Raw genomic sequence first — 57,671 nt, forward strand, 5'->3', positions numbered from 1 at the left:
CAAATTAAAGAAGAATTAAACTACTTACAGCCAAATATGCAGGTTAAAGTAATTCAATATAATGGTCAAACACTTGGAATTGATGTTCCTAACACCGTTACTTTAGAAGTTGCCGATACAGAACCTGGTATTAAAGGAAATACTGTTTCTGGTGGTTCTAAACCAGCTAAAATGACTACTGGTTTAACCGTTCAGGTTCCATTCTTTGTTAACCAAGGTGATAAGCTTTTAATTAACACAACTGATGGAACATATATTTCTAGAGCTAACAAGTAGTTCTTTATTCATAATTTAATACTTTTATCAATGATACTGTTCATACCTTTAAAACGTTATTATGATAGGAGGAATAAACTTGGCAGAAGAATCAAATATTGTAATTAAAGCAAAGCATCCTGACCTTGGTAAAATTGAAATTGCCCCACAAGTTTTAGAAATTATTGCAAGCATCGCTGCCGTTCAAGTAAAAGGTGTAAAGAGAATGCGTGGCTCATTTGCAAATGGGGTTAATGAACTTTTTGGCCGAAAAGAATTTGGCAAGGGAATCAAACTAAGCTTTAATCAAAATAAATTAAGTGCAGATATTTACGTTTTCCTAAATTATGGCGTTTCTGTTCCTAAAGTGGCTTTAGAAATTCAGGATCAGGTTAAACAACAATTATTATTTATGACTGAATTAGATGTTGGTGAAATCAACGTTCATGTTGAAGGAGTTATTCCTAAAAAAGATTCAACTTCTAAGTTTAATTCTAATAATTTGTTTAATAATGATGTTAATGATAAGGGTGAACATAAGTGAGATTAAATAGGCATCAAATTCGTGAACTAGCTTTTAAAACACTATTTGCAATGAATTCTAATGATACAATCAGTAAAAATGATTTTTTGAAAGATATAACTAATGATAAATTACAAACAATTCCTGATTATTTGAATCAATTAATTGATGGTGTCAAAGCACACCAATCGGAAATTGATCATGATATTAGTCAATATCTGAATTCAGGATGGACAATTGCTAGAATTGCTAGAACTGATTTAATTATTTTAAGAATTGCTTTTTATGAAAATAATTATGTTGATTCAATTCCTAGTAAGGTTGCAATTAATGAAGCTTTAGAACTATCTAAAAAATATAGTGATGATAAATCCAAGAATTTTGTCAATGGTGTTTTATCTAACATAATTAATAACTAATAAAAAATAGATTTGTTATCAGCAAATCTATTTTTTATTAGTTATATTTTTGTGCTAAAATTCAGTATAAATTATAAATAAGGCGTGTTTAGGTATGTCAACTATTATTAATGGTAGAAAATTAGCAAAAGATCTTAATCTTAAGACAAAATCTAGGGTTCAACAATTAAATCAAGAATCAATTTACCCTGGTTTAGTAGTCATTATTGTTGGTGATGATGACGCTAGTCAAAGGTACGTCCGAAATAAGCATTTGAAAGCACAAAAATTAGGAATTAAATCAATTATAAAATCCTTACCAAAAGATACTACTCAAGATCAATTATTAACAATTATTCAACAATACAATCAAAATTCTTCAATTAATGGTATTTTAGTTCAATTACCGCTTCCGGCTCAAATTGATGAGCGAATAATCAGCTATTCAATTAATCCACAAAAGGACGTTGATGCATTTAATCCCATCAATGCCGGAAAATTATTTTTAAATGAAGATACCTTTTACCCCGTTCCATGCACACCTAGTGGCGTCATGGAAATGTTTAAAAAATATCATATTGATTTAAGGGGAAAACTAGCAGTTGTAATTGGGAGAAGTACAATTGTTGGACGCCCAATGGCATCTTTATTAACCAATGCAAATGCGACTGTTATCAGTTTAAACCACTACACCAAGGATATAAAAAAATTTACTAGTAAAGCTGATATTATTGTTTCAGCTACCGGTCAACTTCATTTATTAGGATCATGCGATGTTAAACCTAATGCTGTTGTGATTGACGTTGGTGAGAATATGAACGAAAATGGTAAATTGGTTGGGGATGTTGATTTTGATCAAGTTTCTAAAATTGCTGGATACATTACACCGGTTCCCGGTGGCGTGGGTCCAATGACGATTGCAATGTTAATGAAACAGACGGTTGATCTTGCAGTTTGGAGTGAAAAAAATGGACGATAGTAAATATATTACTGTTTCAGCACTTAGTGATTATATTAAACGAAAATTTGATGTTGATCCTTATTTAGGACGGGTATATTTAATTGGGGAAATTTCAAATTATAGACTGAGACCAAATGCTCATCAATACTTTAGTTTAAAGGATGATCATGCTAAAATTAATGCCATTATGTTTAGATCTAGTTTTGCTAAAATTAAATTTAGACCTGAAGAAGGAATGAATGTTTTAGTCACTGGTCATATTTCCGTTTATGAACCCAATGGCAGCTACCAAATTTATGTGGATCATATGGAACCCAACGGTGTTGGCCAACTATATGCCGCTTATGAGCAGTTAAAAAAGAAATTATCTGGTGAAGGACTTTTTGAGCAATCTCATAAAAAACGACTTGTTAAGTATCCAAAGAGAATTGCAGCTGTAACTTCTAGAAGTGGAGCTGTTATTCGTGATATTATTACAACAACGAAAAGACGTTATCCAATCGCCCAAATTGTTTTATTCCCTTCACTTGTCCAGGGTGATGAAGCTGCTTCAGATATTGTCCGGCAAATTCAACATGTGAATCGTTTAGGCAATTTTGACACATTAATCGTTGGTCGTGGCGGTGGATCAATTGAAGATTTATGGCCCTTTAATGAAGGAAACGTTGCAAAGGCAATTTATAATAGTAAAATTCCGGTTATATCTTCCGTTGGACATGAAACAGATACTACCATTGCTGATCTTGTTGCTGACCAGCGAGCTGCAACTCCAACAGCTGCTGCAGAAATAGCAACTCCTCGTTTAGATCAAGTTCTACTGGATATTTCAAACGATCGGAATCGAATTATTAAGGCCTTTCGTGATCGTTTAGTTTTAAATCGTCAACGGCTAAATAAAATTAAGCAATCATATGTATTTAAACAACCCAAACGTTTATATGAGGGGTATAGCCAACAGGTTGATCAGGTCACCCAGAACTTATTCTATAATGTTGATCAGATTATCAATCATAATATAAGGCGGTTTCAAAACGACAATTATCGGTTGCATTCACTATCACCTAAAACAGCGGTTTTAAATCAGTGCCATCGTTTAGAGTTGACTGATCAAAAACTTAATCAAAAAATGAAAGCATTGATTCAAACTAATCAATCTAAGTTAGCTAATTTAGCTAGTTCATTAGATAATCTTAGTCCGTTAAAAACAATGAGTCGTGGGTATACATATGTATCTGACCATCATCATAAAATTATAAAAAGTGTTGATTACGTTAATGTTAACGATCAAGTTACCTTAAATTTTTATGATGGTAAGGCATTAACTAAGGTAATTAAGAAAGGAAGACGCAAGTAATGGCAAAAGAAACACCAACTTTCGAAGATAATATGAATCATTTGGAACAAATTGTTAATCAATTAGAAAATGGGGATGTACCTTTAGAAAAAGCTTTGTCTGAATTTAAAAAGGGCGTTGGACTTAGTAACCGTCTTCAAAAGACATTGAGCCAAGCCGAACATACGTTGACACATATGGAAACTGATGATGATAAGGAAGTTAATTTTAATCAACATTCAAATGATGATCAGCAAAATGAAAGTGATAAACAATAATGAGTAAGGACAGGCTATTATCATCATTTGAAAACCAATATCGACCTAGAATTAATCAATTTTTGAATCAAAATTTAAAAACTGATGTTGATGAAAAAATACTTTTTGATTCGATGCACTATTCTTTAATGGCGGGTGGCAAACGTTTAAGACCAATGTTAACTTTGGCTACATTGCTAACTTTTCAAAAATCTATAAGTGAAGATGAATTAAAAGCATCATGTGCACTTGAGTTACTTCATACTTATTCACTAATTCATGATGATTTACCTGCGATGGATAATGATGATTTAAGACGAAATGAACCAACTAATCATCGTAAATATGGTGCTGGCATGGCAACTTTAGCTGGTGATGGTTTGTTAACCCTAGCTTTTCAATGGCTGTCAGATAATCATTTGTCAAAAAGTGTTAAAACCAATTTAGTGCTTGCTTTGTCAAAAGCATCCGGACCAAGTGGAATGGTATCCGGTCAATCGCGTGATATTCGTTTTGAAAACCATCGATTACCGCTTTCTCAGTTGCAAATCCTTCATCGTCATAAGACTGGTGCTTTAATTCACTATGCTGTAAAAGCTGGTTTAATTATGGGGCATGTATCTGATGATATGAATCCTTTACTATTAAAATTTGCCGATAGCTATGGATTAGCTTTTCAAATTTATGATGATATTTTGGATGTTGTGGGGACCGAAGAACAATTAGGAAAGCCCGTTCATCAAGATCAAAATAAAAATACTTATCCCAATTTGATTGGGCTTGATCAATCATATGATAAATTAAAACAAGTGATCAACAATGGAAAACAAAGTTTAAAACAGTGTAAAATGAAATATCAAGTTGATACTTCTTTATTAAATGCTTTTTTTTCATATTTTAATGTAGAATAGGATGTAAAAGATGAAAAAACAACGTGTTGATATTTTATTAGTTTCACAAGGTTTATTTGACAGTCGTGAGAAGGCTAAACGAGCCGTTATGGCTGGTGAAGTTTTAGGAAAAAATGAGCAACGGCTCGATAAACCAGGGAGTCGAATTCCAGTCGAAACCCACCTTCATCTAAAGGGGCATCCAATGCCATATGTCGGCCGTGGTGGATTAAAATTAGCTAAGGCACTTCGCGTTTTTAAAATTAATGTATCGAATCGAATTGTTTTAGATATTGGTTCATCAACGGGTGGTTTTACCGACGTCATGTTACAAAATGGCGCCAAGTTAAGTTACGCTTTAGATGTTGGCAGTAATCAACTGGCATGGAAACTTAGAAAAGATCCCCGTGTGATTGTCATGGAACATACTAATTTTAGGTATAGTAAACCAGAAGACTTTAAGCATGGAGAGCCAACGTTTGCTTCGATTGATGTTTCATTTATCTCGTTAGATTTGATTTTGCCACCGTTAAAACCAATTTTGGCTGAAAATGGGGAAGTGGTTGCATTAATTAAACCTCAATTTGAAGCCGGCAAAGAAAATGTTGGTAAACATGGGATTGTAAGAAGCCACGATGTTCATAGAAAAGTCGTCAATAAAATTATTCAATTTGCAGTTGACAATGGATATTCAGTTTTAGGATTAAGTTTTTCGCCAATTAAGGGTGGCCATGGTAATATTGAATTCTTGGTTCATCTCAAATCATCGAAGAAACCTAAAATTGATTCTAATGTTTCAATCGATCGGGTTTTAAAAGACGCTGATCAGAATTTAAACTAACGTTTGTTTTAGTGGGAGGCTGCTTTACTTGTTACAAGAACTTTCAATTCAAAATCTAGCAATTATTGATCAATTAACGGTAGATTTTTCAAATGGGATGACGGTTTTAACCGGTGAAACTGGTGCTGGTAAATCAATTATCATTGATGCTGTTGGCTTGTTAGCAGGTAACCGTGGCTCCCAAAGTTATATTAGAACTGGTGAGAATAAGTTAATATTACAGGGATTATTTGTTTTTCCAAAAAATAATATTACATACCATTTATTAGATCAATTAGGAATTGATCATGACGATGGGAATGTAATTCTACAGCGTGAAATTTACCGAAATGGAAGAAATATATGTCGTGTCAATGGGATGCTCGTTAACACGAATACACTGAAAAAAATTGGCGTGACCATGATTGAAATTGATGGGCAAAACGAACACCAAGAATTAATGAAACCGGAAAATCACATTAAATTATTGGATGAATTTGCCCATCAAAAAATTGATCACGTTTTAAAACAATACCGCACCTGCTATCATGAATATCATCATTTGAAAGCGATTATTGATGATAAAATTAAAAATCAAAAACAGTGGTCTCAGCAAATTGATATGCTTACATTCCAAGTTAATGATATTAAAAACGCTGATTTAAAAGATGGCGAAGAAGAAGAATTGGTAAATGAACGAAAAAGGCTTCAAAACCATCAAAAAATTAACGATGCATTGACTAAAAGCTATGGATACATTAACGGTGATGAAACTGTTAGTCCACTTGATATGGTGGGTCAATCAATGAATGCAATGCAACAGATTGAGGAACTAGATCCGTCTTTTAGAAAGATATCAGAAAGCTTGCGCAATTCTTATTATGCACTCCAGGACGTTTCGAACAGCATTTCTAATCAGCTAGAACTTCAAGACTCGAGTGAAGGCCGTTTAGATCAAATTGAAGAACGTTTGAATACAATTTATAATTTAAAACATAAATACGGTGATTCAATTAAACAAATCTTAAATTATTATCAAAAAATCAAGAATGAATTAGATCAAATGCAGTCTAGTGATAATAATGAAACTAAATTAAATGATCAATTTGACCAAATCAAAGGGAAATTAAAATCATTAGCACATAAATTGAGTCATTTAAGGCATCAAGCTGCAGATCGATTAGAATCAAGTGTTCATAAACAACTTTCTGATTTGTATATGGGAAAGACAGTTTTTGAAGTTCGTTTTCATTCTTTGCCAATTGGTGAATACACGTCGAATGGAAATGAAAAGATTGAATTTTATATTCAGACTAATCCGGGCGAATCAATAAAACCATTGCCTAAAATCGCTTCTGGTGGTGAATTATCAAGAATTATGTTAGCACTTAAAACGGTCTTTTCTGATTTACAAGGCGTTACATCAATTATGTTTGATGAAGTTGATACCGGTGTAAGTGGACGCGTTGCACAAGCAATGGCTAATAAGATTAGTGGAATTGCCAAGCATACACAGGTGCTTTGTATTACCCATTTGCCCCAAGTGGCTGCGATGAGTGATCATCATTACTTTATTTCTAAAAAAGTGATTCATGGAAGAACCAAAACCAATTTAGAAAAATTATCGAATCGAAAACGAGTTGACGAATTAGCCCGGATGTTAGCAGGGACGACAATTACTAAACTGACTTTGGAACACGCCAATGAATTATTACGTTTAGCAAATAAAGCAAAAAAAGATGAATGAATGGTTGATAAATTAATTAAAAAAAGAGATAATAATAGTATGTTATCTTTTTATTGAAAGGGCTTGAATGAATGCCAGAAAAAGGAATGTTAATTGTTTTATCAGGACCCTCAGGTGTTGGTAAAGGAACAGTTAGAAAAGCACTATTTAAAGAACCTGATGTCGATTTTAAATATTCAATTTCAATGACAACTAGAAAGCCTCGTAAGGGTGAAAAAAATGGTTCTGATTACTTCTTTGTTTCAAAAGAACAGTTTGAACAAAATATTCGTGAGGGTAAGATGCTAGAATACGCAAAATACGTTGATAACTATTATGGAACCCCACTTAATTACGTTCAAAAAACATTAAATGCAGGACATGATGTTTTTCTGGAAATTGAAGTTAATGGTGCAATGCAAGTAAGAGCAAATTGTCCTGGAGCTGTATTTGTTTTTCTAACGCCACCTAGCTTAGATGTTTTGAAAAACCGATTAATTACCCGTGGAACAGATAAAATGGACGTTATTAATAAGCGGATTAAAAAATCTGTTCAAGAAATTGGAATGATGCGTAATTATGATTACGCTGTTTTAAACGACCGGGTTGGCAATGCCGTTAATAATATTAAGAATATCGTTAAATGTGAACGATTACGAGTTAATCGCGTTATGCCAAAGTATTTATCAATGTTAGGAGATAAAGATCATGTTAACTAATCCATCAATAGATAAATTATTAAAAAAAGTTGATTCACGTTATTCATTAGTAATTTTAGCTAGTAAGCGAGCCCACGAATTAGCTGAAGGTTCTAAGCCACTATTATCTCATTATCAGACAACTAAACCACTAACAAAAGCTTTTGAGGAAATTGCTGCTGGTGCAGTTACGATTGATAAACACAAGAAAGATAAACCTGACGTTCAATAATGATTAGATAAGAATTTATGTTTTTAAACCTTTGTGTTGATTTCACAAAGGTTTTCTTTTTACCAAAGGGGGTAAAAAATGTTTAACCATTTGAATATTACTGTCTATGTTACCGGCAGTGTTGCAGTCTATAAGAGTCTTATTTTAATTCGTAAACTAATGAAAAAAGGGGCAAATGTATCTGTAATAATGACTAGTGATGCCCAACGATTTATTACTAAGTTAACTTTTCAAACCCTATCTAAAAATAATGTGATTGTCGATGATGATTTGTTAACCAGTAATAGTGACATCACACATGTTAAAGTTGCGGATCAGAGTGATTTAGTAATTGTCGTGCCTGCTACTGCTAATTTTATTGCTAAAATAGCTAACGGAATTGCAGATGATATTTCGACAACGACTTTTTTGGCAACTCATTGTCAGAAAGTAATTGTACCAGCGATGAATGTTAATATGCTTAAAAATCCTGCAACCCAAAGAAATTTGCATCAGTTAAAATTAGATGGAATGCATGTTTTACAAACTAATCATGGAATGTTAGCTGAAGGATATATTGGCGATGGGAGAATGCTGGAACCAGATCAAATTATTGATCGATTGGAGGATCTTAATTTAAAAAATGATCATATTTTAAATGGGAAAAAAGTTGTCGTAACTGCTGGTGGAACGATTGAACCATTAGATCCGGTAAGGTATATTACTAATAGATCATCTGGTAAAATGGGGTATGCAATCGCTAAAAATGCTTTAAAACATGGTGCCAAGGTATCTTTGATTACGGCACCGACTAATCTTAATCGTCCGTCTGGAATGAAAGTGATTGAGGTCAATACTTCTGAAGAAATGGAACAACAAGTTTTAGACGAGTTTCATAGTGCTGATATTTTAATTATGGCTGCTGCAGTGGCTGATTTTAAACCTGTTCATTTTAACGATCAGAAAATAAAAAAGCATGGTGGGCAATTATCAATTGAATTTCAGATGACTAACGATATCTTAAAAGATGTTTCTAAAATTAAGAAGAATCATCAAATTGTTGTTGGTTTTGCGGCGGAAACGAATCATCTATTACAAAATGCCCATCAAAAATTAAAATCTAAAAAAGTTGATATTTTAGTTGCTAATGATGTTTCGAATCATCAGATCGGTTTTAATAGTGATAATAATCAAGTCACATTTTTAAGAATGGGTAAATCACCACTAACAACTAAAGTTAAGTCTAAAGAAAAAATTGCAGAAGCATTAATTCAAATGATATCCCAATTGAATGTTAAGTAAGGTGGTTAAAATGGAACTAGCAGAAATATTAGTTGATGTTCCAACGATGCAAACTAATCAACCCTATACATATCAAATCCCAACCTTCATGAAAGAAGAATTGCAACGTGGGATGAGAGTAGTCGTTCCATTTGGTCATCGGAAGGTTCAGGGAATTGTGATGAATGTTGTTCATCATGGAACATTTAATGGAAGATTAAAATCAATTGATTCGCTAATGGATTTATCGCCCGTAATTAATGATGAAATGTATCATCTTTCATTTTGGTTGGCTCAAAAAACATTTTCATTTCAAATCACTTGTTTATTAACGATGCTTCCCAGTGTTATGAAAGCGAAATATCAAAAATTGATTAAATTACTTCAACCTACTCATAATCAATCTATTAATGATATTTTTCATGGTCAGAAAGTGATTTCTTTCAATTCTAACTCGCTATCTGATGAGCAAATTAAACTACTTTTAAAATTAAAGCGTCAGAAAAAGATTCAAGTTAATTACGTTGTTAAAAATCAAGCTAAATCTAAAAAAGAAATTGCGGTAAGAAGTAAATTATCGAAACATCAATTAAAACAAGCATTAGAACAAATTCCTAAAAATTCCGTTGCACAGATAACGGTTCTAAAGTTTTTTATCCAGCATTATGATATTTCATCTGTTAAGCAAAGCTTTTTAACTAAACTTAATCATGTGAGTGCATCAACAATTAAAAATATGCAGGATAAGGGATGGTTAATTAGGTTTAAAGTTGAACAATACCGTAATCCATATCAAAGGCCAATTAAGCGTAATTATCCATTAAAATTAAATTATCATCAAAAGGTAGCAGTAAATGCAATTACCCGTTCAGTTGATCAACAAAATAGCAATGTTTTTTTATTAGAAGGTGTTACTGGATCTGGTAAGACTGAAGTATATTTGCAATCAATTCAAAAAGCATTAATTCATAACCGAACTGCCTTAATGTTAGTACCCGAAATATCATTGACTCCGCAAATGGTTAACCGTGTAAAGGGACGTTTTGGCAATTTAGTTGCAATCCTTCATAGCGGATTATCCAGGGGCGAAAAATACGATGAATGGCGAAGAATTAACAATGGAAATGCTAAAGTTGTTGTTGGCGTTCGATCTGCTATATTTGCACCATTGAAGAATATTGGCATTATCGTTATGGATGAAGAACATGATGATAGCTATAAACAAGAAGATGCACCTAGATATAGTACCAGGGAAGTTGCTAAATGGCGTGGTAAGTATAATCATTGTCCAGTGGTTTTGGGAAGTGCAACGCCATCATTAGAATCGAGGGCCCGTGCTGGTAAAAATGTTTATCATTTATTAAAATTACCCGAGCGAATTAACCACCAAGCGTTACCACAAATTAAAATCGTTGATATGAGGGAACAAATTGCTAATTATGGCGTTAAAAATTTTTCTAAGCCGTTACTTGCTTCGATTAAAGAAAAAATTAATCGGCATGAACAAGTGGTTTTAATGCTTAATCGGCGTGGGTATTCATCATTTATCATGTGTCGGGATTGTGGGTTTGTTTTAAAATGCCCTAATTGTGATATATCGCTTACCCTTCACATGAGTTCACATACGATGAGGTGCCACTACTGTGGACATGAAGAACCAATTCCAACTAAATGTCCAAATTGTGGCAGTAAGCGGATTGGTCACTATGGTTCTGGAACCGAAAAAGTTGAACGCGAACTGCAGCAATTAATTCCGGAGGCTAAAATTATTCGGATGGATGTTGATACAACCAGAAGAAAGGGTTCCCATGAACGAATCTTAAATCGATTTGGACAGGGAAAAGCGAATATCCTCTTGGGGACCCAAATGATTGCTAAGGGATTAGACTTTCCTAATGTAACATTAGTCGGGGTTTTAAATGCTGATACAGCTTTACAGCTGCCTGATTTTAGATCGGGTGAAAAAACATTTCAATTGCTGACCCAGGTCAGTGGCCGTGCTGGCCGTGCAAAAAAATCTGGAACTGTTTATATCCAAACGTATAATCCAGATAATTATGCAATTCGCTTAGCTGAAACTCAAAATTACGAACGTTTTTATACTAAGGAAATGGGAATTCGGCACGCTGCTGGATATCCACCATATTACTTTACCGTTCGAATCACAGTAAGCGATTTAAAGGAAGTTAGATCAGCTGGTGAAGCAAACGTTGTTTTTCACTATCTTCAAAATCATTTATCAGATCAAACCATATTGTTAGGGCCAACACAAAGTACAATTTTAAAAATCAAACGGCGCTATTACTATCAAATTATCATTAAATATAAGCGCGAAAAAAATCTTAATTCAGTTCTTTCACATATTTTAATGAACACTCAAAAAGACTTTCGAAGGGGATTAAGGGTTGAAATTGATCCTAATCCTTTGAAATTTATATAAGTTTGGAGGAATTAACATGAAACAATCAGTTGTTTTAATGGGAACGCCATCATTTTGTGTTCCAATTTTAGAAGGATTAGTTAAAGATAAATACCAGATTAAAGCAGTTGTTACTCAACCAGATCGGCCAGTTGGTAGGAAACATCTCTTAAGTGAATCACCAGCAAAAAAAGCCGCTCAAAAATTTAATATTCCGGTTCTACAACCACAAAAATTAGGTGGAAGCCATGAAATGGATCAAGTAATTAAAATTGCTCCTGATTTCATTATTACTGCTGCTTATGGGCAATTTTTGCCAACTAAATTATTAAATGCTGCTAAAATTGCTGCAGTTAATGTTCATGGATCATTGTTGCCAAAGTATCGTGGTGGTGCGCCGGTCCAATATGCAATTATGAATGGCGATGATCAAACTGGCATTACAATCATGTACATGGCTAAGAAAATGGATGCTGGTGATATTATTGATGAACAATCCGTTCAGATTACTAAAACTGATAATACCCAAACAATGTTTAAGAAATTAAGCTTTGTTGGTCGTGACCTCCTTTTAAAAACTTTACCTAAAATCGTTAATGGTAGTGTTAAACCGATAAAGCAAGATGAGAGCAAAGTCGTTTTTTCACCTAATATTAAACGTTCTGAAGAGCGTTTAAATTTTAATCAATCAGCTACTTTAATTGATGATAAAGTTCGTGCTTTATATCCAGATCCAATTTCATACGTTATACTGAAAAATAAAAGGACTAAAATATTTGAGACCACGCCTTTAAATGAACATACTGACAAAAAGCCAGGAACGGTCGTTGAAAAAGATAAACATCATTTAAAAATTGCTGCTGGAAAAAATTCTGTAATTGAAATCAATGTTTTGCAACCTGCTGGGAAACATAAACAAAAAATTAATGATTATTTAAACGGTGCCGGTCAAAATATAAAAGTAGGAGATCAAATTATAAATAATGATAACAAATAACAATCCAAGATTAATGGCAGTCAAAACTTTAAGTCGGGTTCATGATGGGGCATATTCCAATCTTCAATTAAATTGGGTTATTAATAACAGTAAAATGGACCATCGGGATATTGCACTAATGACAAATATTGTTTACGGTGTGATTCAACATCGTCTAACATTGAATTATGAAATTGTGCCATTTTTAAAACAACCTGAAAAAGTAAAGCCGTGGTTAATGGAGTTACTTTATTCAGCTCTTTATCAAATGGAATATTTAACTAGGGTTCCAAAAAGGGCAATTTTTAATGAATCAATTAAAATTGCAAAGCAATTAGGTAATGATGGTTCTAGAAAATTAGTTACTGGAATTCTTCATCAAATGGACCGTAGTGGGCTACCAAGCTTTGAACGGATTAAGGATGGCAAGAAAAAATTATCAATTCAATATAGCGTACCAAGCTGGATCATTGAACAATTGTTGGATCAAGTTGGTAAGAATAAGACCATTTCAATTCTAAAGAGTATCAATCAACCATCCAAACAAGCAATTCGGGTCAATCAGCATTTAATTTCAATCAAAGATGCAATTCAACAATTAAAAGCTCAAAATTATCATGTTCAATCGAGTCAAATTGCTCAAGCCGGTTTGATTTTATCTGGAAAACCAGTGACGTTGAGTTCGTTGTTTAAGACCGGTGCAATTACAATTCAAGATGAAAGTGCTATGTTGCCAGTAGAAGCATTGGATATCAAAGGTGATAGTCAGGTCTTAGACGCTTGTGCAGCACCTGGTGGAAAAACAACCCAAATTGCTGAAAAATTAAATCAAGGTGGCATTGTTCGTGCCCTTGATCTACATCGTAGTAAAATTAAAAAAATTGATCAAAATGTTAAAAGAATGCATTTAGAAAAGCGTGTTAATTCAATGGATTTAGATGCTAAAAAGGTTGATCAAAAATTTAGCGATGAACAGTTTGATCGCATTTTAGTTGATGCACCTTGTTCTGGATTAGGCTTAATGCAAAGAAAGCCAGAAGTTCGTTATGGTAAAAAAATTGATGATGTTTTAAGATTGGTTAAAACTCAATCCGAAATTTTGAATGCAGTTGCTAGAAAATTAAAGCACGGTGGAATTATGGTTTACAGTACGTGTACGATTTTAAATCAAGAAAATCAAAATGTGATTGTTCAATTTGTCGAAAATCATCCTGAATTCAAAATTGAAGATTTATCTAAACAATTTAAATTTGATCATCAAATTAATGGCTATCTGAAAATCTTCCCGGATGACTATGATTCAGATGGTTTCTTTATTTGTAAACTAAGAAGGGAATAATTGAATTGCTAATGGTTAATTCCTTCGTTCGTTTAATGTTATAATTAATAAAACATTAAACTGGATTGAATTGATTATTGATTCAATCGGGAGGATAGTAATGCAAAAGGGTGAAGTCTTAAATAGCCGTTACAAAATTATTCGTGCTTTAGGCAACGGCGGAATGGCCAATGTCTATCTTGCATTTGATTTAATCTTAAAACGAAATATATGTATCAAAGTACTTAAATTAAAATTAGCGAACAATATAAAAACTAAACAGCGTTTCAAACGTGAAGCGCAAGCATTAACCCATCTAAACAGTCCATATATTATTAAAATATATGATTATGGTGAGGTCGACCATGTCCAATATTTGGTTAAGGAATATGTTAAAGGAACAACATTGGATCAATATATAATGAAAAATCGTCCGTTATCCGTTCGGCGTGCAGTCCAAATTATGGAACAGATGGTTATGGCCACTCAGGAGATGCATCACCACCATATTATTCATCGGGATATTAAGCCTCAAAATATTTTAATTGATGATCATCAAACGGTTAAATTAATGGATTTTGGGATTGCTAATATTTTATATGAGCATTCAATTGATAGTAAGGATAAAGTTATTGGTTCAATTAGATATTTATCACCGGAACAAATTAAAAATAACCATGCAACGGTTCAATCGGATATTTATTCCCTAGGCGTTGTATTTTACGAGTTATTAGCGGGTCATCCGGCTTTTACTGGTAATAACATCAATGAAATTGCTAAGAAACATTTGAAAAAATCAATTCCATCAATTCGAACAACGCGAAATGATGTGCCGCTTGAAATTGATAAAATTATTGCTCATGCAGCCGCCAGAAATTCGTTTGATCGTTATCATAATGATCTTGAATTTTTGAATGATTTATCAAATGCTGACTCAAATAATCATAATCTCAAACTAACATTAAATCGCCATTTAAATTTTGATTCTTCATCTGATGATTCAGATACTAAAGTTTTAAACTTGACTTCACTAAATGATCATTCAATCAAATCTGATCATTTTACTCTAAAAGACCATCATCATTCTAAAGTTAATCAATATTTTTTATGGTTATTTATTTTCATTGGTTTCCTGGGACTTTGCTTTATTACTTTAATTGTTACAAAAAAATATTCAGTCACCATCCCAAATATCAAGGGAAAAAATAAATATGAAGCCATTCAAATTCTTAGAAGGCACCATTTAAATGTTAGTAATATTGAATTTCAAGATGATCATAAATTATCATACAATAATGTTATTAGTGTTTCTCCACAAATTAGTATGCGAGTAAAAGCAAATTCAAAAGTGGTTTTAGTGCTAAGTAATGGGAATGGTAATTTTACTGTTCAAAATTACATTGGGCAAAAGTATCAATCTGTGATTCAAGAGTTAAAATGGGCCGGTTTTAAAACTAGCGTTAGTTATCAATCGTCGAATGATTTTCCAAATGGTACCATTATTAAGCAAAGCTTGCCGGAAAATATGTCAATTCATCCTAAGAATAAATCGTTCCATTTTGTTATTTCGTCAGGAATGCATAAAAATAAACTAAAAAACTTAATTGGAATCAAGAAAAATGATGTTTTAAAATATGCTGAGGATAATCATTTACATGTTACTTTTCAATATCAAAATTCTAGGCAACCCTATAATACGGTTATTAATCAGAATCCGTTACCTGGAATTATTGAATATGATGGTGATAATATAGTAATAACGTTATCCTCAAATCAATTTGATAACGTAAGATAAAATTTATTTAGAGGTGATGAATTGAAAATAGGTAAAATTATTCAATCACTAAGCGGTTTTTATGACGTTATTAGTGATGGAAAAATATATCGGACGCGAGCCCGAGGTAATTTTCGGAAACGAAATATTAAACCATTGGTTGGTGATTTGATTGAATTTAAATCTACTAATTCAAATGATGGTTATGTCTTAAAAGTATTAAAAAGAAGAAACCAATTACTTAGGCCATTGATATCAAATGTTGATCAGGCAATTGTTGTAACTTCAGTTAAACAACCAGATTTTTCGTTTAACCTGCTTGATCGGCAATTGATTGCCTTAGCAATTCAACACATTCAACCAATTATTTATTTTACTAAGACTGATTTGATAAATGATGATCAATTTCATAAAATAAAATTAGTGGCTGACTATTATCTTTCAATTGGGTACATCGTCATTTTAAGTCGGGAATCATTTATGGATTCTAATTTAAAACGCTTAAAAGATAATTTTAAAAATAAAGAAGTCACCGTTATGGGACAAACGGGTGCTGGTAAATCCACTTTATTAAATCATATTATGCCGGACTTGAATTTAAAGACGGGCGTGATTTCAAAATCACTGCATCGTGGTAAACATACGACTAGAAGGGTTGCTTTATTAAATATTAATAATGGACTAGTTGCTGATACACCCGGTTTCTCATCCTATGAAGCCCTAAACATTGATTACCGACATTTAAAAGATTATTTTCCAGAATTTGTTAATAATGAAAATAAGTGTCGCTTTCGTGAATGTTTACACGTTAAAGAGCCACATTGCGCAATTAAATCCATGGTCGATAATGGTGAAATTATGAAAAGTAGGTATGACGACTATATCCAATTATTTGAAGGATTGAAAAATCAGAAACCAATTTATAATAAAAAGAAATGAGGAATAATAATGATTAAAGTTGCTCCTTCAATTTTAAGTGCGGACTATGTTAATTTAGAACGCGATATTAAAAAGGTTGAAAAAGCCGGCGCTGAATATTTGCATATTGACGTTATGGATGGAATGTTTGTCCCATCGATTTCCTATGGACCGGGATGGGTTAAAGCAATCCGTCCAATTTCTAATCAAACTTTAGATGTTCATATGATGGTTCAAAATCCTGAAAGATACATTAAAACATTTACTGATGCTGGCGCTGACTTGATTGGTGTTCATTTTGAAGCAACACCACATATTCACCGCGCATTACAGATGATAAAAAGTAATGGTGCTAAGGCTGAGGTAGTTATTAATCCTGGAACATCTGTTGAAAGCATTAAACCAGTTTTATACATGGTTGATCAAGTTCTAGTTATGACTGTTAATCCAGGCTTTGGTGGTCAAAAATTCATTCCAGAAATGGTTAACAAAATTAAAATGTTGAACCAATTAAAACGGGAAAATGGCTATCATTTTGATATTGAAATTGATGGTGGAGTAAATAATGAAACCGTCAAATCTGCATATCAAGCTGGTGCTACTGTTGCCGTGGCTGGTTCATATGTTTTTGATGCAAAAGATCCGGCAGATCGGGTTAAGGCAATTAAAAGGGCAACTAAATAATTATGACAACAGTTAATTTATTGGTTGGTGGACCCACTGAATTTTGGCCAACCAGTTTAAAAAAACACCAATTTAATGGAAAATGGGTTGGTGCTGACCGTGGTAATCTAAGATTGATAAAAATGGGAATTACCCCTTCCATTGCAATTGGTGATTTTGATTCAATGAATCAAGATGAATTAAATCTTGTTAAACATCATGTAAAAACTATTATTTCATCTTCACCAATCAAAGATGATACCGACACTGAACTGGGGCTTAAAATTACTATGGATCATTTTAATTTTGATCAAATTAATATTTTTGGTGCTACGGGTGGTCGAATCGATCATTTTTTAACTAATTTATTTATGATGTTGGAACCACGTTTTCGGCCAATTGTACCGAAAGTAAAAATAATTGATAATCAAAATACAATTAATTTTTACCTTCCTGGAAAACATTTTATTGATAAAGAAAATGATAAACATTACTTGGCCTTTGTTCCACTAGAAACGATGCATTTAACCTTAAATGATGAAAAGTACCGTTTGAATCATCGTTTGGTTAAATATCCGACATCGTATTCTAGTAACGAATTTATTGGTCAAAGAAATCATTTTGAATTTGATCATGGAATTCTTTGTGTAATTCAGAGTAAAGATAAGTAAAATAAAAGCAATCTATCATAATATGTATTGAATGATAGATTGCTTTTATTTTAAATATTTAAAAAATTAATTCTTAAGTGAATTAAACTATGCTCTAGTAATTGAACCGTTTTTCTTTCCAGCTCTTAAAGTTCTAGCACTGAGCCATACTTTCTTAGGATGACCATTTACTAAAATACGAACCTTTTTTAAGTTTGGCTTCCAGCTACGACGGTTGGCATTTAAAGCATGTGAACGTTTGTTACCAAAATGGGTTCTTTTATTATTGATAAAATCTTTAGCCATGACTAATCCTCCTCTTTTTTATGAATTATCGCGATACTTTTAAGTCCACTTAATTAATTTAGCATATTAAACTTTATTTTTCAACATTTTCAATCAAGTATTATTACTTGACAGCTTAAAAAGTTGTTATCATGGTGAATATTTTGGCTTTTAAAATGATTTATGTTAAAATTTATTGTTGATTATAACTGAATAAATTATAAAGGGAGGCTAATGTCATTGGCCGTTAAAATCAAAACTAAATATGGAATGATCGATATTAATAATAATGTTATTTCAACTGTTGTTGGTGGGGCTGCCACTAATAATTATGGAGTTGTTGGGATGGCTAGTAAAAATCAATTCAAGGATAATTTCAATAGCATTTTGAGAAAAGAAAATTATTCAAAAGGTGTGATTGTAAGACAAACAAGTAACGGAATCTCAATTGAAGTAAACATTATCGTCAGCTATGGAACTAAGATTTCTGAAGTTTGCAGAAACGTTCAATCAAAAGTTAAATATAATTTAAAATCAATGTTAGGCGTTGAAGCTGACTCAGTTAATGTAATTGTTCAAGGCGTCCAAGTCTTAAATCAATAAAATGACATTAGCTAAGGGGGAATAGTATAAATTGACTGTTAAGGAAATTGACTCCGATAAATTTAATAAAATGATTCAAGCAGCTTCTAATCAACTAAAAAATAATGTTAAATTTATTAATTCATTGAATGTTTTTCCTGTTCCAGATGGAGATACTGGGACTAATATTAGCTTATCGATGGCAAATGGAGCTAAATATGTTGAAAATGATGACACCCAATCAGTTGGCGAACTTTCACAATCGCTAGCTAAGGGTCTTTTAATGGGTGCCCGTGGTAATTCTGGTGTCATTCTTTCACAAATTTTTAGGGGGTTTGCCCAATCAGTAAAGAATAAATCAGAATTAAATGCGGATGATTTAGTTAGTGCATTGAAAAATAGTGCTGAATCAGCTTATAAAGCTGTTATGAAACCCACTGAAGGAACAATTTTAACTGTTATTAGAAAAGCTGCCGAAGGTGGTAGTAATGAATTAAAAGAAACTTCTGATGTTGCCAAAATCATGGATGCCGTTTATAACAGTGCTGAAAAAGCATTGAAAAAGACACCAGATCTACTTCCAATTTTAAAACAAGTTGGAGTGGTTGATTCTGGAGGTCAGGGGCTCGTTTTTGTCCTTCAAGCCTTTGCTGACGTTTTAAATAATCGTCCAACTGATAACCATCATCATCTTGATCCAAGTGAAATGAATGAAATGGTTGATGTAACTCATCATAAAAGTGTTCAGGGTGAAATTGACCCTTCTGACATTAAATATGGGTACTGTACCCAAATGACCGTTAGATTTGGGCATGGTAAAGAGGTCGATCGAAAATTTGAATACCAACCTTTCTATGATTATTTAGCTAAATTAGGTGATTCATTGTTGGTAATTAATGATGATGAAGTTGCTAAAGTCCATGTTCATACTGAACATCCTGGAAAGGTACTTGCATGGGGACAGCATTTTGGTGATTTAATTAAAATTAAAATCGACAATATGAGAAGACAGCAGGAAGATATTATCAAAAATGATAAGCAAAGTTCGAAGGGTAAACCAAGAAATAATGAAAAGCCAAAATCTCAATTAATTAATGGAATGGCAATCATTGCTGTGGTAACCGGTAATGGATTAATGAAGCTGTTTAATAGTCTCGGCGTAACTAACTTTATTAATGGTGGTCAAAGCATGAATCCAAGTACTCATGATATTTTAGCTGTTATTAATGAAAGTCATGCTAAAAAAGCAATTATTTTGCCTAATAATGGCAATATTTTCATGGCAGCTTCACAAGCGGCTAATGTTGCTTCTATTCCAGTTCAGGTTGTTCATAGTAAAACTATTTCCCAGGGATTAACTTCGATGCTTGGATTTAATCCAGATAATTCACTAAAAGAAAATCATGATGATATGGAAGACAATTTAGGTAGCGTTATTAGTGGTGAAGTTACCAATGCTATTCGTGATACTAAAATTAATGGATTAGATATTAAAAAGAATCAGTATATGGGAATTATTAATGGTAATATTTCAGTTAATGACAAAGATAAAATTACTGCAACTGTAAAAATGGTTAAAAAAATGTTAAATGATGATTCTGAAGTTGTTACCATTATTTATGGTAAAAATAGTAATCAGGATGAAGCCCAGAAAATTGCTGATCATATTAAAAAAATTGATGATGAATTGGAAATTGAAATTCATGAAGGTGACCAGCCAATTTATCCATTCTTAATTTCTGTTGAATAGGTTATTAATTGGGAGGATAAGTTATGAAAAAATTAAGTGATCCGGTTAATACCTTAAAGGGGGTTGGCATTAAAACCCAGTCGGCTCTTGCTAAATTAGGGATTGATGATATTAATGATTTATTAACTTATTTTCCATTCCGATATTCAGACTTTCATGTAAAGAATTTAAACAATATTATTGATGGAGAAAAAGTAACATTACGGGGGAAAATTTCCGGGATTCCAATTGTAAATTATTTTGGCAGAAGGAGAAGCACACTTAGATTCAAATTACTGGTAAATAAAAATAATGTGGTTGTGACTTTTTTTAACCAACCATGGCTTAAAAAACAATTAATTCCCGGAAACGAAATCTTGGTATATGGACGTTTTAATACTAATCGGCTTAGCCTTAGTGGCATTAAAATATTATCACATCAAGTTAGTAATCAAATGGCTGCAATTTACCCATCAAATAAAAATATTAGATCAAATACAATTAAAAAATTAGTCCAAGAAGCGTATCAAGAATATCATCAATTGATTTTTGATTATGTTCCGGAATGGCTAATAAAAAAATATCGTTTAGAACATGAAGAAGAAGTAATTCATGATATGCATTTTCCTGACAATCAAAAAGAAGCTTTGTTAGCGCGACGGACTGCTAAGTTTAATGAATTTTTTTTGTATCAAATGAAATTGCAATTGATGAAAATAGATCATCAGACTCATAATGGAATTAGAATTAAATATAACCGTTCAAAAATTAATGATTTTATTAAACAATTGCCCTTTAAATTAACCAATGCTCAAAAAAAAGTGGTTCAAGAAATTGATTTGGATTTAACCCGTCCAGTTCAAATGGATCGCTTGCTTCAGGGAGATGTTGGCAGTGGTAAAACGATCGTAGCTGCAATTGCAATGTATGCAACGATTATGTCTGGTTATCAAGTTGCTTTAATGGTACCAACTGAAATATTGGCAGAACAACATGCTAATAATTTAGCCAATTTATTTAAAAATTTGCCGATTAGAATCGGATTATTAACCGGATCAACTAAAACGACTGCTAGAAATGAATTGCTGCCACGCTTAGCAAATGGCAATATTGATTTAATTATTGGGACCCATGCTCTAATTCAGGATCCTGTTAAATACCATCGATTAGGTTTAGCAGTGATTGACGAGCAACATCGTTTTGGCGTTAATCAAAGAAAAGCATTGCGAAAAAAAGGGCACAATCCTAATGTTTTAGCGATGACTGCTACTCCCATTCCAAGAACGCTTGCGATTACTTCTTATGGGGATATGGATGTTTCAATTATTAATGAAATGCCAAGGGGAAGAAAGCCGGTTTTGACATCTTGGATTAGATCAAAACAATTTAAGGATGCACTTCCGATTATTTTGAAACAATTGAAAAAAGGCGAACAAATTTACGTTGTAACTCCATTAGTTGAAGCATCTGAAGCAATTGATATGCGAAATGCGGAAAACATTTATCAGCAGTTTAAATCTTATTTTGGTTCACAATTTAAAGTTGGACTTCTTCATGGCAGAATGAAAGATGAAGAAAAAAATCAAATTATGAATGATTTTAAACAACGTAAAATTCAAATCCTAGTTTCAACCACTGTGATTGAAGTTGGTGTTGATGTATCAAATGCAACCATGATGATTATTTACAATGCTGACCATTTTGGATTGGCGCAATTACATCAACTACGCGGTAGAGTTGGAAGAGGTAGTGCACAGTCTTATTGCTTATTAATCGCGGATCCTAAAAATAAATTAGGCGAAAAGAGAATGCAGGTTATGGTTGATACTAATAACGGCTTTATTGTGTCCCAAAAAGATCTTGAACTAAGGGGTCCTGGTGATTTAATGGGGCATGAACAGTCTGGTTTACCTGAATTTAAAGTTGGTGATCCAGTTAGTGACGTTGTTATTCTGAATGTTGCTCAACAAGAAGCAATTGGGATTATTAAACAACCTGATTGGCAAACACAACCTGTTAATTCAAATTTAAAACTTAAAATTAATCAAGATTCAACACACGATATTTTAGATTAAAGGAGATAAACTATGAAAATTGCAATTGATGCGATGGGCGGAGATTACGCCCCCACAGAAATAGTTAAGGGGGTTGAATTAGCGCGTGATAAATATTCTGAGATTGAATTTCAACTATATGGACCATTGGATCAAATTAAACCACTGGTAAAAAATAACGAACGAATTGATATTATTAATGCTGATGAAGTGATTGGCATGGGAGAAGAACCAGTTCGAGCTGTAATGCGTAAAAAGAATTCCAGCATTGATTTAGCAGCTAAAGCAGTTAAAGATCACCAAGCTGATGCTTTTTTGTCTGCTGGGAATACCGGTGCCATTCTAACTGCCGGGTTATTTATTGTTGGAAGAATTAAGGGGATTGATAGGCCTGGATTAACAACAACAATGCCAGTCGTTACCCGTGGTGATCAGTCTAAGTTTGTGATGCTTGATGTTGGTGCAAATGCGGATTCGAAAGCATTTAATCTTTATCAATATGCATTTATGGGTAAATATTATGCTGAACAGGTTTTAAAAATTAAAAATCCTCGAATTGGGTTGTTGAATAACGGGACCGAACCTGATAAGGGTGATATGTTACACAAACATGTTCATAAATTATTATCTCAAAATGACGATTTAAATTTTATTGGTAACGTTGAGTCAAGAGAATTATTAAATGGCGCTGCTGATGTAGTTGTATCAGATGGTTTTACAGGAAATGCTGCTTTAAAGGGAATTGAAGGTGCTGCATTGTCTGTTATGAACGTGATTAAAGACACAATTATGTCTGGTGGTTTAAGAAGCAAGCTAGGTGCTCTAATGTTAAAAAAATCATTTAAACAAATTGGTAATAAAATGGACTATTCGAAATATGGCGGCGCTGTTTTAATGGGAGTTAAAGCTCCGGTTGTTAAAACTCATGGTAGTAGTAAAGCAACGACCGTACGAAATACAATTGGTCAAATTAAAACAATGGTGGATTCTAAAACCGTTAATCAAATTGTTAACTATTTTGATGTCCATGCTGATGAAATGAAAGAAATTAAGAAAAATTCTAAATAATAAAATAATTACTGATTATCTGTTATAATAATTAGTAATTTTAATTCCATCCATAGTAAGGAAATGATTATAATGAGTCGTGAAGAAATTTTTAATAAGATTGCTGACATGTTATCAGAACAATTTGATGTCGATCGTAGTAAAATTAAAGGTTCTTTAAATTTTCAAGATGATTTAGATGCAGATTCAATTGATTTTGTTGAATTTGTTTTAAAATTAGAAGATGAATTTGGTGCTAAAATTTCTGATGAGACAGCTGAAAAATTGACAACTGTTGATAAGGCTGTAAAATATATTTCAGAGCATTCAAATAAAAATTAAATCGATATGAAATTTAATGAAGCGATTACTAGCGATGGGTAATCGCTTTTATTCATAGCGTAATAATTAAATTAAGGAGAATAAATAATGATAAAAGAATTTGATGATTTAATTTATAATAATTATCGAATTAAATTTAATAATGAAGCACTATTAGATGCAGCCATGACCCAAGCATCCTATGTGAATGAACATCCTGATCAAAATTTGAAATTTTATCAGCGATTAGAATTTTTGGGTGATGCAGTTTATGAATTAGCTGTATCCACGTATATTTTTAAACGATTTCCTAAATTGCCAGAAGGTCGCTTGACTAGATTAAGAGCTGCAATGGTTAATGAAGATAGTTTCAGTCGGCTTGCTAAGGAATGCCAATTTAATAAGTACATTCGGTTAGGTAAAGGTGAAGAAGAAGCTGGCGCCAGGAATCGTGAAAAATTACTTTGCGATATTTTTGAATCATTCATTGGTGCCGTTTATTTAGATCAAGGAATGGACAAGGTGGTATCATTTTGTAAGCAGGTTCTTTTCCCTAAGTTGGATGAAGGTTGGTTTGATGAATATTTTGATCATAAAACTGATTTACAAGAAAAAGTACAAGAACATGGACCTGTTGACATTGAATACCATCTTTTAGACGAAGAAGGTCCAGATAACGATCGAAGATTTAAGACTTCTGTTGTTATTAATGGCAAGGAATATGGTGAAGGTGTCGGTGAATCTAAAAAGGATGCCGAACAAAATGCAGCTAAACGTGCATTAAAAGTTCTTGATAATGATGAATAAAGGAGGATAATTCATGGGCTTATTTGACATTTTTAAACGAAAAAATAAAAAGAATTCAAAGAAAAATCATTTTGAGCAGGATCATGATGACAAAAATCAAAAAAATGTAAAAAAACAAGTAACTAAACCTGATGAACATCAAACGGCATCAGAAACTCCTCAAAGTAATGAATCAAGTAATTCTAATGAAAGTGAAGTACCTAAGAAAAGTAAGGTGTCAGGTGAAACTATTCAATCGAGTGAATTTGCCCAATTGAATGAAGAATCAAGTCAAAATTCATCGACCACAATTTCATCAAATAATTTAAGTGAAGAAAAATCAAGTGAATTTAACTCAAGGGTGTCCGCGTCATCAAATGCTAGTGATTCATCATCTAATTCAGAAAATACAGATCACCATAATAATGAAAAATCAGATGATGAATCATTGTATGAACATGGTTTAGCTAAATCACGATCTAGTTTTGGTCAAAAATTGAATGCATTATTTGCACATTTTAGATCTGTTAATGATGAATTCTTTGATGACTTAGAAGATACATTAATTGAATCTGATGTTGGTGTTAACATGGCAGTTAAATTAACTGATCAATTGAGGGATGAAGTTAAATTACGAAATGCTAAAACAAAATCAGATGTTCAAAATGTTATTATTAAGAAATTAATTGATTTATATGATCAAAATGGTGATCAAAATAATCAGATTAATTTTTCCAAAAAAGGACCCACTGTGATTCTATTTGTCGGTGTTAATGGTGCTGGTAAGACAACTACCATTGGTAAAATGGCTAATATGTATAAACAACAGGGCAAGAAAGTTTTATTGGCAGCTGCAGATACATTTAGAGCTGGAGCAATTGAACAGCTTGATGTTTGGGCTCAACGTGACAAGGTTGATATTGTAAAAAAAGAAGAAGGCAGTGATCCATCATCAGTTGTGTACGATGCAATTGATAAAGCCAAACGGGAAAATTACGATATTTTATTTGTTGATACAGCTGGACGTCTGCAAAATAAGGTTAATTTAATGAACGAATTAATGAAAATGAAGAAAGTTCTAACAAGATCTATTCCGGATGCTCCCCATGAAGTACTACTAGTTTTAGATGCAACAACGGGACAAAATGCTTTAAACCAGGCTAAATTATTTACTAAAGATACAAACGTTAGTGGAATTGTTTTAACCAAGCTAGATGGAACTGCTAAGGGTGGCATTGTTTTAGCAATTAGAAATGAAATGCATTTGCCTGTTAAGTACGTCGGATTAGGCGAAGGTGTTAATGATTTAAGGCCATTTGATGCTAATGATTTTATTTACGGCTTGTTTAAAGGACTATTCAAACAAAATTAATGATAATTAGTATCTAAAAATAATGCTGGTCAAGAATTGGAGGTTTTGCATTTGGATCTTAAAAAGAACTATCGGATCAATTCATTATTTGAATTTTATGGATCTTTACTGACTTCCAAACAAAAAAATTATATTCAATTGTACTACGTTGATGATTATTCTTTGGGTGAAATATCAGAAAATTTTCATGTTAGTCGGCAGGCAGTTTATGATAATATTAAACGGACAGAATTAATTTTAGAAAGATACGAAAAGCAATTACATTTATACAAAGAATTTGTAATTCGCAATCGTCAATTTGATCAGATTAAGGATTATGTTGAGCATCATTATGCTGATGATCAAAAATTACATAATTTACTTGATCATCTTGAACATACTGAAGAAGAATGAGAGTGGTGAAATATAGATGGCATTTGAAGGATTAACTGAACGATTACAAAAAACTTTCAGAAACCTTAGAGGAAAGGGTAAAGTTAGTGAATCTGATTTAAGAAGTACAATGCGTGAAATTAGATTAGCATTGCTAGAAGCTGATGTTAACTTTACCGTTGTCAGAAATTTTGTAAAGAAAGTACAAACGAGGGCCAAGGGTGCCGACGTTTTAGAAGGGTTAAACCCTGCTCAACAAATTGTTAAAATTGTTGATGATGAATTAACTAAAACCATGGGAAAAGAAGCAACACCCTTAAATAAATCAGAGAAAATTCCAACGGTAATTATGATGGCCGGCCTGCAAGGTGCCGGTAAAACTACAACTGCTGGGAAATTAGCTTTGAAACTTAAAAATGAAAATAAAGCTAGGCCATTATTAATTGCAGCCGATGTTTACCGTCCAGCTGCTGTTGATCAATTAGTACAGGTGGGCCAACAAGTTAATGTCCCCGTATTTCAACAGGGCGTTGATGTTGACCCAGTTGATATTGTTAAAGCAGGCTTGGATCAGGCTAAGAAAGATAAAAATGATTACGTTATCATTGATACTGCTGGTCGCTTGCAGATTGATCAAAAATTAATGGATGAATTAAAACGGATCAAGGCACTTGCTAATCCAGATGAAATTCTATTAGTTGTTGATGCAATGACCGGACAAAATGCCGTTAGTACTGCCCAGGGTTTTAATGATGATTTAGATGTATCGGGAGTTGTACTAACTAAATTAGATGGTGATACTAGGGGTGGTGCGGCCCTTTCAATTCGTGCAGTTACTAAGAAGCCAATTAAATTTGTTGGACAGGGTGAAAAGATGACCGATTTAGATGTCTTTCATCCTGATCGAATGGCATCCAGGATTCTTGGTATGGGTGATTTGCTCACTTTAATTGAAAAAACTCAAAAGAATTACGATAAAAAACAAACCCAGAAATTAACTGAAAAAATTCAAAAGAATACATTTGATTTTAATGATTTCTTAGCGCAAATCAATAAAATTCAAAAAATGGGTCCTTTGAAAAATTTAATTAAAATGATTCCAGGAATGGCTAATAATCCTGCATTAAAAAATGCTAATATGAATCCAAAAGATATGGCCCATTTAAAAGCTGTTATTTATTCTATGACAAAAGAAGAAAGGACCAATCCAGACGTTTTAAATCCTTCTAGAAGAAAAAGGATTGCCAAGGGATCAGCAAGGCCAATTCATGAAGTTAATCGAATGATTAAACAATTTAACATGATGAAAAATATGATGAATAAAGTCTCAAACGGTAATATGTCTGGAATGTCAAACATGATGAATCAAGTTGGTATGAATGGTGCTGGTTCTGGAATGCCTGGAATGAATAACATGCCTAAAATGCCAATGAAAAAAATGTCTAAACAAATGAAAAAGAATCGACATTTAAAGCAAAAGCTTAGAAAATTAAGAAAACATTAATTAGAATGATGGTATGAAATTATTAAAATAATTTCATACCATTTTTGTTTTAAGGAGGTTGATTAAATGGCTTTATCTTATCGTGATATGTTAATGGCAGCTTCAATCGTAGTAAGAGCTGGGAATGTGCCTAATATTGTTGGTGAAGCAGGAATTGGTAAATCGGCTTTAGTAAGAGAATTAGCTCAAAAAAACCATGCCAAATTATTTACGACGGTTGTTAGCTTATCTGAAAAGGGTGATTTATCAATACCGGTTCCACCGTTAACTTCTGACTCATTTATAAAAACAGATCAATATGGCGAATTAGCAGATGTTCAATTTGGTTATTCCCACACATTAATCCAAATTATTCAGCATGCGCAAAAAGCTCCTAAACAACCTATTTATTGGTTCTTAGATGAATTTAATCGTGGAACCCAAGCCGTTCAAAGTGAATTAATGAATTTGGTCCTTCAAAGATCAATCAATAGTTTGAAATTACCCGATCAAGTTCATATTATTATTGCCGAAAATCCGGACTCAACAATGGCAGGATTTGAAAATTCAAATTACGGGGTTGCTGCAGGAGATGATGCAATTAAAGATCGAACGGTTAGATTAGTAATGCAATCTAGTTCTAACGATTGGATTAAATGGGCTGAATCAATTAATCCGCCTATTCATCATCAAGTTATTGAGTACATTAAAGCTCACCCTGAAATGCTTCATCCTGATATCGATGATCATGATTTAATTCCGACACCGAGAGCTTGGAAACGGGTATCAGATGATTTATATCAATTGGATCATTTAACCTTTAGTGAACGTCAACATGTGCAATTAGAAATATTAAAGGGCAATTTAGGGATTGAAACCGCAACTAATTTTGATCACTTTATTAATCATCATCAATTAAATTTATTAGCAGAAAATTTGATGAATGATTCATTTGAACATGTTTTAAATACCTTTAAAAGAATGGATGAAACCCAAAAATTTGATTTATTAATGAATTTGGTTCATTTAAATCCTAAAATTGATGAAAATTTTGGGCTGCGTTTTGCTAAATTATTGAAAAATTTAAGTCCCGATGGACAATATTCGTTGGTACTTCAATTATCTAATCAAACTTCGATATTAAATCAGGTTTATCAAAATATTGATCAAAATACAGAAAAGTTAAGACAATTATATGTATTATTTGAACAAATAAGTTTGAGTTAAGGAAAATAATATGAATTTTAATCAAAAAGTAGGCCAATTGAAATCTAACCATATCAATATTGATAATGTTTTAGGGTCAGCAATTGTGAGTTTATTAAAAAGTAATCAATTTTATGGAAATATTTTAGTTAGAATTAATCGAATAGAAGATGATAAATTAAAGCAGCCGTTAGGACTAACATGGCATCGTCACCAGATTTATCTTTTATATTCCGAATCAATGATATCCAAGATTGGCGACTCAGAAGCATTAATAACGATGTTAAAGCATGTTGCCTTACACATTATTTGGTTGCATCCAGCAATTTATTATAAAAATGATTTGGCTACCCAGATGGGAACTGATATATCGGTAAATCAATATTTAGATCAGGTTCCTCAACATGCTTTTACTTTGAAAAATGTAAATAGTTACTTTAACATAAAATTAAACAAAAACAAAAAAAGCAAATATTATATCAAAAATATAAGAAAAATAATCAAAAAAGAAACTAAAAAACCAAACAAAAATTCAAAAAAGCAAACCTTAGATGATCATAAACAATGGGGAAGGTCATCTGGATTAACCAAATCTGAAAAAGCTAATCAATTAAAAAAATTAATTAATAAATCTTGGAAAAATACAAATACAAAAAATCGTGGTAATATTCCTGGTGATGTCAAAAATCAATTAAAACGGATCAGTATTAGACATCCAATTGATTGGAAAAAATATATTCAAATTGGATTGGGGAATATTAGTTTTGATAAAATCGATTCCAGAGCACGTTTCAATCGAAGGCAAGCATGGCGAATGGATTTAATGGGTCAAATCAGTAATAATATGTATCCAGTTAATATTTTTGTTGATAATTCAGGATCAATGGGTGATTTAGAAATTAGTTATTTATTATCTGAAATGGAAGATTTTTTGAATCATTTTCCAACTCTAATTAGTTTGTATAGTTTTGATACGGAAATTCATAGATTAAAATCTAACAATAAGCATATTGATTTCAAGAGAATTGGTGGAGGTGGAACCCGTTTTCAATCAATATTTGATTACATTAACAATCATAAAAATGCATTTGGAAATTCACTAGTAATTATTTTGACTGATGGATATGGTGAACATGAACTTAAATATTACCATAATAATAATATTTTATGGATTTTAACATCTGATATAAAACATTTTTCTGTTAATCATCCTTGTGGAAAAATTATTACATTAATTCATAATCAAGATTTCAAAGACTTAGTTAGGGGTGACAATTAATGCTTTTAAAGCCAGAAATTATTAATAAAATTTTAAATAATGACAATAGTATTAAACGTGCCAGGGCAATTTTAAATAATCATTGGTCATCAATTTATAATCAAAATCCCTTAATGGTTAATAAAATGAATATTGATGATATTAAATTAGCAAAAACACTTCTAGCAAGTAATTTAATCCAATCCCAAATTAATTTTAAAAATTATAAATCAATTCATGAATTTATTATTAAAAATGATAAATTTATTGAAAATAGTGCTAAAGAATTTCTTTTAATGCCTTTTAATTAAAAATATATAGGTGTAAAGAAAAAAGTCTTTACATCTTAATGAATAACTGGTATATTTAATATCGTGATATAAATTATAGGAGGTGTAATTAGATGTCAGTTAAAATTCGTTTGAGAAGAATGGGTTCAAAGAGACGTCCATTTTACAGAATCGTAGTTGCTGATTCACGCAGCCCTCGTAATGGTCGTTTTATTGAAAAGGTTGGTTATTATAACCCACTTACTAAACCATCAACTGTTAAACTCCAAGATGAAGATATTTTTGATTGGTTAAAGAAGGGTGCTCAACCTTCAGATACAGTTAAAAACTTATTATCAAATGCTGGTATTATGAAGAAGTACCACGAAGAAAAGTACTCAAAGAAATAAGTGATCAACTGGTATGACTGATTTTGATAAACTTATTAAAACAATTGTAAAACCGCTTGTTAGATATCCTAATGATATTTCAATTACACATCATGAAACTGATCTTTTTTATGAATATCATTTAAAAACCAACCCTAACGATACTGGAAGAATTATTGGTAAGGGCGGTCATGTAGCACAGATAATCCGCACTATTATTTATAGTGTAAGAGTTTCTAGTGATAAACGTGTAAGATTAATTATTGATGATGACAAGTAAGCTCTTAAGCGATATATTCGTTTAAGAGTTTTTTAGTACCAAAATATAATAAGGAGAAATTAATTGAAATATTATACTATCGGTAAAATTATAAATACACATGGAATTAAAGGTGAGGTTAAAGTAGCCTCAATTACTGATTTTCCTGATCAAAGATTTAAAATTGGTAATGATGTTTATATTAATCACAATCATGTTGATAAGAAATTAACTATTGACGGGGTCAGAATGCACCAGCAGTTTATTTTACTTCATTTTAAAAATTATGATTCAATTAATGATGTTGAATTATTTAAACAAGATTCATTGAAAATATCTGAAGATCAATTATCTGATCAAGATTTAAAGCCTGGTGAATATTATTACCATCAAATTATTGGATTAAATGTAGTTGATAATGATAATCACCACATTGGAGTAATTAATGATATTATGAGTACTGGCGCAAATGATGTTTGGGTTGTTAAACGTAAAAACAAGCCAGAACTATTGCTTCCTAAAATTCCACAAGTTATTAAAAAAGTTGATTTAGATAATCACAAAGTAATTGTAGTATTAATGAAAGGAATGGACTAAGTGAAAATAGATATCTTAAGCCTTTTCCCCCATATGTTTGACCCTATGAAAGAATCAATTCTAGGAAAAGCCATTGAAAAAAATATTATTGATCTTAACATTGTTGACTTTAGAAAATATTCCGTTGATAAACATCACAATGTTGATGATTATATTTTTGGCGGTGGTGCAGGAATGCTTTTGCAACCTCAACCAATTTTAGATGCTTATCAAGAAATCCAAAACCAAAATGAACAATCAAACATCCCTAAAGGTAAAGTTATTCTTATGGATCCAGCTGGAAAAAAATTTAATCAACATTCGGCCGAAAAACTTTCTAAAGAGAAACACCTTACATTTATTTGTGGACACTATGAAGGATATGATGAACGGATTAAATCGATTGTGACTGATGAATATTCAATCGGAGATTTTATCCTAACTGGTGGTGAATTACCGGCAATGACAATGATTGATTCGATTTCTAGAATGATCCCAAGGGTTTTAGGAAATAAACATTCTGCACCATCTGATTCATTTTCAAGTGGTCTATTAGAAGCACCTGAATATACTAGGCCGGCAAATTTTAGAGGGATGAGAGTCCCACCAGTTCTTTTAAGTGGTGATCATAAAAAAATAAAGCTGTGGCGTCAAAAGGAAGCTTTAAGGAAGACATACTTGAGAAGACCTGATTTAATTCACAGGGATCAATTATCTGATACTCAAAAGAAATTATTTTTAGATGTTAGAATTGAAGAAGATCAAAATCGATAATCATATTTACAATTATCATTATGAATGATATACTAAATAGCGTTCATTTATATGAATAATAAAACGGTATTCCGCTGTTAAGACTAATTTAGGACACGAATGCTAGTTTGAAAGGAAGAGTATTTTATGAGACAAAGCAAATTGATTGAAAAAATTACCCAATCACAAATTAAGAAGGATATTCCTGATTTTAGACCAGGTGATACTGTTCAAGTTTCCGTCAAAGTTGTTGAAGGTAAGCGTGAACGTATCCAATTATTCACCGGTGTCGTTATCAAGCGTCATGGTTCTGGAATTAGTGCTACTTATACCGTTAGAAAAATGACTAACGGTGTTGGTGTAGAACGTGTATTTCCATTAAATTCACCACGAATTGCTAAGATTAATGTTCTTAGACATGGACGTGTTCGTCGTGCTAAGTTATATTACTTACGTGACCGTAGTGGTAAAGCTGCACGTATTAAGACATCTACCCGTAGATAATTTTTTAATATTAAAAAGCTCTGGATTAATAAATCCAGGGCTTTTTTATTTTAAATTTTTAAAGATTTAAATCTTGATGATAATTTAATGGCGACAAATTAGTTGAATCAGCAATTAATTGATAATTCAATTTTTTAAAAGCTGTGAACGCAATTTCCGCATTTTTTTGATTAAATTCATTAATTTTTTTAATTATTTGTTCCTGATTTAAATGATTGATTTGTTGGATTTTTTGATCAAATTTAAAAATTCGGTTTTGTAGCTTAATTCGCAATATTTGTTGAACATTTTCAACTTTAGGTAACATGAGTGAATAGTTAGAATCCAGTAGAACTCCGGTTAATTTATAAACCCAATATGCACTATCAGGATTATATTGTTTAGCGTCAGCCTTAGTTTGATAAATATTAGGGGTATTATTCATACTGGTAAAAAAAGGAACGTATATGCTTTCAGCAGCAACACCCATTGCTAACCATTGTATCCCTTTTAACTCATTAATTTTATTGGGTCTGATTTGTAAAACATGTGATTCCTGAGTTTTAGCTAAGCTAATGGGTCTAAATTTATGCTTTTGACTTGGTTTGCCATTCCCAACTGGATCATATTCAGTTCCTTGATAATGCGATGACAAGAAAGTTTTAGCGTCGTTAATGGATAACAATCGATCAGCCTTCCTAATCATTGGCATTTCTTGACTATTAGGTTGCTGCTTAACTTCAGGATTGAACATTTTTTGGCCATACCAAACTCGTGGGGTATTGTAATAGGTATCTGATAGGTTGTGGGTCCCAAAAATATTTCTAAAGTTAAATTGGTGATTAACATCATGGTTTAAGTGATATTTTTGAACAAATTTCTTAATATTTTTAGACCACATATAATGATTTTGATCAGAAAAATTAATTTCTTGAATGGCAATTTGATTGGCAACAACGGCATAACTATCGTCTGGGATTTTTACTGCAACCCAGTGGTGTCCAGATCCATTTTCCATGTACCAAACTTCATTTTCATCCGAGAATAAAATCCCATTATTCTCATCACTACCGTATTTTTCGATTAAAGATCCAAGACGTTTAACCCCGTCACGAGCTGTTTTAATATACGGTAAAACGACGGTTACCATTGCTTCTTCACCAATTCCATCTTTAACCAAGGGATCAGCACTTAAAACATCATCGTTAGCATAGTTGCTTTCAGTTGCGCTCATTGCAACATTAAATTCATTAATGCCATCTTCCTCAAAAAGTCCGTATTGTTTTGTCCACTCGGGCGTTGCTGAATAAGCAAATTGATGTTTAGGTAATGTTAATTGAAAATGATTATCATGTGATTTAAAAATTGGATTACTTTCATGGTCAATATGATTATGTTTAACAAAATATTTAGGCCAAGCAGATCTTGAATCTTCATTTCGGCCAATCATGGTTGAGCCATCAACCGTAGCATTTTTACCAATTAAAATACTAGTGCATGCTTGATAATTATTTAGCATTTGATTACTCCTTTATTTTATAATATGATTTATATTATATTTCATTTGATTTAAATTGGATAGTTATACACATTAATGTATACTTATAAGTATGAATTATATTTATTTTTAATAATTCGAATGGGGAAATAAGAATGAATAATCAACAATATATTATGGCAATCGATGAGGGAACAACGAGTACGCGTGCCATTATTTTCAATCACCAAGGTAAAATTGTGACAAAAGCGCAGAAGGAAATTCATCAATATTTTCCTCATCCCGGTTGGGTGGAACAGGATCCAAATGAAATTTGGAGTGCCGTTCAATCGAATATATCAGAAGCATTAATTAAATCAGAAATCCAACCGTATAAAATTCGTGGAATTGGAATTACTAACCAACGGGAAACCACCGTTGTGTGGAATAAAAACACCGGCCAACCAATTTACCATGCCATTGTTTGGCAATCCAAACAAACCAGTCAAATTGCTGATCAATTAAAACAACAGCAACAAACAAAAATGATTCATGACAAAACTGGTTTGGTAATTGATTCATATTTCTCGGCTACCAAAATAAAATGGATTTTAAAACACGTTGAAGGCGCTGAAAAAATGGCACAAAATGGTGATTTACTATTTGGCACCATCGATACATGGTTACTGTGGAAATTAACAGGTGGTAGGGTTCACGCAACTGACTATACAAATGCCAGTCGAACCATGTTATACAATATCCATACATTAAAATGGGATCAGGATATTTTAAATCTTTTACAAATCCCTAAATCAATGCTTCCTGAAGTTCATCCATCGTCTGAAATATATGGTTATACATCTGGATACACTTTCTTTGGTGTGGAAGTTCCCATTTCTGGCATTGCTGGTGATCAACAAGCAGCATTATTTGGGCAAATGGCTTTTGAACCTGGCATGGTTAAAAATACATATGGAACCGGTGCATTTATCGTTATGAACATTGGAACAAAACCTAAATTATCAGACCGTGGTCTACTAACGACAATTGCGTATGGTTTAAATGGTGAAATTTACTATGCATTGGAAGGAAGTATTTTTGTTGCTGGATCAGCAATTCAATGGTTAAGGGATGGCATGCGGATTCTAAATCATGCTTCCGAATCGGAGAAAATGGCTGAAAAAGCAAAAAAATATCATGGTGTCTACGTTGTTCCTGCTTTCACTGGGTTAGGGGCTCCATATTGGAATCAAGACACACGAGGTGCTGTTTTTGGATTAACTCGTGGAACTAGTCGGGAACAATTTGTTAAAGCAACTTTGGACTCATTGGCATACCAGACTAAGGATGTCGTTAACACAATGATTAATGATACCAATTTAAAATTAAAATCCTTAAAAGTTGATGGTGGTGCTGCTAACAATAACTACTTAATGCAATTTCAATCAGATATTTTGAACATTCCAATTGAGCGGTCAGCTATATCAGAAACAACGGCGCTAGGGGTTTCATATTTAGCTGGATTAGCAGTTGGGTATTGGGATGATATTGATGAAATCAAAAAAATTGCCCAAAAACGGGATAAATTTAAACCCCAAATGAATGAAGCAGACAGAAATAAGTATTATCGTGGTTGGCAAACAGCCATCAAAGCTGCACAAATGTTCCATTATAAAGATTAATTTTACTTTTAGGAGAATGATTATTGATATTACCTAAAGAATTTATTAATAAATATACAAAATTGCTTGGTAAAAAAAGCCAAGCTTTCTTCGACAGTTTTAATCAACCTAGTTATCATGGCTTTAGAATTAACCCATTGAAGGCACATCAACCGGTTGAAGAAAGTTTAAATCATCCCATTCAATATACCCATCAATTAGGCTATTTTGGTAAAGTGAATGGGAAGACCATCGATCACCAAAGTGGTGCCGTTTATAGTCAAGAACCTAGTGCAATGTATGTTGGAGAAGTCGCAAACCCTAAACCGGGTGAAAAAGTACTGGATTTATGTGCGGCTCCAGGTGGTAAAACCACCCACCTTGCTAGTTTTATGAAGAATAAAGGATTGCTTGTTACAAATGAAATTATTAAAAAACGGGCCAAAATATTATTAGAAAATGTTGAAAGATTTGGCATTCAAAATGCCATGATTTTAAATGAAACTCCGGATCGGCTTGCTAAATATTTTCCGAGATATTTTGATAAAATTTTAGTTGATGCCCCTTGCTCTGGAGAAGGGATGTTTAGAAAAAATCCTAATGCCACCAAGTACTGGAATCCTAATTATTCAGCTGAATGTGCTAAGCGGCAGAGAGAAATTTTAATTCAAGCTGTTAAAATGCTAAGGCCTGGTGGTGAATTGATTTACTCAACATGTACTTTTGCACCAGAAGAGGATGAACAAATTATTGCCTGGCTTCTCGATCAATTTTCGTTTGAATTAGAGCCAATTCATAAATATCATGGTATGGTTGACGCTAAGCCTGAATGGGCAAATCAAAATTCTCAAATTAAAAACGCAGTTAGATTATTTCCGTATCTAATTAAAGGCGAAGGCCATTTCATTGCTAAATTAAAATTAACCACTATTGGCAAATCTAAAAAAATTAAAAAACCACAACAAAGTAATTTAAATCAAGACCAACTAAAGCGTTGGCGTCAATTTCAAAAGCACCATTTTAATCATTTTGATCCTAAGCATTTGATAACTTTTGGTGATGAACTATATGCATACTATCCGAAAATTCCTAATTTAAAGGGATTAAAGGTGGTCCGTCCGGGACTCCATTTAGGAACATTTAAAAAACATCGTTTTAATCCCAGCTATGCTTTAGCTTTAGCAATTCATCCCGACCAATACAATCAATGTTTAAATATTAATAATGATCAATGGAAAAAATATGTTCACGGTGATATTTTTAAAATAAATGAAGATAAACCTAAGGGATGGTATTTATTAATTTGCAAACATCAGCCAATTGGTTTTGGTAAAATTGTGAATCATACCGTTAAAAATTTCTTCCCTAAGGGATTAAGATTTTCAATTTAAAATTAAACCCAAATAAAAAGGTTTCAACTAATTACATAGTTGAAACCTTTTTTGGTTGGGTTAGTATTTAATATGGCGCTGTTTAATATAATTAAGTAATTTTTCATCAAGTAATAATTTTTGCTGCTGTAAATCATAAATATTACGGCAACCTAGCATTGTCATAATAATTTTTAATCCAGCTTGCCATTGCTTTATGATTTTAATAATTTCATCATTTGAATTATGAATTAATAAATGTAGCATTTCACCAGCAATGCCGACCGCATTAGCACCTAAGCACAATGCTTTAGCAATATCCAATGGCGTTTGAATTCCACCTGAAGCGATGATTTCAGGATGTCTATGCACGGATTGAGCTTCTAATAATGATTGAACGGTCGTTTGGCCCCAATCATTTAAATAAAATAAATCTTGATCAGGGCGCCTAAAATTTTCAATTTTAGCAAAATTAGTTCCACCACGGCCACTAACATTGACAATTTTAATGCCGGCATCTAGAAGCTTTTGGATCGTTTCTTTCGCCATTCCATAGCCGACTTCTTTAATAATAATTGGTAAATTAAAATGATCATTAATGGCCTTAATTTGATCTAGCCAATAAAAGGAACGATCACCTTCAGGCATGATCAATTCCTGTGGGGCGTTAATGTGAATTTCAAGTGCATTTGCATTAATCATCTTAACAACTTTAATTGCATCATCTAAGGAATGTGAAGCACTCATATTAGCAATCACCACGCCATTTTTATCATAGTGGCGAATAATTGAAAATGTATCAATTAAAGATGAATCAGCTAGAGCAATGCTCTGAGATCCACATGCCATAGCAATACCGGTTGCATTAGCAATTTGTGCTAACCTAGCATTCAATTTTTTGGTTTGCTCACTTCCACCAGTCATTGCTTCAATGTAAAAAGGGCATTTTAATTTTAAATGACCAAGATAAGTTGAGTAGTCAATATCAGATAAATTAATTTCTGGTAGGCTTTGATGGATAAATTTAACCCGGTTAAAATCGGCATTTTTGGGGGTTGAATAAAATTTTTCAGCTAAGGAAACATGTTCATTTTTCCTTTGGGAATGTTTACTTGTCATATTAATCACTCTTTATAACATTATGAATATTGAAATTTAAACGCTTAATGTGATTCTTTTGCCATTCTTTTAATAGGGAAGTGGTCGATTTACTTTTATCAATAATGACAATTCCACAATCACCACCACCGGCACCTGATGATTTAGCTGCACCACCATGCTTGATCGCAATTTGGCAAAGTTTCTTTAATGAAGGTGTTTCAATATCAACGTGGGTAAAATGACCCAATGAATTTAACAAATTACGATTTTTAGAAATACCATTTTGAATAAGTTTTAAATCATTCAAATGAAATCCCTTAATAATCTGTTCAATACATTTTTTACTGCCTTCTAAAAATTCACTATATTCATGGTGCTGTTTAGCTTTTTCTAATGAAACTTTATCAACTAAATTAGAAGTTGAAGCGGGTGATCCCGTCCAACCAATTAATAATTTTAAATTTTTAGGTGGAGTCAGTTGTTCAATTTTTAATTGGGGCCATTTTTGATCAATTAATTGATTAATTGGCGTTTTATAACGCATAATTTTTAACCATTGACGATTAAAAGAATTATAAGCAATCCAGCCGCCATAAACACTAGCAGCAATATCACCTAATGAGCCATTTCCCTGAACTTCTAAATGGGCAATTGCTGCTAATTTAAATAATTTATTTTGGGTAATTGGAATTTTATAAAATTTACACAATGCATTAATAGTTGCAACTGTCACTGCTGCTGATGAACCTAAGCCGTATTTTCTTCCATCAGGACTATCCAATTGACTATTAATTTTTAAATGATAAATTCCTAAATTCTTATTTAAAGATCGTGCGTATTCTTCAGTAATTTTAATTGCTGATAAAATGTAATGAAAGGGGTTATCACGATTATCAAAAACCATTTGATTACCCTGTCTTCTCCAATAGATTGAATTTTCTTGATATTGTTTAGATATAATACTTCCATATTTTTTACCAGCCTTAATCTTAACGGTGATGAATTGGTTCAATGCAACAATGATCGAAGGCATCCCATATTCAACAACCGCATATTCACCAGCAATATACAATTTTCCAGGTGCTTGCACGGAAATCAAGAAATCATTTCCCTTCACTTTTAATTTTATGTAAGAATTTAACTCCCTCACCGGGACCTGAAACTACAATATTATCAGATTTAAGCGTCTTAGACAAGTTAGATTTAATAAATTGGCTATCTTTTTTTAGGCAAACAATAATAACATTAGGACCAGCATCCATTGTAAAGTAACAATTGATTCCATTATCCCTGAATGATTTAACTTTATTGATAACCTTAATCGTATCCGGTTTAAAATACATAAAATCAGGCCAAGCACTTAAAGTTAATGCATGCATTTTCATAGCATTTGACTCGGCAACTTGGCCTAATTGATTAAAATTATTTTTTGAGATAGCATTCTTAACTTTCTGCAAATCACTTGCCGTTGTTTTTTTCCATGCATCATAGTAGGGAGAAGTCTGAACTGATCTTTTCATTCCTTCGCGGCTACTGATTCTTTTATGTGAGCGGTTCAGAATCACCGTAATTAATCTAATATCCATGATGGGGTGTTCTTGAATTGAAACCGCATATGAATTTGAATCGTTCGTCCCTTTTTTCCATTCTACAAATCCACCATAAATAGAACGGGAAGCAGAACCTGAGCCTCTTCTCGCTAATCTAGATAGATCTTTAAAATTTAAATTTAAACCCGCTGCTTTACTTGAAGCGGCAGCCAATGCCGAGAAGGCGGAAGCAGAAGAAGCCATTCCTGCAGATGTTGGAACATGGTTAATTGATTCAACCTTAGCATAAAAGTTAATTCCTGCTCGTTTACGAACTAAATCCAAAAATTTGGTGATGCGAGTTGAATCATCAATTAATTGGTGGTTTAAGATTAGTTCATCATGAGTTAAAGATTGACTAAATTGGACAGAAGTGTCAGTATAAAAATTATCTAAGGTCATCGATAAACTATTATTTTCGGGAATAATTAATTTTTCATTTGCTTTTCCCCAATACTTAATTAAAGCAATGTTTGTATGAGCACGTGCAATTACCGGATAATGAGATATTGGCATCAAAAAATCCTCCTAATTAAAATTTTGAATCCATGTTTTAGTTGCACCAGCAAATTTTAAGGCCTGTGCAATATGCTTTGCATCCTTTTTAAATGCAATCATAATTACACAGCCGCCTAAACCACTTCCAGTCAGTTTAGCACCCAGTGCACCGGCTTTTTTTCCAGTTTGAATTAAATTATCAATTGCTTTGATACTAACTCCTAAAGTTGTCAATTGTTTTTGAGCATCATCCATATTATGACCAATGTTTTTAATACTGCCAGTTTGTAAATTTTGTTTTGCATCGATTGCAATTTGACCTAACTGATTAATTGCAGATTTGATCTGTGCATGATGGCTTGAATCAATTAAGCGTTTATGAACTAATGAAACTGCTTGATTGGTCTGACTTTGAATGCCCGTATAAGCAATAATTAGTGAACCATGGATATTAAACGGGACTTGTTGAACTGACTTACCTTTAATAAACCAAATCGGTGCTTCAGAGCTAGCTGCTGCTGCGTCCATTCCACTTGGATTTCCATGGGTAATTTTCTCTTCAATGTTACTTTCGCTAAGTAATAACGATCGATTTAATGGATAATTAAAATAATTATGTAAAGCTTTAGTAACAGCAATTGATGATGCTGCAGATGAGCCCATCCCACATTCTGATGGAATATTACTTTTAATTTGAAGGTCAAAATTAGCGTTAGATTGATTAAATTTTTTTAAAAGGTTATAAACCAATGCTTTTATTCCTAATAAATTTTTAGGAGCATCAGATAAATTACCATTGTAGTAACGACTATGAATAGTTTGACCATTTTGGATTGGGGTAATTTTAGCTTCCATTTTTAAACTAAATAGGGGTAAAACAATGGATGGCTTCTTGTAAACAGCGCTGTGTTCACCAATTAAAATAATTTTAGCGTGACTTGTTCCAGTAGAATAATTTGTCAATTTGACATTCGCTCACTTTCTAGACATTATTCCATGTTATCATATTATTATATTATTAGTATAATTTGTTTAGGGTAATTATACTAACATTGAATGAAAGAATTAGGTGAAAATTAATGATGAATAAAGTATTTGCAGTGGTTGATTTAGAAACAACCGGAACAAATGTAAATGATGGTGCTAAAATCATTCAATTTAGCTGTTCATTTGTTCAGAACAATCGAGTAATTAATAATTTTAATACTTACATCAATCCTAAAGAAGAAATTCCAGAGCGGATTACAAAATTAACGGGAATCAGTAGAAAACAAACTGATCATGCACCGACATTTAAACAGATTGCTGATAAAATCAAGCGATTATTATCCAATACGATTTTTGTCGCCCATAATGTTAATTTTGATTTTCCATTTTTAAATCAAGAATTAATTCAAAATGGTTTCAGTTCTTTAAAAATTCAAGCAATTGACACAGTTACTTTAAGTCAAATTTTATTACCAACAATGCCAAGTTATCGTTTACGTGATGTGAGCGGATATTTTAACATTGTTCATAAACATCCACATTCTTCAGATAGTGATGCCTATGCAACTGCTAAATTATTAATTGTTCTTATTAACCGGGCATTCAGGCTTCCGTTAATGATTATTAATCAAATTATAAAGCTCAAGCCGAATCTTCCACAGGATACAATGCAAGTATTTAAATGGGCACAGTCAGATCATCAATCAGATCAAACTCCCAATTTTTTATTTCGGTGTCATCACTTAATTCTCAGGAAAATCAATATTCATCATGATCAAAATAATAATCAAATTAATTTAAAAGAAAAACAGCATTTCAATCATAATGCAGAATTAAAACGAATCATCGGTAAAATTCATCGACATTATCATCATGGGATGATGGTTGAAATTCCAGAATATTTCCAAAGATTACTGGCAATTTCATATTCAATGTCTAAGATTGTCAGTAACGAACATAAACAAACATTATTTATTTTATCAAATCAAAATGATATTAATCAATTTATAAATCAGTTAATTCCCTATTTAAATAGTATTCTTTCATTTCCAATCCATGGTTCTAATTTTAAATCTGATGAACATTATATTAACCTATTAAAATTTTCAAATAGTTTATCAATGCCAAATCATACTAAATTAGACCCGCTAATTAAAGCTAAGATTTTAGTTTGGTTAACGATTACTAAAACAGGGGATCTTGATGAATTAGGAATTAACAATAGTCAGTATTTAAATGATATCAGGAGTTATCCAGATTCATTTTTAGAACACCAGAATCAGGTTAAAAATCCATTTGCTAAATTTGATTTTATTAAATTAAGGAATCGCAGGGTTAAGCAGGACCAATTTATCATTATTGATCAATGCACATTTACCAATCGTCATTTTAAATCTATTTTCCCAATAAAATTAAAAAAATTATATTTAGTTTACGATCAGGCCCAAATGTTACCTAAAGTATTCAAAAAGGCTAACCAATTAACGATTAATTTTCCAATGATTCCAATTATTATTCATCGAATCAAAAGCAATTTTAATCGGACCCATTATCAAAATTTAAAGAACGTTTTTCACCATGACCTTCATGCCTACCAAATCATTATTAAATCAGATTTGTTATTAGATCAAATTGAAATGAAGCAAAATTTATTACTCAATCGATTTAATAAATTTATCATCAAACGGGCTCAACTACATTCAATGATGGATGATTATGAAGTTAATATTCAAATCAATCAACGTTCTCAATTAATTTTAATTAATAATATATTAGTATCAATTGTTAAAAATACTAACCGTATCAAAATTTTATCACATAAATTAAATAATATTTTCATTAACCAACATTTTCATTCTAGTGATGATCAATTTTTATTAGATCAGTATCAAATGAACTTGAGAAAATTATTTCAATCCATTACCACAATGAAACCATTTATTAAAATGAATCGACAAGTCATTAATCAAAATGATTCACTTCAATCCGTTGCATTTAAAATTGAAATTAATCGTTCTTTAAATCCAAGTAGTATTAAAATTTGTTATCATAAAAATCTGCATTATTCATTAACCATCGATGATCTTATCCTTAAATTCCGCAGCGTTATATTCTCTGGATCATCATTATTTTTATTAAAACATGGTCAAATCATTAAAAATGCACTCAAGGTAAATCCCAAGTTAACCATCCCAATTCGTTCTCATGACCATCCACCGTACTCTAAACAAATGCGGATTTTTGTTGAAAATCATCCCATTGATAATCAAATTGACCGTGTCAGCTCAAAAATGAATCAGGTCATCAATGCAAATCCAAATTTAACTTTTATTCATGTTAATGATTTAGAAACAATTGAACCTATTTATGAATCGCTTGCCGCTCAAAACAATCGAACAATTTTAGCAGAAGGAATTAGCGGATCAAAGCAAAAGATTTTAAAAATGATCAAAAGTTTTCCAAATGCAATTGTTATTGGAAGTATGAAATTATTTCAAAATTTAAAGTGGCACCATAACAAATTAAAATCGTTATTAGTTATTAATAACGATTTAAATCAATCAGCTAGAAATGTTTTTAATTGGAAACAGCTTATTGTTAAATTTATGTTATTAGCACAGAATAAAGGGACGGTAACATTAATTGGTTTAAACGACCAAAACGTTAAGCTACTAATCAATTCATTGCCCAGTTCAATAATTACTAAGTATGAGCCGCTAAACCAAATTCAAAATGACATCAAAATGTTTTTAATCAATAATTATATATAATAATTATGTTATGATAATGATTAATTATTATTATTAAAGAGGCAATCAATAATATGGAAAGAGAAATTTTACGCAAAAAACATAATCGCTTTATTTTAAATATGATTCTTTTAATCGTTTTAGTTATTTTAATTGGTGTTTTTATCATCTTTCACCAATCTCAGTCACCATTTAGACAAATCAGAGGGGAAGCATCTGGAATCGCTAAAAGGGATGCTGGCGTCCAAAAAGTTGATAATTTTTATATTTCAAATTTAAATCAAACATATTATACCGTTGGTGGAACAAATGAAAAGAACCAACATTTATTAGTTGTTATTGCTAAAAATGGTGGTAAAGTTACCGTTTTAAATCAAAAGGATGGGTTAAGCATTGATCAGGTTAAAAATATTATTACCAAGCGTGATCATCCCCAAAAATTCTTTAATATTTCACCAGCAATTTATAATAATCAACCGGTTTGGTCAGTTGGATATTTAAATCAAAATAAACAACTTTGTTATTGCAAGGTTCAATTTAAGAATGGTAAAATTCTCCAATTAATTAACAACGTTTAAAATTATTTATTAGAATCACAAGAAAGGAGAAATTTGATGGATTCATTTGCCAAAGTAATTTTAGCAAGTGGCCAAACTAACATTTCTAACTACTTGTTGGCTAATTTTACTAAATTGGGTATGACTACGGATGAATTTATGGTGTATTTACAGGTTAAAAGGAATGAAGATCGAGGAATTGAATTTCCTTTAATATCTAAAATTACCCACTCAACCGGGTTTTCAAAACAAAAGGCGTATCAATTACTCCATGAATTAATTCATAAAAAATTAATGACAATTAATACCGTTAAGACTAAAAGCGGCGGTTCATATGATCAATATGATTTCACTTTAATGTATGAAAAATTAAGTGCTTTAAGTAAACAATCACCTAAGCAAAATATCGAAACAAATCAAACTGTTGATCAAACTCAAATTGATGAACAAGCAGATGATTTAACGGTTAATCAACGTCAAAATGTTTTTAGACAAATTGAGCAGGAATTTGGCCGAAATTTATCACCAATGGAGCTTGAGACTATCAGTGATTGGATTGATCAAGACAAATATCAACCACAAATGATATCGTTAGCTTTAAAAGAGGCCGTTTTAAATCAGGTTTATAATTTAAAATATATGGATAAAATTCTATTTAATTGGCGAAAGCGTAACGTTAGGACACCAGAAGATGTAGAACATCTACGCCAACAACGGGATGAACATTCATATGTTAAACATTCAATCAAAAATAAGCCTAAAATTCCAATTTTTAAAATTCAAGGAAATCAACATAAAGAATAAAAAAGAGTACTGAATTTTCAGTACTCTTTTAATTTATATTAAATTAATAATATTAACTCTGGTTGTTTGAACTAGACGAACTACTTGATGATTGGTTTGAGCTGCTACTTAATTGGGATGAAGAAGACTGTGATGGCTGTGATGATGAGCTATTATCATTAGAACTACCACTAGAACCTGAACCACTTGATGAGTGGTCAATGTCACTAGAAGTGCTTCCTGAACTATTATTAGTATCATTATCACTATCTTTATCACTCTTAGCACTACTTGATTCTGAATTAGTATTGGTACTGCTACTTGATGAAGAACTTTCACTGCTACTATCAGAGCCATTTAATGATAGATTATATTTCTTATTACTTGTTAAATCACCATTATGGGTAACATCGCCTGAAATATTCGAATGACCCTCAATATAATATTCTGGATGACCGTTCTTATTAATTTCACCAACATCACTTGGTTTAGTCCAATCTTCATTCGGTTGTCCTACAGATGCATACTCCATTTCATACTTATATAGTTCCTGAGCAATATTGGTTTGTTCAGCAGTAACATCGTGTCCAGCCTGGAACGGATGATCATAGCCGGTCCAAATTGACATGGCCATATTTTTGGTATAACCAGTAAACCACGAATCCATTGAAGCGTATCCAGCAAATTTATCTAAATAGTTATTTGGATATTGCGTCGTTCCAGTTTTACCGGCTTCATTTAATCCAGAAACTTTGGCAGCTGTTCCTGATCCATTAGATGAATTCATAACGCCTTTCATCATATCAGTCAGCATAAACGCTGTTGCTCTAGACATGGCTCGTTTACCATTACTAGAATAATTATGAACTTTATTATCAGAAGTCACAACTTTATTAACTAAGTACGGTTTATAATAAGTCCCACCATTGGCAAATGCAGCGTAAGCAGCTGCTTCTTGTTCAGATGAAATGTAAGCACCAATTCCGTTTTGGATTTCCAATTGTTTATTAAATCTTAATCCTAGACGACTTAGAAAATCAGTTGCTCGTGGAATTCCAACGTTAACAGCAGTTCTAATTGCAGGAATATTTCTAGATTCCACAATTGCTTTTCTCATGGTAATAATACCTTCATAACGGTTATCAAAATCATGTAATGAAATATCAGTCCCGGGATAAGTATAAGGAGTATCATAAACCGGTTGGTAAGTTGGGTACTTCAAATATTGAATTGCTGGGCCATAATCCATTAGTGGTTTCATAGTTGAACCATTGGAACGGTCAGTTTGAACAGCTCGATTAGTACCAAATGGAACTTTAACTTTACGTCCACCAAGCATTGCAGTTACTTTTCCGTTATGGGCATTCACCATGGTTGCACCAACCTGAAATTTATTATTAGGAAAGCTGATATCATGTCCATTAGCTAATTTATAAAGATGTTTTTGATTATTAAGATTTAAATTAGTATATACTTTAGCACCGGAATGGGTGTTATATCCTTTTTCATTTAATTCTTGAATAACCTGCTTCAAATAACCATCAATGTATTTTTCATTAACTGAAAATGTATCGGTATTATGATGACTCTTTGCTAAATTAGCCTTAATGTTAGTATTAGCAGCTTGATTTGCTTCCTGTTGTGAAATTTGCTTGTTTTGAACCATTGCTGATAAAACTTGGTTTCTCCGTTCCTGAGCGTACTTAGGGTAAACATATGGATTATAAAGTGTTGGTGATTGTGGCATCCCAGCTAAAGTAGCTGTTTCAGCAAGATTTAGCTTACTTAATGGTTTGCCGTAATAATATTCAGCAGCAGTTTGCATCCCATAAATATTATTCCCCATGTATACTTTATTAATATAAAATTCTAAGATCTTTTGCTTAGAATATTGATGATCAATCTTAAGTGCTAACCAAGCTTCTTGAGCTTTACGCTTAATCGTTCGATCGGAAGCAGCGGTTGAGAAAACGGATAATTTTACTAACTGCTGAGTTAGGGTACTTCCACCTTGGATATTTGATGAATGGAAGACATCTGAAAATGCCGCTTCAACAATTCTGGCTGGATCGACTCCTTGATCAGTATAAAAGTGACGATCTTCAATTGAAACCACCGCTGATTTTAATTGACGAGGTGTTTGCTTAGAAGAAACATAATCACGGTTTTGGGCACCTAACCTAGAAATAATTTTACCTCGATTATCATAAATTTTGGTTGAATTATCACTAGTTAGTGAATTGTAATCAATTTTAGGTGCACTTGAAGCATAATAAATAAAAAGTCCAGTTCCTAAAACTAAAAGAACTAGTAAAACTGTAATAACGGATAAAGTTATTTTTTTAAAAAGATGACGTTTAGGCTTTGGCGCTTGCAATCTTCGTTTTGCTCCTGACCTAAATGATCGATTTTCATTATTATCCATGAAATAGAACCTCTCCTTTATGATTGGATAATTTGATTAACTGCATTAATATATGGAATTAGTGGTTGAAAATGATAGTGAATTTGATATCCTAATTTTTCAACTATTGGTTTTGGAATTGATTTCCGACCACCATGATTCTGTTGATCCCAGAAATAAAATAAATCAGAAGCTTTAAAAACAAAAATTTCATTTGTTTTTACGAACTTAATTAGTGCAAAACAGATTCCACCTTGCCGAACACATTGTCGCATATGTTCAACTTGATGTTTATGAAAATTACGAAGTGGAAAGGCAGTTAAGCTTTTGGTTTCTTTTGCATCAAAATCGATATAATAACCCTTATAAACACCGTTATAATCTGTTGTTGATGCATGATCAAAATAGGCTTCTTTAATCACTGCGGCACTTCTTTTAGGGTAGTTAACTTTCACAATTCGAATTGGCGTTGGTTTCTTATGGACAACCGCAATTTGATTTTCTAAATAATATTGATTACTCTTATTAACTTCATCTTCTAAACTCATCCCACGTTTCCCATAGATAATGGGCCTAGAAATTTTAGATTTTAAATGTGGCTGATAATGGTTACCATTCGGATATTTAATTGTCATTCAAAGACATCCTTTAAATTAAAACTGTTAATATTTCCATTCCATTAATTATTAACATTATACCAATTGAGTTCGTTATTTGAAAATTAAAATTAGTTTTGATTGGAGATGGTTGCTTGAAAAGATTGTGGATTACGGGATACCGGAGTTACGAATTAGGAATTTTTAATGATAAAGATCCTAAATTAAAAGTTATTAATCAAGTCATTAAGCAAAATTTAATTCAAGCAATTGAGAGTGGAGTTGATTGGATTATCACAGGGCCACAGCTAGGCATTGAACAATTAAGTGTTCAACAAGCGGTTAAGCTAAAACAAAAATATCCAAATGAATTTAAAGTTGCCGTCATGTCACCGTTTAAAAATGTTCAAAAACGCTGGAATCAGAATAATAAATTAAAACTATCAAAAATAATCCAAAATGCTGATTTTGCAGATTCTGTAAGCCATAAAGAATATAATTCGCCAAGCCAATTAATTAATTATCAACGATTTATGCTATCTCATACAGATGAAGCAATTATGATCTACGATCCAGACCATGAGGGTAAAAGTAAGTATGATTATCATCGTATTAAAACGTATTCTGAGCAACGTGATTACCCATTTAAAATCATTGATTTTGATGATTTACAGGAAGCTGCAAATGAATATGAAGAAAATTTAAAAAAATGATTTTACATTATAGATAATTCTGCTATAATAAATAATGTTATTCGTGACGTTAATGTGAGGTGTAACTAAATGGATAAAATTAAATTTACGCCTAAAGATATATTGCAGAAGCATTTTGAACATAAAGTGCGTGGATATAATTCTTCAGAAGTCGATAAATTTTTAGATGGTATTATTGAAGATTATGAAACCTTTAATAAACAAATCCAGCAATTACAAAATGAAAATGATCGTTTAAAGAATCAAATTAATGATTTAAAAACAAATGGTACACAGGTATCATCTCATTCATCTGCATCACAAAATTATAATAATGTTAATAATACAAATGTTAATGTTGATATTCTAAAAAGATTATCTAATTTAGAACGCAGAGTTTTTGGATCACAATTAGGTGATAATAATCCTAATAGTTCACATCGTTTATAATTATTGATATTAAATTGTATAGGTTCTGAGTAATCGCGGCTAGCTCAAGTTAGCTGAGGAAAGTCCACTCTCGCACAAGCTGAGATGCTTGTAGTGTTCGCGCTTGGTGAAAAAATAAGCCAAGGGGTTATATTTAATAACCATGGCGGAAGAAAAAGCTAAGGTTCTACTATGCTTAAGTATTCATGAAAGTGCCACAGTGACGAATGATAGAAGAAATTCTATTGATGGAACGCGGTAAACCCCACGAGCGGGAAACCCAAATTAATGGTAGGGGAGCTTCACACACGGAAATTCAACCAAGTGTGGGGGAATTATAATTAATTTTATAGTTCAGATAGATGATTACTGCTTTATTAAAGTGCCCCTGACATCTTAATAAAGTACGGAACATGGCTTATAGGAATCTATACATTCAGGAAAGAGTGGGAGTTTTCTCTCACTCTTTTTATTTTGCAATTGAATTGAATCGGATATAATATAAATTAACAATCCTTTTAGGAGGCATTTATGAGAGAATTTAAATTAATGGCTACATGTGCAGCTGGAATTGAAGCACTGGTTGGAAATGAATTGCGTGATTTAGGTTATCAAGTCAAAGTTGAAAATGGACGGGTACGATTTCATGGCACGATTAAAGATATTATCAAATGTAATTTATGGTTAAGGACTGCCGACCGTATTAAAATTATCATTAGCGAATTTAACGCAACTACCTTTGATCAATTATTTAACCAAATCACATCAATCAAATGGGATCAATGGTTACCGATGGATGCAGCTTTTCCAATGGAAGGTAAATCACACCAATCAAAATTGCACAGTGTTCCAGATGTCCAAGCAATCGCTAAAAAAGCAGTTGTTAAAGAACTAAGCGATGTTTATCATCGTAGGACCAGATTACCTGAAACTGGTAACTTATATCCATTAGAAATTGATTTGTATAAAAATCGTGCGATGCTAACTATGGACACAACTGGACCTAGTTTATTTAAACGGGGTTATCGAGTTGCCAAGGGACCTGCACCAATCAAGGAAAACATGGCGGCTGCACTAGTTGAATTAACTAATTGGAACGCTTCCAAACCATTTATCGATCCCATGTGTGGTTCAGGAACTATTCCAATTGAAGCTGCATTGATGGGTAGAAATATTGCTCCAGGTTTGAAACGTTCATTTACTTTTGAAAATTGGGATTTTGTTGATGATAAATTAGTTCAATCAACAAAGGAAGAAGCAGCAGCTAAAATTAAGAATGACATTCATTTAAATATTTTTGCTTCCGATATTAATCAAAATATGATTGATATTGCAAAGGTCAACGCCGAACAGGCGAATGTCTTACATGATATTACCTTTAAACAGGTTGCTGTAAATGATTTAAACGATATTCATGGAGATAATGGTGTGGTTGTATCTAATCCGCCATACGGTCAAAGATTAGAAGATCAAAGGGCAACTCATAAACTATACCAACAATTAGGAAAAGTGTTCCGGCCATTACATAGTTGGTCTAAATACTTTATTACAAGTGATTTAAATTTTGAAAAATACTATGCTCAAAAAGCAACTAAAAGAAGGAAACTATATAATGGATCTCTTAGAACTGATTATTTCCAATTCTGGGGACATCCGATTAAAAATAATAAATAAAGATTTAAGAAAGCTAGGTTGAAATGATTGATCCAAATTGCGTTTTTTGCCAAAAGAAAAATATTATTATAGAAAATAGTTTAACAAAGGCATTTTATGATATTCATCCCGTCAGTAAAGGACATGTTTTAATTGTTCCTAAGGACCATGTTGAAAATTTGTTTCAATTAACTGATCAACAAGTATTATCAATTCAACATTTACTGTTAAGGGTTAAATCATACTTAGATCGTCAATTTCATCCAGTTGGATATAATATTGGTGCTAACTGTGGGCGTTTAGCGGGACAAGCAGTCATGCACATGCATTTACATGTGATTCCAAGGTATCTGAACCAAAGGCCTAAAGTTGTCAATCAAAATGCTTTAAGGGTTCCAGCTGCTAAATGAGGCGGTTTCATTGAATAATCAAGCATTAATTCAATTATTTATTAAATACATTAAGAATGAAAGGCAGTATTCTGAAAATACTTCGTCTTCCTATCAACATGATCTTTTAGAATATAATCAAATCATAAAGAAACATGCTAAACACCATTCACTATTAAAATTAGACAATTCGGATGTTGAAACTTATATGACGGCATTAAATCAAAAAAATGATGAAAAGAGCACGATTCTACGTAAAGTTTCCGCTATTCATTCTTTTTATCACTTTTTGATGCAAAATGAAATTATGAAACACGATCCGTTTGCTTATATTCATATTAAGCGTCATAATATTCACTTACCTAAATTTTTATATTCGAAAGAAGTAGTTCAACTGCTGAAAGCAGCTTCCCATGGAAAAAATAAACAGTTATCTTATCGTAATATTCTGATTATATTAATTTTATATGATACTGGCATTCGTGTAAGTGAGTGTGTTAATTTAACATTAAAACAGATTGATTTAGATAATCAGATCATGTTAATCCTGGGAAAAGGTAAGAAGCAACGTTACGTTCCCTTTGGCAATGATGCTAAGGGAATGATGCAGCTTTACCAGGAAAAAACTAGGTTACCAATCATGGCTAAATACCATCGGCATCATGATTACTTATTAATCAATCAAAATGGCCGACCGATGTCTACACGTGGGATTGAATATATTCTAGATTCGGTGGTTAAAAATACTTCGTTAACCATGCATGTTCATCCCCATATGTTAAGGCACACGTTTGCTACTCAAATGCTAAATAATGGTGCGGATTTAAGGACCGTTCAAGAATTATTAGGTCATAGTAGTTTATCTACAACTCAAATCTACACCCATGTTACGAAGAAGCACCTCTTAGATAATTATAAACAATATTTTCCGAGGTCATAAACTAGTAAAGCGAGGTTAAAATTAATGAATAGTATGGAAAAAACTCCCAAACAAATCGTAGAATTATTAAATCAATATGTCATTGGACAAACTGAAGCTAAAAAAGATGTTGCAATTGCATTAAGAAATCGTTATCGTCGTCTTCAATTACCTAAAAATATTCAAGATGATATTACACCTAAGAATATGTTGATGATCGGACCTACAGGTGTCGGTAAAACTGAAATTGCTAGACGGTTAGCTAAAATCGTTAATATGCCTTTCGCGAAGGTTGAGGCCACTAAATTTACTGAAGTCGGTCATGGTGGTAATGATGCTGAATCCATGGTTCGTGGTTTGGTTGAAAATGCGGTTCAAACCGAAAGGCAATTAGCAATGAAGAATGTCGAAAATGAAGCCGCTAGAAGAGCTGATAATAAATTAGTTAAAATTTTAGTCCCAATTCACCAGCAGGGTAATGATGGTAAAAAGAACGATATGAAAGATTTAATGGGGATGGTAAAGAAAATTCAAAAGGGTGAAATGCCGGATGAATTTGCTAACCAGAACCAAGAGGAGACCGAAGTTCCAGATTCAATTAAAGAACAACGGATGTCAGCTTCTAGCCAATTAAGAAAAGGTTTATTAGATAATAAAGAGATTAATATCATGGTAAATGATCCGAATAAGGACATGAATAATTACAATGGCATCATGAGTCAATTAAACATTGATTTAAGTAGTTTAATGCCCAAGCCTAAAGTTAAAAAAACCGTTTCAATTGCTGAAGCAAGGGAAATTTTAACAAGGGAAATTTCGGAAGAATTAATTAATAACGCAGATGTTTATCGAAAAGCAATTCAAAAAGCTGAAAATACTGGCATCATTTTTGTAGATGAAATTGATAAGATCATCAGTGATCATAAGCAAAGCGATGTATCTAAAGATGGGGTTCAGCGTGATATTTTACCAATTGTCGAAGGCTGTAAAGTAAAGACTAAGTATGGTTTAGTAGATACTAGTCACATCCTCTTTATTGCATCCGGTTCGTTTGCACAATCAAAACCAAGTGATATGATTCCAGAACTTCAAGGTCGTTTCCCAATCCGTGTTAAATTAAATCCACTTACTAAGGATGACTTTGTTAAAATTTTAACTGAACCTGATAATGCACTTGTTAAGCAGTATATTGCATTAATTGGGACTGATAATATCAAAGTTACTTTTACAATTGAAGCCATTAAAAAAATTGCAGACATTGCCTATCAATTAAATCAAAAATTAGAAAACATTGGTGCAAGGAGATTGCATACGATTCTTGAAAAATTACTTGAAGATCTTTTATACGAGGGTCCAGATATGGAGATGGGTAATATTACCATTACTGAACACTATGTCATGGAGAAAGTTGGTAATCTAGCTGCTAATGCTAAATTATCAGACTATATTTTATGATTGATTTTAATAAAAATTTGAAGGGTCGATATTAATCTTAATATCAACTCTTTTTTGGCTTATAATGAATGACGGACGTTCATAGGGAGATGATGAATGATGCTTATGACTTTGAATAATCAATATTTAAAAGCTAAAGTTAATACTAAAGGTGCTGAATTAAACAGTGTTTTAGAAAATAATACTGAATACTTGTGGCAAGCCGATCCTAAATACTGGCCAAGGCATGCACCGATTTTATTTCCAATTGTTGGCCGTTTAAAGGGTGATCATTACCAATTTAATGGGCATAGTTATAGAATGACTCAACATGGTTTTGCTCGTGATTTAGAATTTAACGTTTTAAAGCATAATCATGAAATGATTGAATTAGAATTGCATGATGATGATGAAACTAAGAAAATATATCCATTCAAGTTTCAACTAATTGTTATTTATCAATTAAATCAGCATCAGATCAATACCCATTTAATTGTTAAAAATATTGACAATCAATCAATTTGGTTCTCAATTGGTGCTCATCCTGGATTTAATATTCCAATTCAACATGATTTAAGCACCTTTAACAATTATTCAATTAACATTGCTCCTAAAAAAATGTATCAAAGGCTTGGATTAAAGAATTCATTTAGTGATTTTGAACATCAAATTGAAGAAAAAATTACGAAACCCATTCAATTAACCCATGAATTATTTAAAAATGACGCTCGAATTTTAGAATTAAATCGTAAAGAGACCACCGTTATGTTATCAAATGATATTGATAACCATGGAATTGCTTTAAACGTAAATCATTGTCCATATCTAGGCATTTGGTCTGCTCAAAATGCACCATTTGTATGCATTGAACCATGGTGGGGGATTGCAGATGAAATCAATCATGATTCAGATTTTAAAACTAAAATTGGCATTAATCATTTAGAACCTAATCAAAAATTTAACGCTCAATTTAATATGACTTTCTTTTAAAATAAAAAGTGCCTCTTAAATGAATCATTTAAGGGACACTCTTCGTATCTATAATTGATGCTGATGCTTATGCCAGTAGTTAAGACCAAATGGAACTAGTCCTTCAGTCCCGTTTTTAATTCTAACAATGTTTTGCCGATGACGATAAAAAACAAAAATTGTCAGAAGAAGTGCTAGTGGGGTTAGAACCCGATCACCAGTTAAGAATGAAACGACGGTAATTAAAGTAAAGGTAAACATGCTGCCTAAACTGACCATACTAAAGATGGAAATCATAATTACAATGCTAACTACGGCTAAAAGAAACAAATAGGGATTATATGCTAATAACATCCCAGCACTAGTTGCGACTGCTTTCCCACCTCTAAATCGATCAAAAATGGAAAAAGTATGACCAATGACGGCAAGAATACCAAAAATCAATTTAGATAAATTGTCAGAAAATAAACTGACGTGGAATATAATTGGTAATAAAGCGGCAACGGTTCCCTTAGAAATATCTAGAATCATAACGATGGTTCCAGCCGTTGTGCCTAAAACACGGTATGTATTTGTTGTACCAATGTTTTCAGAACCATGTTGCCTAATATCAATATTAAAGAAAGCTTTACCAATCCATACCCCGTTTGGGATGGAACCTAATAAATAGGCAGCAATCATTAAAATAATTAATTTCAATTTTATCCTCCAAATCATTAAAATAATTATTGGGTCTAAATTTAATTTTAGCATGTTTTAACTGGAACGCAATTTCACTTGAAAGTAAATTTATGTTTACATATCGTTTCATGTTAATTAGTTTAATATTAATCAAAATAAATACTAAAGGAGTCTTATAAAAGATGGCAAATAAAGAGACCAGCTATGATGATGCCTCGATTCAAATCCTAAAAGGATTAGAAGCAGTTCGGAAACGTCCAGGAATGTACATTGGATCAACCAATAGTGCAGGTCTTCATCATTTAGTTTATGAAATTGTTGATAATGCAATTGACGAAGCATTATCTGGTTTTGGAAATCGAATTCACGTCACAATTCATAAAGACAATAGCATTACAGTCGTTGACCATGGTCGTGGGATGCCAGTTGGAATGCATCCTTCTGGTAAACCGACCCCTGAAGTTATTTTTACCGTCCTACACGCTGGCGGGAAATTTAATCAGAATGATTATAAAACATCCGGTGGTCTTCATGGTGTTGGTGCAAGTGTTGTTAACGCTCTTTCGACTAGTTTAACCGTCACGATTGTCCGTAATGGCAATAAATATCAAGAACATTTTGAAAATGGTGGTCATCCGGTTGGTACTTTGAAAAAAATTGGCCCAACGAATGAACATAGTGGAACGGTTGTCACATTTAAACCGGATAGTAGTATTTTTACTACCACTGTTTTTAATTATGATATTTTGCAGGAACGTCTAAGGGAATCAGCATTTTTATTAAAGGGATTAAAAATCACTTTAGACGATGAACGGGTTCGTCCCAAACGTGAAGATGTTTTTCAATATAATGATGGAATCAAAGAATTCGTTAAATATTTAAATGAAAATAAGCATACATTAGGAAACGTAATGTACTTTGATGGTAAAGAAAAGGGCATTGAAGTTGAAGTTGCTGCCCAATATAATGATGGCTATACTGAAAATACTTTATCATTCGTTAATAATGTTCGAACTAAAGAAGGTGGAACCCACGAAACCGGATTTAGAAGTGCCTGGACAAAAGCTTTCAATGAATTTGCTAAACGTGAAGGATTACTTAAAGCAAAGGACAAAAGTTTAGATGGAAAAGATGTCAGGGAAGGTCTTTCTGCCATTATTTCATTAAGGGTTCCAGAAGAATTACTTCAATTTGAAGGTCAAACGAAGGAAAAATTAGGAACTCCGGAAGCTCGCTCAGTCGTTGATAGTGTTATTAACCAGAAATTAGGCTACTACCTGATGGAACATGGTGAATTTGCTAGACAACTAGTTAAGAAATCAACTAAGGCTAAAAAAGCACGTGAAGCTGCTAGAAAAGCACGTGAGGAAAGCCTTCATGGTAAAAAGCACCATAAGCAGGAACGTCTATTATCAGGTAAATTAACACCGGCCCAAT

Annotated in this window: 58 protein-coding genes and 1 other RNA gene (2 of these 59 running past the window's edge); 50 read left to right on the forward strand and 9 right to left on the reverse strand. The window is 32.4% G+C overall.

Annotation, left to right across the window (positions count from 1 at the left end; translation table 11 throughout):
- From efp to WR164_RS04085, 19 genes are all read left to right on the forward strand, one after another.
- A protein-coding gene (efp, locus tag WR164_RS03995) for an elongation factor P (protein WP_286136258.1) crosses the window boundary here: on the forward strand, positions 1-276 show its 3' end. Its footprint begins 294 nt before the window's first position; only the last 276 of its 570 coding nucleotides appear in the window; its start codon lies beyond the left edge, outside the window; its stop codon occupies positions 274-276.
- 79 nt (positions 277-355) lie between these two features.
- On the forward strand, positions 356-799 hold the full coding sequence (locus WR164_RS04000) for an Asp23/Gls24 family envelope stress response protein (protein ID WP_286136259.1): 444 nt from the start codon (positions 356-358) through the stop codon (positions 797-799).
- Positions 796-1,197, forward strand: coding sequence for a transcription antitermination factor NusB (gene nusB / locus WR164_RS04005; protein ID WP_286136260.1), 402 nt, complete (start codon positions 796-798; stop codon positions 1,195-1,197). The genes WR164_RS04000 and nusB overlap by 4 nt, the downstream gene beginning before the upstream one ends.
- 94 nt (positions 1,198-1,291) lie before the next feature.
- Positions 1,292-2,155: a bifunctional 5,10-methylenetetrahydrofolate dehydrogenase/5,10-methenyltetrahydrofolate cyclohydrolase gene (locus WR164_RS04010; protein ID WP_286136261.1), complete on the forward strand. Its 864-nt coding sequence runs from the start codon at positions 1,292-1,294 to the stop codon at positions 2,153-2,155.
- Complete coding sequence (xseA, locus tag WR164_RS04015; protein WP_286136262.1) at positions 2,145-3,491, forward strand: exodeoxyribonuclease VII large subunit; 1,347 nt, start codon at positions 2,145-2,147, stop codon at positions 3,489-3,491. The genes WR164_RS04010 and xseA overlap by 11 nt, the downstream gene beginning before the upstream one ends.
- Positions 3,491-3,748: an exodeoxyribonuclease VII small subunit gene (locus WR164_RS04020; protein WP_286136263.1), complete on the forward strand. Its 258-nt coding sequence runs from the start codon at positions 3,491-3,493 to the stop codon at positions 3,746-3,748. The genes xseA and WR164_RS04020 overlap by 1 nt, the downstream gene beginning before the upstream one ends.
- On the forward strand, positions 3,748-4,638 hold the full coding sequence (locus WR164_RS04025) for a polyprenyl synthetase family protein (protein ID WP_286136264.1): 891 nt from the start codon (positions 3,748-3,750) through the stop codon (positions 4,636-4,638). The genes WR164_RS04020 and WR164_RS04025 overlap by 1 nt, the downstream gene beginning before the upstream one ends.
- Before the next feature lie 10 nt (positions 4,639-4,648).
- Entirely contained in the window at positions 4,649-5,458 is an 810-nt protein-coding gene (locus tag WR164_RS04030; RefSeq protein ID WP_286136265.1) for a TlyA family RNA methyltransferase, read from the forward strand.
- Between the two features lie 28 nt (positions 5,459-5,486).
- Positions 5,487-7,184 (forward strand): DNA repair protein RecN, encoded by a 1,698-nt coding sequence (gene recN, locus WR164_RS04035; RefSeq protein ID WP_286136266.1) that lies wholly within the window; start codon positions 5,487-5,489, stop codon positions 7,182-7,184.
- A 71-nt stretch (positions 7,185-7,255) separates the two neighbouring features.
- Complete coding sequence (gmk, locus tag WR164_RS04040; RefSeq protein WP_286136267.1) at positions 7,256-7,882, forward strand: guanylate kinase; 627 nt, start codon at positions 7,256-7,258, stop codon at positions 7,880-7,882.
- Complete coding sequence (rpoZ, locus tag WR164_RS04045) at positions 7,872-8,093, forward strand: DNA-directed RNA polymerase subunit omega (protein WP_286136268.1); 222 nt, start codon at positions 7,872-7,874, stop codon at positions 8,091-8,093. Before gmk ends, rpoZ begins: the two co-directional genes overlap by 11 nt.
- A 78-nt stretch (positions 8,094-8,171) precedes the next feature.
- A complete protein-coding gene (gene coaBC, locus WR164_RS04050; RefSeq protein ID WP_286136269.1) occupies positions 8,172-9,374 on the forward strand; it encodes a bifunctional phosphopantothenoylcysteine decarboxylase/phosphopantothenate--cysteine ligase CoaBC in 1,203 nt (400 codons plus the stop codon).
- Between the two features lie 10 nt (positions 9,375-9,384).
- A complete protein-coding gene (gene priA, locus WR164_RS04055) occupies positions 9,385-11,793 on the forward strand; it encodes a primosomal protein N' (RefSeq protein ID WP_286136270.1) in 2,409 nt (802 codons plus the stop codon).
- Positions 11,794-11,809: 16 nt separating this feature from the next.
- Positions 11,810-12,769, forward strand: a complete 960-nt coding sequence (gene fmt, locus WR164_RS04060; protein WP_286136271.1) for a methionyl-tRNA formyltransferase — start codon at positions 11,810-11,812, stop codon at positions 12,767-12,769.
- On the forward strand, positions 12,753-14,087 hold the full coding sequence (gene rsmB, locus WR164_RS04065) for a 16S rRNA (cytosine(967)-C(5))-methyltransferase RsmB (protein ID WP_373876919.1): 1,335 nt from the start codon (positions 12,753-12,755) through the stop codon (positions 14,085-14,087). Before fmt ends, rsmB begins: the two co-directional genes overlap by 17 nt.
- Positions 14,088-14,187: 100 nt before the next feature.
- Positions 14,188-15,861: a Stk1 family PASTA domain-containing Ser/Thr kinase gene (gene pknB, locus WR164_RS04070; protein ID WP_286136273.1), complete on the forward strand. Its 1,674-nt coding sequence runs from the start codon at positions 14,188-14,190 to the stop codon at positions 15,859-15,861.
- Between the two features lie 21 nt (positions 15,862-15,882).
- Complete coding sequence (gene rsgA, locus WR164_RS04075) at positions 15,883-16,779, forward strand: ribosome small subunit-dependent GTPase A (protein ID WP_286136274.1); 897 nt, start codon at positions 15,883-15,885, stop codon at positions 16,777-16,779.
- A 9-nt stretch (positions 16,780-16,788) separates the two neighbouring features.
- Positions 16,789-17,442 (forward strand): ribulose-phosphate 3-epimerase, encoded by a 654-nt coding sequence (rpe, locus tag WR164_RS04080; protein ID WP_286136275.1) that lies wholly within the window; start codon positions 16,789-16,791, stop codon positions 17,440-17,442.
- Between the two features lie 2 nt (positions 17,443-17,444).
- On the forward strand, positions 17,445-18,092 hold the full coding sequence (locus WR164_RS04085; RefSeq protein ID WP_286136276.1) for a thiamine diphosphokinase: 648 nt from the start codon (positions 17,445-17,447) through the stop codon (positions 18,090-18,092).
- Between the two features lie 87 nt (positions 18,093-18,179).
- Here WR164_RS04085 and rpmB read toward each other — a convergent pair whose 3' ends face one another.
- Entirely contained in the window at positions 18,180-18,377 is a 198-nt protein-coding gene (rpmB, locus tag WR164_RS04090; RefSeq protein ID WP_286136277.1) for a 50S ribosomal protein L28, read from the reverse strand.
- A 219-nt stretch (positions 18,378-18,596) separates the two neighbouring features.
- Between rpmB and WR164_RS04095 the strand changes: the two genes are divergently transcribed.
- The 17 genes from WR164_RS04095 to rplS all read left to right on the forward strand — a co-directional run bounded on the left by WR164_RS04095 (position 18,597) and on the right by rplS (position 33,316).
- Positions 18,597-18,959: an Asp23/Gls24 family envelope stress response protein gene (locus WR164_RS04095; RefSeq protein ID WP_286136278.1), complete on the forward strand. Its 363-nt coding sequence runs from the start codon at positions 18,597-18,599 to the stop codon at positions 18,957-18,959.
- Between the two features lie 31 nt (positions 18,960-18,990).
- The gene (gene fakA / locus WR164_RS04100) at positions 18,991-20,688 is read left to right on the forward strand and encodes a DAK2 domain-containing protein (protein ID WP_286136279.1); all 1,698 of its coding nucleotides are present in this window, start codon (positions 18,991-18,993) and stop codon (positions 20,686-20,688) included.
- A gap of 23 nt (positions 20,689-20,711) precedes the next feature.
- Positions 20,712-22,742, forward strand: coding sequence for an ATP-dependent DNA helicase RecG (gene recG / locus WR164_RS04105; protein ID WP_286136280.1), 2,031 nt, complete (start codon positions 20,712-20,714; stop codon positions 22,740-22,742).
- 12 nt (positions 22,743-22,754) lie between these two features.
- Positions 22,755-23,789 (forward strand): phosphate acyltransferase PlsX, encoded by a 1,035-nt coding sequence (gene plsX / locus WR164_RS04110; RefSeq protein WP_286136281.1) that lies wholly within the window; start codon positions 22,755-22,757, stop codon positions 23,787-23,789.
- Positions 23,790-23,861: 72 nt separating this feature from the next.
- Positions 23,862-24,110: an acyl carrier protein gene (gene acpP, locus WR164_RS04115; protein ID WP_286136282.1), complete on the forward strand. Its 249-nt coding sequence runs from the start codon at positions 23,862-23,864 to the stop codon at positions 24,108-24,110.
- A gap of 87 nt (positions 24,111-24,197) precedes the next feature.
- Positions 24,198-24,896 (forward strand): ribonuclease III, encoded by a 699-nt coding sequence (gene rnc, locus WR164_RS04120; protein ID WP_286136283.1) that lies wholly within the window; start codon positions 24,198-24,200, stop codon positions 24,894-24,896.
- 13 nt (positions 24,897-24,909) lie between these two features.
- Entirely contained in the window at positions 24,910-26,247 is a 1,338-nt protein-coding gene (gene ftsY, locus WR164_RS04125; RefSeq protein ID WP_286136284.1) for a signal recognition particle-docking protein FtsY, read from the forward strand.
- 51 nt (positions 26,248-26,298) lie between these two features.
- Positions 26,299-26,640, forward strand: coding sequence for a putative DNA-binding protein (locus WR164_RS04130; protein ID WP_286136285.1), 342 nt, complete (start codon positions 26,299-26,301; stop codon positions 26,638-26,640).
- Positions 26,641-26,656: 16 nt separating this feature from the next.
- Complete coding sequence (gene ffh, locus WR164_RS04135) at positions 26,657-28,123, forward strand: signal recognition particle protein (protein ID WP_286136286.1); 1,467 nt, start codon at positions 26,657-26,659, stop codon at positions 28,121-28,123.
- A gap of 66 nt (positions 28,124-28,189) precedes the next feature.
- On the forward strand, positions 28,190-29,329 hold the full coding sequence (locus WR164_RS04140) for an ATP-binding protein (RefSeq protein WP_286136287.1): 1,140 nt from the start codon (positions 28,190-28,192) through the stop codon (positions 29,327-29,329).
- 10 nt (positions 29,330-29,339) lie between these two features.
- Positions 29,340-30,587 (forward strand): VWA-like domain-containing protein, encoded by a 1,248-nt coding sequence (locus WR164_RS04145; RefSeq protein WP_286136288.1) that lies wholly within the window; start codon positions 29,340-29,342, stop codon positions 30,585-30,587.
- Complete coding sequence (locus tag WR164_RS04150) at positions 30,587-30,877, forward strand: hypothetical protein (RefSeq protein ID WP_286136289.1); 291 nt, start codon at positions 30,587-30,589, stop codon at positions 30,875-30,877. Before WR164_RS04145 ends, WR164_RS04150 begins: the two co-directional genes overlap by 1 nt.
- Positions 30,878-30,969: 92 nt before the next feature.
- Entirely contained in the window at positions 30,970-31,245 is a 276-nt protein-coding gene (rpsP, locus tag WR164_RS04155; RefSeq protein WP_286136291.1) for a 30S ribosomal protein S16, read from the forward strand.
- A gap of 13 nt (positions 31,246-31,258) precedes the next feature.
- Positions 31,259-31,504, forward strand: coding sequence for a KH domain-containing protein (locus tag WR164_RS04160; protein WP_286136292.1), 246 nt, complete (start codon positions 31,259-31,261; stop codon positions 31,502-31,504).
- 63 nt (positions 31,505-31,567) lie between these two features.
- Entirely contained in the window at positions 31,568-32,080 is a 513-nt protein-coding gene (gene rimM, locus WR164_RS04165; protein WP_286136293.1) for a ribosome maturation factor RimM, read from the forward strand.
- Positions 32,081-32,833 (forward strand): tRNA (guanosine(37)-N1)-methyltransferase TrmD, encoded by a 753-nt coding sequence (trmD, locus tag WR164_RS04170; RefSeq protein WP_286136294.1) that lies wholly within the window; start codon positions 32,081-32,083, stop codon positions 32,831-32,833.
- Positions 32,834-32,959: 126 nt separating this feature from the next.
- Positions 32,960-33,316: a 50S ribosomal protein L19 gene (rplS, locus tag WR164_RS04175; RefSeq protein WP_286136295.1), complete on the forward strand. Its 357-nt coding sequence runs from the start codon at positions 32,960-32,962 to the stop codon at positions 33,314-33,316.
- 58 nt (positions 33,317-33,374) lie between these two features.
- Here the strand turns inward: rplS and WR164_RS04180 are convergent, their stop codons facing one another.
- Positions 33,375-34,814 carry a C69 family dipeptidase gene (locus WR164_RS04180; protein ID WP_286136296.1) on the reverse strand — a complete coding sequence of 480 codons (1,440 nt, stop codon included), beginning with the start codon at positions 34,812-34,814 and terminating at the stop codon, positions 33,375-33,377.
- A gap of 134 nt (positions 34,815-34,948) precedes the next feature.
- Here WR164_RS04180 and glpK point away from each other — a divergent pair, with 134 nt between their 5' ends.
- Both glpK and WR164_RS04190 read left to right on the forward strand, forming a co-directional pair.
- Entirely contained in the window at positions 34,949-36,454 is a 1,506-nt protein-coding gene (gene glpK, locus WR164_RS04185; RefSeq protein WP_286136297.1) for a glycerol kinase GlpK, read from the forward strand.
- A gap of 23 nt (positions 36,455-36,477) precedes the next feature.
- On the forward strand, positions 36,478-37,824 hold the full coding sequence (locus tag WR164_RS04190) for an RsmF rRNA methyltransferase first C-terminal domain-containing protein (protein ID WP_286136298.1): 1,347 nt from the start codon (positions 36,478-36,480) through the stop codon (positions 37,822-37,824).
- A gap of 60 nt (positions 37,825-37,884) precedes the next feature.
- Here the strand turns inward: WR164_RS04190 and fni are convergent, their stop codons facing one another.
- Genes fni through mvk form a run of 4 tightly spaced genes read right to left on the reverse strand, consistent with a single transcriptional unit; the run spans position 37,885 to position 41,954 of the window.
- Complete coding sequence (fni, locus tag WR164_RS04195) at positions 37,885-38,922, reverse strand: type 2 isopentenyl-diphosphate Delta-isomerase (protein WP_286136299.1); 1,038 nt, start codon at positions 38,920-38,922, stop codon at positions 37,885-37,887.
- 1 nt (position 38,923) lies between these two features.
- Entirely contained in the window at positions 38,924-40,003 is a 1,080-nt protein-coding gene (locus WR164_RS04200; protein WP_286136300.1) for a phosphomevalonate kinase, read from the reverse strand.
- A gap of 4 nt (positions 40,004-40,007) precedes the next feature.
- A complete protein-coding gene (gene mvaD / locus WR164_RS04205; RefSeq protein ID WP_286136301.1) occupies positions 40,008-41,009 on the reverse strand; it encodes a diphosphomevalonate decarboxylase in 1,002 nt (333 codons plus the stop codon).
- A 12-nt stretch (positions 41,010-41,021) separates the two neighbouring features.
- Positions 41,022-41,954, reverse strand: a complete 933-nt coding sequence (gene mvk / locus WR164_RS04210; protein WP_286136302.1) for a mevalonate kinase — start codon at positions 41,952-41,954, stop codon at positions 41,022-41,024.
- A gap of 119 nt (positions 41,955-42,073) precedes the next feature.
- Between mvk and WR164_RS04215 the strand changes: the two genes are divergently transcribed.
- Genes WR164_RS04215 through WR164_RS04225 form a run of 3 tightly spaced genes read left to right on the forward strand, consistent with a single transcriptional unit; the run spans position 42,074 to position 46,089 of the window.
- The gene (locus tag WR164_RS04215) at positions 42,074-44,749 is read left to right on the forward strand and encodes an exonuclease domain-containing protein (RefSeq protein ID WP_286136303.1); all 2,676 of its coding nucleotides are present in this window, start codon (positions 42,074-42,076) and stop codon (positions 44,747-44,749) included.
- 53 nt (positions 44,750-44,802) lie between these two features.
- Positions 44,803-45,306, forward strand: a complete 504-nt coding sequence (locus tag WR164_RS04220; protein WP_286136304.1) for a cell wall elongation regulator TseB-like domain-containing protein — start codon at positions 44,803-44,805, stop codon at positions 45,304-45,306.
- A 36-nt stretch (positions 45,307-45,342) separates the two neighbouring features.
- Positions 45,343-46,089 carry a DnaD domain protein gene (locus tag WR164_RS04225; protein ID WP_286136305.1) on the forward strand — a complete coding sequence of 249 codons (747 nt, stop codon included), beginning with the start codon at positions 45,343-45,345 and terminating at the stop codon, positions 46,087-46,089.
- A gap of 52 nt (positions 46,090-46,141) precedes the next feature.
- Here WR164_RS04225 and WR164_RS04230 read toward each other — a convergent pair whose 3' ends face one another.
- Together WR164_RS04230 and recU are read right to left on the reverse strand one after the other, a co-directional pair.
- Positions 46,142-48,493, reverse strand: coding sequence for a transglycosylase domain-containing protein (locus WR164_RS04230; RefSeq protein ID WP_286136306.1), 2,352 nt, complete (start codon positions 48,491-48,493; stop codon positions 46,142-46,144).
- 17 nt (positions 48,494-48,510) lie between these two features.
- Entirely contained in the window at positions 48,511-49,107 is a 597-nt protein-coding gene (gene recU, locus WR164_RS04235; RefSeq protein ID WP_286136307.1) for a Holliday junction resolvase RecU, read from the reverse strand.
- Positions 49,108-49,223: 116 nt separating this feature from the next.
- On the opposite strand from recU, the gene WR164_RS04240 reads away from it, so the two are divergent.
- The 8 genes from WR164_RS04240 to WR164_RS04275 all read left to right on the forward strand — a co-directional run bounded on the left by WR164_RS04240 (position 49,224) and on the right by WR164_RS04275 (position 55,574).
- Positions 49,224-49,781: an SLOG family protein gene (locus WR164_RS04240; RefSeq protein ID WP_286136308.1), complete on the forward strand. Its 558-nt coding sequence runs from the start codon at positions 49,224-49,226 to the stop codon at positions 49,779-49,781.
- A gap of 69 nt (positions 49,782-49,850) precedes the next feature.
- Positions 49,851-50,210: a cell division regulator GpsB gene (gene gpsB, locus WR164_RS04245; RefSeq protein ID WP_286136309.1), complete on the forward strand. Its 360-nt coding sequence runs from the start codon at positions 49,851-49,853 to the stop codon at positions 50,208-50,210.
- Positions 50,211-50,231: 21 nt separating this feature from the next.
- An RNA gene (rnpB, locus tag WR164_RS04250) (RNase P RNA component class B) lies at positions 50,232-50,615 on the forward strand.
- A 105-nt stretch (positions 50,616-50,720) separates the two neighbouring features.
- A complete protein-coding gene (locus WR164_RS04255; RefSeq protein ID WP_286136310.1) occupies positions 50,721-51,863 on the forward strand; it encodes a THUMP domain-containing class I SAM-dependent RNA methyltransferase in 1,143 nt (380 codons plus the stop codon).
- Positions 51,864-51,886: 23 nt separating this feature from the next.
- Entirely contained in the window at positions 51,887-52,252 is a 366-nt protein-coding gene (locus WR164_RS04260; protein WP_286136311.1) for an HIT family protein, read from the forward strand.
- Between the two features lie 10 nt (positions 52,253-52,262).
- Positions 52,263-53,171 carry a tyrosine-type recombinase/integrase gene (locus tag WR164_RS04265; RefSeq protein WP_286136312.1) on the forward strand — a complete coding sequence of 303 codons (909 nt, stop codon included), beginning with the start codon at positions 52,263-52,265 and terminating at the stop codon, positions 53,169-53,171.
- Between the two features lie 24 nt (positions 53,172-53,195).
- On the forward strand, positions 53,196-54,605 hold the full coding sequence (gene hslU, locus WR164_RS04270) for an ATP-dependent protease ATPase subunit HslU (RefSeq protein WP_286136313.1): 1,410 nt from the start codon (positions 53,196-53,198) through the stop codon (positions 54,603-54,605).
- 96 nt (positions 54,606-54,701) lie between these two features.
- A complete protein-coding gene (locus tag WR164_RS04275; protein ID WP_286136314.1) occupies positions 54,702-55,574 on the forward strand; it encodes an aldose 1-epimerase family protein in 873 nt (290 codons plus the stop codon).
- A 48-nt stretch (positions 55,575-55,622) separates the two neighbouring features.
- On the opposite strand, the gene plsY is transcribed toward WR164_RS04275, so the two are convergent.
- Entirely contained in the window at positions 55,623-56,258 is a 636-nt protein-coding gene (plsY, locus tag WR164_RS04280; RefSeq protein WP_444980960.1) for a glycerol-3-phosphate 1-O-acyltransferase PlsY, read from the reverse strand.
- Between the two features lie 158 nt (positions 56,259-56,416).
- On the opposite strand from plsY, the gene parE reads away from it, so the two are divergent.
- A protein-coding gene (gene parE / locus WR164_RS04285) for a DNA topoisomerase IV subunit B (protein ID WP_286136316.1) crosses the window boundary here: on the forward strand, positions 56,417-57,671 show its 5' portion. It continues 704 nt past the right edge of the window; the window shows 1,255 of its 1,959 coding nt (coding positions 1-1,255); it begins with the start codon at positions 56,417-56,419; its stop codon lies off the right edge, out of view.

Source organism: Philodulcilactobacillus myokonensis, from assembly GCF_027923585.1.
GTDB classification, from domain to species: Bacteria; Bacillota; Bacilli; order Lactobacillales; family Lactobacillaceae; genus Philodulcilactobacillus; species Philodulcilactobacillus myokonensis.

Coding starts and splice junctions, on each gene's coding strand:
- rplS (WP_286136295.1), top strand. CDS start 32,960: ATGAGACAAAGCAAATTGATTGAAAAAATTACCCAATCACAAATTAAG.
- WR164_RS04255 (WP_286136310.1), top strand. CDS start 50,721: ATGAGAGAATTTAAATTAATGGCTACATGTGCAGCTGGAATTGAAGCA.
- WR164_RS04140 (WP_286136287.1), top strand. CDS start 28,190: ATGGCTTTATCTTATCGTGATATGTTAATGGCAGCTTCAATCGTAGTA.
- WR164_RS04010 (WP_286136261.1), top strand. CDS start 1,292: ATGTCAACTATTATTAATGGTAGAAAATTAGCAAAAGATCTTAATCTT.
- WR164_RS04180 (WP_286136296.1), bottom strand. CDS start 34,814: ATGCTAAATAATTATCAAGCATGCACTAGTATTTTAATTGGTAAAAAT.
- WR164_RS04220 (WP_286136304.1), top strand. CDS start 44,803: ATGGAAAGAGAAATTTTACGCAAAAAACATAATCGCTTTATTTTAAAT.
- WR164_RS04085 (WP_286136276.1), top strand. CDS start 17,445: ATGACAACAGTTAATTTATTGGTTGGTGGACCCACTGAATTTTGGCCA.
- hslU (WP_286136313.1), top strand. CDS start 53,196: ATGAATAGTATGGAAAAAACTCCCAAACAAATCGTAGAATTATTAAAT.
- WR164_RS04225 (WP_286136305.1), top strand. CDS start 45,343: ATGGATTCATTTGCCAAAGTAATTTTAGCAAGTGGCCAAACTAACATT.
- WR164_RS04030 (WP_286136265.1), top strand. CDS start 4,649: ATGAAAAAACAACGTGTTGATATTTTATTAGTTTCACAAGGTTTATTT.
- WR164_RS04215 (WP_286136303.1), top strand. CDS start 42,074: ATGAATAAAGTATTTGCAGTGGTTGATTTAGAAACAACCGGAACAAAT.
- WR164_RS04275 (WP_286136314.1), top strand. CDS start 54,702: ATGATGCTTATGACTTTGAATAATCAATATTTAAAAGCTAAAGTTAAT.
- gmk (WP_286136267.1), top strand. CDS start 7,256: ATGCCAGAAAAAGGAATGTTAATTGTTTTATCAGGACCCTCAGGTGTT.
- rpmB (WP_286136277.1), bottom strand. CDS start 18,377: ATGGCTAAAGATTTTATCAATAATAAAAGAACCCATTTTGGTAACAAA.
- WR164_RS04020 (WP_286136263.1), top strand. CDS start 3,491: ATGGCAAAAGAAACACCAACTTTCGAAGATAATATGAATCATTTGGAA.
- ffh (WP_286136286.1), top strand. CDS start 26,657: ATGGCATTTGAAGGATTAACTGAACGATTACAAAAAACTTTCAGAAAC.
- xseA (WP_286136262.1), top strand. CDS start 2,145: ATGGACGATAGTAAATATATTACTGTTTCAGCACTTAGTGATTATATT.
- recG (WP_286136280.1), top strand. CDS start 20,712: ATGAAAAAATTAAGTGATCCGGTTAATACCTTAAAGGGGGTTGGCATT.
- WR164_RS04150 (WP_286136289.1), top strand. CDS start 30,587: ATGCTTTTAAAGCCAGAAATTATTAATAAAATTTTAAATAATGACAAT.
- WR164_RS04230 (WP_286136306.1), bottom strand. CDS start 48,493: ATGGATAATAATGAAAATCGATCATTTAGGTCAGGAGCAAAACGAAGA.
- plsX (WP_286136281.1), top strand. CDS start 22,755: ATGAAAATTGCAATTGATGCGATGGGCGGAGATTACGCCCCCACAGAA.
- recU (WP_286136307.1), bottom strand. CDS start 49,107: ATGACAATTAAATATCCGAATGGTAACCATTATCAGCCACATTTAAAA.
- gpsB (WP_286136309.1), top strand. CDS start 49,851: ATGGATAAAATTAAATTTACGCCTAAAGATATATTGCAGAAGCATTTT.
- pknB (WP_286136273.1), top strand. CDS start 14,188: ATGCAAAAGGGTGAAGTCTTAAATAGCCGTTACAAAATTATTCGTGCT.
- WR164_RS04260 (WP_286136311.1), top strand. CDS start 51,887: ATGATTGATCCAAATTGCGTTTTTTGCCAAAAGAAAAATATTATTATA.
- WR164_RS04145 (WP_286136288.1), top strand. CDS start 29,340: ATGAATTTTAATCAAAAAGTAGGCCAATTGAAATCTAACCATATCAAT.
- WR164_RS04160 (WP_286136292.1), top strand. CDS start 31,259: ATGACTGATTTTGATAAACTTATTAAAACAATTGTAAAACCGCTTGTT.
- rnc (WP_286136283.1), top strand. CDS start 24,198: ATGATAAAAGAATTTGATGATTTAATTTATAATAATTATCGAATTAAA.
- rpsP (WP_286136291.1), top strand. CDS start 30,970: ATGTCAGTTAAAATTCGTTTGAGAAGAATGGGTTCAAAGAGACGTCCA.
- WR164_RS04025 (WP_286136264.1), top strand. CDS start 3,748: ATGAGTAAGGACAGGCTATTATCATCATTTGAAAACCAATATCGACCT.
- fni (WP_286136299.1), bottom strand. CDS start 38,922: ATGACAAGTAAACATTCCCAAAGGAAAAATGAACATGTTTCCTTAGCT.
- coaBC (WP_286136269.1), top strand. CDS start 8,172: ATGTTTAACCATTTGAATATTACTGTCTATGTTACCGGCAGTGTTGCA.
- mvaD (WP_286136301.1), bottom strand. CDS start 41,009: ATGCCAATATCTCATTATCCGGTAATTGCACGTGCTCATACAAACATT.
- ftsY (WP_286136284.1), top strand. CDS start 24,910: ATGGGCTTATTTGACATTTTTAAACGAAAAAATAAAAAGAATTCAAAG.
- priA (WP_286136270.1), top strand. CDS start 9,385: ATGGAACTAGCAGAAATATTAGTTGATGTTCCAACGATGCAAACTAAT.
- glpK (WP_286136297.1), top strand. CDS start 34,949: ATGAATAATCAACAATATATTATGGCAATCGATGAGGGAACAACGAGT.
- fmt (WP_286136271.1), top strand. CDS start 11,810: ATGAAACAATCAGTTGTTTTAATGGGAACGCCATCATTTTGTGTTCCA.
- rpe (WP_286136275.1), top strand. CDS start 16,789: ATGATTAAAGTTGCTCCTTCAATTTTAAGTGCGGACTATGTTAATTTA.
- rpoZ (WP_286136268.1), top strand. CDS start 7,872: ATGTTAACTAATCCATCAATAGATAAATTATTAAAAAAAGTTGATTCA.
- acpP (WP_286136282.1), top strand. CDS start 23,862: ATGAGTCGTGAAGAAATTTTTAATAAGATTGCTGACATGTTATCAGAA.